General features: G+C 68.2%; 54 protein-coding genes and 1 tRNA gene (1 of these 55 only partly in view). 43 read left to right on the plus strand and 12 right to left on the minus strand.

Features of this window, described 5'->3' with window-relative positions:
• The first annotated feature begins 201 nt into the window (after positions 1-201).
• The 10 genes from AAHM41_RS04290 (at position 202) to AAHM41_RS04335 (ending at position 11,685) form a co-directional block, all read left to right on the plus strand.
• Positions 202-1,887 (plus strand): glycerol-3-phosphate dehydrogenase/oxidase, encoded by a 1,686-nt coding sequence (locus AAHM41_RS04290; RefSeq protein WP_342235276.1) that lies wholly within the window; start codon positions 202-204, stop codon positions 1,885-1,887.
• 17 nt (positions 1,888-1,904) lie between these two features.
• Positions 1,905-2,747 carry a class I fructose-bisphosphate aldolase gene (locus AAHM41_RS04295; protein ID WP_342235277.1) on the plus strand — a complete coding sequence of 281 codons (843 nt, stop codon included), beginning with the start codon at positions 1,905-1,907 and terminating at the stop codon, positions 2,745-2,747.
• Complete coding sequence (locus AAHM41_RS04300; protein ID WP_342235278.1) at positions 2,744-4,249, plus strand: FGGY-family carbohydrate kinase; 1,506 nt, start codon at positions 2,744-2,746, stop codon at positions 4,247-4,249. Before AAHM41_RS04295 ends, AAHM41_RS04300 begins: the two co-directional genes overlap by 4 nt.
• On the plus strand, positions 4,246-4,581 hold the full coding sequence (locus tag AAHM41_RS04305) for a helix-turn-helix domain-containing protein (RefSeq protein ID WP_342235279.1): 336 nt from the start codon (positions 4,246-4,248) through the stop codon (positions 4,579-4,581). The genes AAHM41_RS04300 and AAHM41_RS04305 overlap by 4 nt, the downstream gene beginning before the upstream one ends.
• A 337-nt stretch (positions 4,582-4,918) precedes the next feature.
• A complete protein-coding gene (locus AAHM41_RS04310) occupies positions 4,919-5,680 on the plus strand; it encodes an IclR family transcriptional regulator (protein ID WP_342235280.1) in 762 nt (253 codons plus the stop codon).
• The gene (locus AAHM41_RS04315) at positions 5,677-6,780 is read left to right on the plus strand and encodes an ABC transporter substrate-binding protein (RefSeq protein WP_342235281.1); all 1,104 of its coding nucleotides are present in this window, start codon (positions 5,677-5,679) and stop codon (positions 6,778-6,780) included. The genes AAHM41_RS04310 and AAHM41_RS04315 overlap by 4 nt, the downstream gene beginning before the upstream one ends.
• A 49-nt stretch (positions 6,781-6,829) precedes the next feature.
• Positions 6,830-8,548 (plus strand): ABC transporter permease, encoded by a 1,719-nt coding sequence (locus AAHM41_RS04320; RefSeq protein WP_342235282.1) that lies wholly within the window; start codon positions 6,830-6,832, stop codon positions 8,546-8,548.
• Complete coding sequence (locus AAHM41_RS04325) at positions 8,541-9,617, plus strand: ABC transporter ATP-binding protein (RefSeq protein WP_342235283.1); 1,077 nt, start codon at positions 8,541-8,543, stop codon at positions 9,615-9,617. The genes AAHM41_RS04320 and AAHM41_RS04325 overlap by 8 nt, the downstream gene beginning before the upstream one ends.
• 11 nt (positions 9,618-9,628) lie before the next feature.
• Positions 9,629-10,837: a CaiB/BaiF CoA transferase family protein gene (locus tag AAHM41_RS04330; RefSeq protein ID WP_342235284.1), complete on the plus strand. Its 1,209-nt coding sequence runs from the start codon at positions 9,629-9,631 to the stop codon at positions 10,835-10,837.
• Positions 10,834-11,685 (plus strand): HpcH/HpaI aldolase/citrate lyase family protein, encoded by an 852-nt coding sequence (locus AAHM41_RS04335; RefSeq protein ID WP_342235285.1) that lies wholly within the window; start codon positions 10,834-10,836, stop codon positions 11,683-11,685. The genes AAHM41_RS04330 and AAHM41_RS04335 overlap by 4 nt, the downstream gene beginning before the upstream one ends.
• Here the strand turns inward: AAHM41_RS04335 and AAHM41_RS04340 are convergent, their stop codons facing one another.
• The 3 genes from AAHM41_RS04340 to AAHM41_RS04350 all read right to left on the minus strand — a co-directional run bounded on the left by AAHM41_RS04340 (position 11,686) and on the right by AAHM41_RS04350 (position 14,140).
• Positions 11,686-12,165, minus strand: a complete 480-nt coding sequence (locus tag AAHM41_RS04340) for a hypothetical protein (protein WP_342235286.1) — start codon at positions 12,163-12,165, stop codon at positions 11,686-11,688.
• Between the two features lie 102 nt (positions 12,166-12,267).
• On the minus strand, positions 12,268-13,203 hold the full coding sequence (locus AAHM41_RS04345; protein WP_342235287.1) for an ABC transporter ATP-binding protein: 936 nt from the start codon (positions 13,201-13,203) through the stop codon (positions 12,268-12,270).
• Positions 13,204-13,432: 229 nt separating this feature from the next.
• Positions 13,433-14,140, minus strand: a complete 708-nt coding sequence (locus tag AAHM41_RS04350) for a GntR family transcriptional regulator (protein WP_342235288.1) — start codon at positions 14,138-14,140, stop codon at positions 13,433-13,435.
• Positions 14,141-14,236: 96 nt separating this feature from the next.
• Between AAHM41_RS04350 and AAHM41_RS04355 the strand changes: the two genes are divergently transcribed.
• The 5 genes from AAHM41_RS04355 (at position 14,237) to AAHM41_RS04375 (ending at position 19,625) form a co-directional block, all read left to right on the plus strand.
• A complete protein-coding gene (locus AAHM41_RS04355; RefSeq protein WP_342235289.1) occupies positions 14,237-15,376 on the plus strand; it encodes a mandelate racemase/muconate lactonizing enzyme family protein in 1,140 nt (379 codons plus the stop codon).
• Between the two features lie 36 nt (positions 15,377-15,412).
• On the plus strand, positions 15,413-16,657 hold the full coding sequence (locus AAHM41_RS04360) for an ABC transporter substrate-binding protein (RefSeq protein WP_342235290.1): 1,245 nt from the start codon (positions 15,413-15,415) through the stop codon (positions 16,655-16,657).
• A gap of 75 nt (positions 16,658-16,732) precedes the next feature.
• A complete protein-coding gene (locus AAHM41_RS04365; protein WP_342235291.1) occupies positions 16,733-17,839 on the plus strand; it encodes an enolase C-terminal domain-like protein in 1,107 nt (368 codons plus the stop codon).
• Positions 17,836-18,780, plus strand: a complete 945-nt coding sequence (locus AAHM41_RS04370; protein ID WP_342235292.1) for a carbohydrate ABC transporter permease — start codon at positions 17,836-17,838, stop codon at positions 18,778-18,780. Before AAHM41_RS04365 ends, AAHM41_RS04370 begins: the two co-directional genes overlap by 4 nt.
• Positions 18,780-19,625, plus strand: a complete 846-nt coding sequence (locus tag AAHM41_RS04375; RefSeq protein ID WP_342235293.1) for a carbohydrate ABC transporter permease — start codon at positions 18,780-18,782, stop codon at positions 19,623-19,625. Before AAHM41_RS04370 ends, AAHM41_RS04375 begins: the two co-directional genes overlap by 1 nt.
• Before the next feature lie 38 nt (positions 19,626-19,663).
• Here the strand turns inward: AAHM41_RS04375 and AAHM41_RS04380 are convergent, their stop codons facing one another.
• Positions 19,664-20,551 carry a GntR family transcriptional regulator gene (locus tag AAHM41_RS04380; RefSeq protein WP_342235294.1) on the minus strand — a complete coding sequence of 296 codons (888 nt, stop codon included), beginning with the start codon at positions 20,549-20,551 and terminating at the stop codon, positions 19,664-19,666.
• A gap of 155 nt (positions 20,552-20,706) precedes the next feature.
• Between AAHM41_RS04380 and AAHM41_RS04385 the strand changes: the two genes are divergently transcribed.
• Genes AAHM41_RS04385 through AAHM41_RS04400 form a run of 4 tightly spaced genes read left to right on the plus strand, consistent with a single transcriptional unit; the run spans position 20,707 to position 24,605 of the window.
• On the plus strand, positions 20,707-21,465 hold the full coding sequence (locus AAHM41_RS04385; protein ID WP_342235295.1) for an ATP-binding cassette domain-containing protein: 759 nt from the start codon (positions 20,707-20,709) through the stop codon (positions 21,463-21,465).
• A 25-nt stretch (positions 21,466-21,490) separates the two neighbouring features.
• A complete protein-coding gene (locus AAHM41_RS04390; RefSeq protein ID WP_342235296.1) occupies positions 21,491-22,474 on the plus strand; it encodes a substrate-binding domain-containing protein in 984 nt (327 codons plus the stop codon).
• A gap of 60 nt (positions 22,475-22,534) precedes the next feature.
• Entirely contained in the window at positions 22,535-23,548 is a 1,014-nt protein-coding gene (locus AAHM41_RS04395) for an ABC transporter permease (protein WP_342235297.1), read from the plus strand.
• A gap of 43 nt (positions 23,549-23,591) precedes the next feature.
• On the plus strand, positions 23,592-24,605 hold the full coding sequence (locus AAHM41_RS04400) for a zinc-binding alcohol dehydrogenase family protein (RefSeq protein ID WP_342235298.1): 1,014 nt from the start codon (positions 23,592-23,594) through the stop codon (positions 24,603-24,605).
• A gap of 19 nt (positions 24,606-24,624) precedes the next feature.
• Here AAHM41_RS04400 and AAHM41_RS04405 read toward each other — a convergent pair whose 3' ends face one another.
• The 5 genes from AAHM41_RS04405 to AAHM41_RS04425 all read right to left on the minus strand — a co-directional run bounded on the left by AAHM41_RS04405 (position 24,625) and on the right by AAHM41_RS04425 (position 30,960).
• Complete coding sequence (locus AAHM41_RS04405) at positions 24,625-25,827, minus strand: Gfo/Idh/MocA family protein (protein ID WP_342235299.1); 1,203 nt, start codon at positions 25,825-25,827, stop codon at positions 24,625-24,627.
• A gap of 17 nt (positions 25,828-25,844) precedes the next feature.
• Positions 25,845-26,891: a sugar phosphate isomerase/epimerase family protein gene (locus tag AAHM41_RS04410; RefSeq protein WP_342235300.1), complete on the minus strand. Its 1,047-nt coding sequence runs from the start codon at positions 26,889-26,891 to the stop codon at positions 25,845-25,847.
• A gap of 341 nt (positions 26,892-27,232) precedes the next feature.
• Positions 27,233-28,072 (minus strand): SDR family NAD(P)-dependent oxidoreductase, encoded by an 840-nt coding sequence (locus AAHM41_RS04415; protein WP_342235301.1) that lies wholly within the window; start codon positions 28,070-28,072, stop codon positions 27,233-27,235.
• Between the two features lie 140 nt (positions 28,073-28,212).
• Complete coding sequence (locus AAHM41_RS04420) at positions 28,213-29,706, minus strand: NAD-dependent succinate-semialdehyde dehydrogenase (RefSeq protein ID WP_342235302.1); 1,494 nt, start codon at positions 29,704-29,706, stop codon at positions 28,213-28,215.
• Between the two features lie 12 nt (positions 29,707-29,718).
• Positions 29,719-30,960, minus strand: a complete 1,242-nt coding sequence (locus AAHM41_RS04425; protein WP_342235303.1) for an iron-containing alcohol dehydrogenase — start codon at positions 30,958-30,960, stop codon at positions 29,719-29,721.
• Between the two features lie 128 nt (positions 30,961-31,088).
• Here AAHM41_RS04425 and AAHM41_RS04430 point away from each other — a divergent pair, with 128 nt between their 5' ends.
• From AAHM41_RS04430 to AAHM41_RS04470, 9 genes are all read left to right on the plus strand, one after another.
• The gene (locus AAHM41_RS04430; RefSeq protein WP_342235304.1) at positions 31,089-31,790 is read left to right on the plus strand and encodes a GntR family transcriptional regulator; all 702 of its coding nucleotides are present in this window, start codon (positions 31,089-31,091) and stop codon (positions 31,788-31,790) included.
• Between the two features lie 8 nt (positions 31,791-31,798).
• Positions 31,799-33,028 carry an ABC transporter ATP-binding protein gene (locus AAHM41_RS04435; protein ID WP_342235305.1) on the plus strand — a complete coding sequence of 410 codons (1,230 nt, stop codon included), beginning with the start codon at positions 31,799-31,801 and terminating at the stop codon, positions 33,026-33,028.
• A 57-nt stretch (positions 33,029-33,085) separates the two neighbouring features.
• Positions 33,086-34,519, plus strand: a complete 1,434-nt coding sequence (locus AAHM41_RS04440) for an extracellular solute-binding protein (protein WP_342235306.1) — start codon at positions 33,086-33,088, stop codon at positions 34,517-34,519.
• Positions 34,520-34,673: 154 nt separating this feature from the next.
• Entirely contained in the window at positions 34,674-35,732 is a 1,059-nt protein-coding gene (locus tag AAHM41_RS04445) for a carbohydrate ABC transporter permease (protein ID WP_342235307.1), read from the plus strand.
• 2 nt (positions 35,733-35,734) lie between these two features.
• Complete coding sequence (locus tag AAHM41_RS04450) at positions 35,735-36,679, plus strand: carbohydrate ABC transporter permease (protein ID WP_342235308.1); 945 nt, start codon at positions 35,735-35,737, stop codon at positions 36,677-36,679.
• A gap of 2 nt (positions 36,680-36,681) precedes the next feature.
• A complete protein-coding gene (locus tag AAHM41_RS04455; RefSeq protein WP_342235309.1) occupies positions 36,682-37,770 on the plus strand; it encodes an ABC transporter ATP-binding protein in 1,089 nt (362 codons plus the stop codon).
• Entirely contained in the window at positions 37,767-38,267 is a 501-nt protein-coding gene (locus AAHM41_RS04460) for a hypothetical protein (RefSeq protein ID WP_342235310.1), read from the plus strand. Before AAHM41_RS04455 ends, AAHM41_RS04460 begins: the two co-directional genes overlap by 4 nt.
• Before the next feature lie 3 nt (positions 38,268-38,270).
• A complete protein-coding gene (locus AAHM41_RS04465; protein WP_342235311.1) occupies positions 38,271-39,035 on the plus strand; it encodes a type 1 glutamine amidotransferase domain-containing protein in 765 nt (254 codons plus the stop codon).
• Between the two features lie 62 nt (positions 39,036-39,097).
• Positions 39,098-39,964 (plus strand): sugar phosphate isomerase/epimerase family protein, encoded by an 867-nt coding sequence (locus tag AAHM41_RS04470; RefSeq protein ID WP_342235312.1) that lies wholly within the window; start codon positions 39,098-39,100, stop codon positions 39,962-39,964.
• A gap of 3 nt (positions 39,965-39,967) precedes the next feature.
• On the opposite strand, the gene AAHM41_RS04475 is transcribed toward AAHM41_RS04470, so the two are convergent.
• Positions 39,968-41,065: an ArsR/SmtB family transcription factor gene (locus AAHM41_RS04475; protein WP_342235313.1), complete on the minus strand. Its 1,098-nt coding sequence runs from the start codon at positions 41,063-41,065 to the stop codon at positions 39,968-39,970.
• Between AAHM41_RS04475 and AAHM41_RS04480 the strand changes: the two genes are divergently transcribed.
• The 6 genes from AAHM41_RS04480 to arfA all read left to right on the plus strand — a co-directional run bounded on the left by AAHM41_RS04480 (position 41,055) and on the right by arfA (position 48,317).
• Positions 41,055-42,950: an ABC transporter substrate-binding protein gene (locus AAHM41_RS04480; protein WP_342235314.1), complete on the plus strand. Its 1,896-nt coding sequence runs from the start codon at positions 41,055-41,057 to the stop codon at positions 42,948-42,950. The genes AAHM41_RS04475 and AAHM41_RS04480 overlap by 11 nt on opposite strands.
• Before the next feature lie 64 nt (positions 42,951-43,014).
• Positions 43,015-44,019: an ABC transporter permease gene (locus tag AAHM41_RS04485; RefSeq protein WP_342235315.1), complete on the plus strand. Its 1,005-nt coding sequence runs from the start codon at positions 43,015-43,017 to the stop codon at positions 44,017-44,019.
• Complete coding sequence (locus AAHM41_RS04490; RefSeq protein ID WP_342235316.1) at positions 44,019-44,888, plus strand: ABC transporter permease; 870 nt, start codon at positions 44,019-44,021, stop codon at positions 44,886-44,888. The genes AAHM41_RS04485 and AAHM41_RS04490 overlap by 1 nt, the downstream gene beginning before the upstream one ends.
• Complete coding sequence (locus tag AAHM41_RS04495; RefSeq protein ID WP_342235317.1) at positions 44,885-45,895, plus strand: ABC transporter ATP-binding protein; 1,011 nt, start codon at positions 44,885-44,887, stop codon at positions 45,893-45,895. The genes AAHM41_RS04490 and AAHM41_RS04495 overlap by 4 nt, the downstream gene beginning before the upstream one ends.
• Positions 45,892-46,737, plus strand: a complete 846-nt coding sequence (locus tag AAHM41_RS04500) for an ABC transporter ATP-binding protein (RefSeq protein WP_342235318.1) — start codon at positions 45,892-45,894, stop codon at positions 46,735-46,737. Before AAHM41_RS04495 ends, AAHM41_RS04500 begins: the two co-directional genes overlap by 4 nt.
• 29 nt (positions 46,738-46,766) lie before the next feature.
• Positions 46,767-48,317, plus strand: a complete 1,551-nt coding sequence (gene arfA / locus AAHM41_RS04505; protein WP_342235319.1) for an arabinosylfuranosidase ArfA — start codon at positions 46,767-46,769, stop codon at positions 48,315-48,317.
• 178 nt (positions 48,318-48,495) lie between these two features.
• Here arfA and AAHM41_RS04510 read toward each other — a convergent pair.
• A tRNA-Ala gene (locus tag AAHM41_RS04510) sits at positions 48,496-48,571 on the minus strand.
• A 119-nt stretch (positions 48,572-48,690) separates the two neighbouring features.
• Positions 48,691-49,161, minus strand: a complete 471-nt coding sequence (locus AAHM41_RS04515; RefSeq protein ID WP_342235320.1) for a TIGR02300 family protein — start codon at positions 49,159-49,161, stop codon at positions 48,691-48,693.
• Between the two features lie 237 nt (positions 49,162-49,398).
• Between AAHM41_RS04515 and AAHM41_RS04520 the strand changes: the two genes are divergently transcribed.
• The 9 genes from AAHM41_RS04520 to AAHM41_RS04560 form a co-directional block, all read left to right on the plus strand.
• Positions 49,399-50,040, plus strand: coding sequence for a (d)CMP kinase (locus tag AAHM41_RS04520; protein ID WP_342235321.1), 642 nt, complete (start codon positions 49,399-49,401; stop codon positions 50,038-50,040).
• A gap of 123 nt (positions 50,041-50,163) precedes the next feature.
• On the plus strand, positions 50,164-51,891 hold the full coding sequence (gene rpsA / locus AAHM41_RS04525; RefSeq protein WP_342235322.1) for a 30S ribosomal protein S1: 1,728 nt from the start codon (positions 50,164-50,166) through the stop codon (positions 51,889-51,891).
• Between the two features lie 405 nt (positions 51,892-52,296).
• Entirely contained in the window at positions 52,297-53,595 is a 1,299-nt protein-coding gene (tcuC, locus tag AAHM41_RS04530; protein WP_342235323.1) for an MFS transporter, read from the plus strand.
• 151 nt (positions 53,596-53,746) lie between these two features.
• Positions 53,747-54,031: an integration host factor subunit beta gene (locus tag AAHM41_RS04535; protein ID WP_342235324.1), complete on the plus strand. Its 285-nt coding sequence runs from the start codon at positions 53,747-53,749 to the stop codon at positions 54,029-54,031.
• A 43-nt stretch (positions 54,032-54,074) separates the two neighbouring features.
• Positions 54,075-54,431 carry a LapA family protein gene (locus AAHM41_RS04540; protein ID WP_342235325.1) on the plus strand — a complete coding sequence of 119 codons (357 nt, stop codon included), beginning with the start codon at positions 54,075-54,077 and terminating at the stop codon, positions 54,429-54,431.
• A 7-nt stretch (positions 54,432-54,438) separates the two neighbouring features.
• Positions 54,439-55,386 (plus strand): ornithine cyclodeaminase family protein, encoded by a 948-nt coding sequence (locus AAHM41_RS04545; protein WP_342235326.1) that lies wholly within the window; start codon positions 54,439-54,441, stop codon positions 55,384-55,386.
• A 57-nt stretch (positions 55,387-55,443) separates the two neighbouring features.
• Positions 55,444-55,869: a putative toxin-antitoxin system toxin component, PIN family gene (locus tag AAHM41_RS04550; protein ID WP_342235327.1), complete on the plus strand. Its 426-nt coding sequence runs from the start codon at positions 55,444-55,446 to the stop codon at positions 55,867-55,869.
• Entirely contained in the window at positions 55,866-56,114 is a 249-nt protein-coding gene (locus AAHM41_RS04555; protein ID WP_342235328.1) for a toxin-antitoxin system HicB family antitoxin, read from the plus strand. The genes AAHM41_RS04550 and AAHM41_RS04555 overlap by 4 nt, the downstream gene beginning before the upstream one ends.
• Before the next feature lie 13 nt (positions 56,115-56,127).
• Positions 56,128-56,148 carry the 5' end (the start) of an NAD(P)/FAD-dependent oxidoreductase gene (locus AAHM41_RS04560; RefSeq protein ID WP_342235329.1) on the plus strand. The gene runs 1,101 nt beyond the window's last position, so only the first 21 of its 1,122 coding nucleotides appear in the window; the start codon lies at positions 56,128-56,130; the stop codon falls past the right edge of the window.

Raw genomic sequence — 56,148 nt, forward strand, 5'->3', positions numbered from 1 at the left:
GGGGGGGGGGGGCAGGGGGAGGGGTCTGCGCGCGTCCGCGCGCGAATGGACAGGACACCCAATTCGCTGTCCGCGCCGATTTGCGACAGTCCGGGCCGGCTCGAGCCGAGAGAACCCCCTCCCCCTACCCCCCTCCCGCGAGGGGAGGGGGGACTCAATCTTCCGGCCGATGTCGTGGCGCGCCTCGCAGGACACGACACGATGACCGGCAATGGCTCGTCCATCCCCGAGCGGGCCGAGGTCCTGGTGATCGGCGGCGGCATCAACGGCATCAGCACCTTCCGCGAGCTGGCGCTGCAGGGCATCGACGTGGTGCTGGTCGAGCGCGACGATTTCTGCTCCGGCGCCAGCGCCGCCCTGTCCCGCATGGTGCATGGCGGCCTGCGCTACCTGGAGAACGGCGAGTTCCGGCTGGTCCGCCAGTCGCTGCAGGAGCGCGACCGTCTGCTGCGCAACGCGCCGCACTACGTCTCGCCCCTGCCGACGCTGGTGCCGGTGACCGCCCGGCTGCGCGGCACGCTGGCGACGATCGGCGCCTTCCTCGGCGTCGCCGAGCGGCCGAAGGCGCGGCCCGGGCTGATGATCCGCACCGGCCTCGCGCTCTACGACCTCCTGTCCTGGCGCAGCCGGACCATGCCGCGGCACCGCGGCATCGGCCGGGCCAGGCTGCAGCGTCTGGCCAAGGGCATCACCCGGCGGGCGGTGGCGGGGGTGCTGTATTACGACGCCCGCGTCACCCAGCCGGAGCGGCTGGGCATCGAGCTCTTGCTCGACACCGAGGCCGAGACCAGCGCCCGCGCCTTCTCCTATACCGAGATCACCGGCCGCGACGGCGACGGGCTGGCCTGGCGCGACCGGCTGACCGGCGCCAGCGGGCGGATCGCGCCGCGCGTCGTGGTCAACGCCACCGGCGCCTGGGTCGACCTCGTCGGCGGCGCCATCGGCCCGGCCACCAACCGGCGCCGCGTCCAGGGCACCAAGGGCTCGCATCTGATGATCCGCAACCCGCGGCTGCAGGAGGCGCTGGGCGACCGGATGATCTATTTCGAGAATGCCGACGGCCGCATCTGCATCGCCTTCAACCATGCGAACGCCGCCATGGTCGGGTCGACCGACATCCGGATCGACGACCCGGACGACGCGGTCTGCCTGGACGACGAGAAGCGCTACATGCTCGAGGCGCTGGCCGGCATCTTCCCGGAGCTGGAGGTGCGCGAGGACGAGATCGTCCACGTCTTCACCGGCGTCCGGCCGCTGCCGGTCAGCGAGGACGAGGCGACCGGGCGGATCAGCCGCGACCATGCCGTCGAGGTCGACCCGGCGGGCGCGCTGCCCTTCGCCGTGCTGACCCTGATCGGCGGCAAATGGACCACCTTCCGCGCCTTCGGCGAGGAGGTCGCCGACCTGGCCCTGGCCCAGCTCGGCCGGCCGCGCCGGGTCGACACCCACGACCTGGCGATCGGCGGCGGCCGCGGCTTTCCGCGTGACGCCGAGGCCCGGTCGCGCTGGCAGCGGGACCAGGCCGCCGCCGCGGGCCTGCCGCTGGCCCGCTTCCAGGCGCTGAGCGAGCGCTACGGCAGCCGCGCCGTCGCCGTCGCCCGCTTCCTCGGCGAGGGGCCGGACGCGCCGGTCGCCGCCGCCCCCGACTATTCGCGGCGCGAGCTGCGATACCTGATTGAGACTGAACGGGTGCGCGACATCGGCGACCTGCTGCTGCGCCGCACCCTGCTGGGGATGGAAGGGCGCGTCACCGCCGCCCTGGTGGCGGAAGCCGGGGCGCTGGTCGCGTCCGCCCTGGGCTGGACCGAGGCCGAGACCGCCGCCGCCGCCGCCCGCTTCGACGACATCATGGCCCGCCGCCACCGCGTGCAGGCTGCGCAACATTGATGGGGACTCCAATGTATGTGACCAAGAAGGTCCGCCTGAACCGGCTGATGCGAGGCGGCCGCTGCCTGGATGTCGCGATCGACCACGGCGTCTGCAACGAGCCGTCCTTCATGGCCGGGCTGGAGGACATGGAAGGCGTGGTCCGCATGCTGGCCGCGGCCGGGCCGGATGCGATCCAGATGAATTACGGCCAGGCCGACCTGCTGCAGTCGATGCCGGGGCAGGGACGGCCGGCGCTGGTGATGCGGGTCGACATGGGCAACCCCTACAACCGCCAGCGCCATCGCGAGATGTGGGCGCTGCTGCAGAATGAGGCCGACCCGATCCTGCCGGCGCTGCGGCTTGACGCGGCCTGCGTGGTCGTGAACCTGTTCATGCTGCCGGACGAGCCGGGCCTGTTCCGGCAATGCGTGCAGAACATCAGCCGGCTCGGCAATGACTGCGAGAAATACGGCATGCCGCTGATGATCGAGCCGCTGGTGATGCAGCCGAACGAGCGCGGCGGCTACCTGGTCGACGGCGACACCGAGAAGATCGTCACCCTGGTCCGCCTGGCGCGCGAGCTCGGCGCCGACATCGTCAAGGCCGATCCGACCGACGATCCGGCCGATTTCCGCCATGTGGTCCAGGCGGCGCGCTGCCCGGTGCTGGTGCGCGGCGGCGGCAAGGCCGACCTGCGGCGGGTGTTCGACACCTCTGCCGCGCTGATGGCCCAGGGCGCGCATGGCATGGTCTACGGCCGCAACATCTACCAGCACGACAATCCTGGTGCCGTGGTGGCGGCGCTGATGGCGATGATCCATGACGGCGCCGACGCCGACGCCGCCTGGGCGATCTACCGCAACGGTGGCGGCCGATGAGCGCCTGGCTCGGCATCGACGCCGGCAACACCGGGGTCAAGGCGCTGCTGTTCGACGATGCGGGGCGCGAGCTGGCCTGCGCCCATCGCGACACCGGCGGCCACAGCCCGGAGCCCGGCATGGTCGAGCGCGACATCGGCCGCCTGCGCGCCGACCTCGCCGACCTCGTCCGCGAGCTCTTGGACAAGAGCGGCCTGCAGGGCCGCGACATCGCCGGCATCGGCACCTCCGGCCACGGCAACGGCCTCTATTTGCTCGACGCCGAAGGCGGGCCGCTGGCGGCGATCCAGTCGCTCGACTCCCGCACCGCCGGGCTGGTCGGGGAGTGGGCGGCCGCCGGGGTGGGGGAGGCGGCGGCCGCGATCTGCCTGCAGCGGCCCTGGCCGTCGCAGACCCCGGCGCTGCTGGCCTGGATGGCGCGTCATCGGCCGCAGGTCCTGGCGCGCGCCGCCCATGTGCTGATGTGCAAGGACCTGGTGGTCCACGCTTTGACCGGCCAGGTGGCGACCGATGTCACCGACATGGGCGGGGCCGGGCTGCTGCGCCTGCCCGAGAACCGCTACGATGACGGGCTGCTGGAGATCTACGGCCTCGGCGGCGTGGCGGCCAAGCTGCCGCCGCTGCATTGGCCGACCGACCGGGTCGGCACGGTGTCTGCGGAAGCCGCCTCCCGCACCGGCCTGGCCGAGGGCACGCCGGTGGTTGCCGGCTTCTTCGACGTGATGGCCAGCGCCGTCGGCGCCGGCGTCACCCGCCCGGGCCAGGCCTCGATCATCCTCGGCACCTGGAGCATCAACCAGGTGGTGGTCGACGCGCCGCTGGACGGGGTGTTCATGTCGACCGGCATGGCGCCCGGCCGCTTCCTGTCGATGGAGAACTCGGCCACCTCGGCGACCAATCTCGAATGGCTCGCGCATCACCTGCTGGCGCGGGATTCCCGGCGTGCGGGCGGCAGCGCCTTCGCCCTGGCCGACGCCCTGGCCGCCGCGGCGCCGCCCAAGGCCGACGGGCCGATGTACCACCCCTATCTCTACGGCGCGGCGGGCGATCCGGCGGCGCGGGCCGGCTTCTTCGGCTTGGCCGGCTGGCACGACGGCGGCGATATGGTGCGGGCGGTGTTCGAAGGCGTGGCCTTCGCCCATCTCGCCCATGTCGAAAAGCTGCTCGCGGCCGGGGCCCGGCTGCGCGGCATCACCATCTCCGGCGGCGGCGCCCGCAGCCCGGTCTGGCCGCAGATGATCGCCGACGTGCTGCGGCTGCCGGTCAAGGTCGCGGCGCAGGCGGAGACCGGGGCGCTCGGCGCCGCCATGGCCGCGGCGGTCGGCAGCGGCCGCTTCGCCAGCCTGGACGAGGCCGCGGCCGCGATGGTCGCGCCATCGCGCGAAGTGGTGCCCGACCCCTGCCTGGCCGGCTTCTACCAGTGCCGCTTCGCCCTGTGGCAGGCGGTCGGCAAAAGCCTGGCGCCGCATTGGGCGGCCCTGCGCGACCTCGGCCAGGCATGATCGCGCCGCAGGAGATCCGCACCGCGCGGCGGATGCTGAACTGGACCCAGGCCGAGCTGGCGCGACGGGCCCGGCTCTCGGTCACCGGCCTGCACAACATCGAGGCCGGGGTCGCCAATCCGCGGGCGTCGACCCTGGCCCGGATCAGCAGCGCACTGGAGAACGGCCGGGCGCCGGACGCCGGTCGGGACGGAGAGTCCGGCGACGACGCCGAGATGCTGCTGCGCTCCCTGCGCGCGGACGTCGCCCTGCTCTACACGGTGCTCAACGCCCGCCTCGACCAGATCGAGCGGCGTCTCCGCGGCGCCCGGCCGGGCTTCCACGGCGCCTAGCCGGTAAGGCTTATCGATGCCCTCTCACAGGATGAAGTCGCCGGCGACCAGGCCGATGGCGCCGGTGAGCTTGATGTGGAAGTCCGAGACCTTGTCGGCGTAGCCGGGGCTCGGACATCAGGGCCCGGCCGATCGCCCACAGGCTCTGCGGCAGGAGGGCGCGCGCTGCCGACCGCGATTGATTGACCGAACGATTGGTCAATCATTTGGTCGCGACGCCGCCGCCGGCCGTTCGGGCGCCCGATTTCGCGGATTGACAGTCGTATCCGCCGCCACTTAACCTTCAATATACAGAACGCGTTCAAAATAATGAACGATGATCGGGAGGACGGCAGGCTTGAGCGGCAGGGGCGCGGAACGCATCCTCGATCTGTTGGAATGGCTCGCCGCGCGGGCCGAGCCCGCGGCGCTGGCCGATGTCGCGCATACCCTCGAACTGCCGAAGAGCAGCACCCTGCTGCTCCTCCGGGTCCTGGTGGAGCGCCGCTACGCCGAGCGCCTGGCCGACGGCCGCTATCGCGTCATCCGACTGCCGGGCGAGCGGTCCGAGGGCCGGGAGGCCTGGAATGTCCTGCTGCGCCTCGCCGCCCCGCATCTGAACCGCGCGGTCGAGGAGTCGGGCGAGAGCGTCTTCCTGGCCGTCATGGACGGCGACGAGATCCGCTACCTCAACAAGCTGCTGCCGGCGCGGGAGATCCAGTACGACCGCAACATCGGGCCCACCCGCATCCCGCACCAGGTGTCGAGCGGCGTGGCGCTGCTGTCTACCCTGCCGGCCGGGGAGCTCGAGGCCTATTGCGGCCGCCTGGGCCTGGATCCGGAGCAGCGGCAGGAAGTCCAGGCCCGCATCGACACCGCCGCGCGCGAGGGCTTCTGCTTCAACGCCAAAGGGGTGATGGAGGGGGCGTCCGGCGTCGCCGCGCCGATCCTCGACGGCACCGGCCGGGCGGTGGCCGCCCTCAACATCTCCGGCCCGCACCCCCGGGTCGTCGCCAACCTGCCGAAGATCACCCGGGCCGTCCTTGCCGGCGCGCAGGCGATCTCGGCCGAGCTCGCCAAACGAAGCAGCAACCGCTCTGGGAGGAGCACCCGCACATGAAGCATCCCATCGCCGCCGGCATCCTCGTCTTCGGCCTGGCCATCGCGACGACCGGCTTCGCCCAGGACACGACAGTGCCCGCCGGATATCCGGCCGACTACGCCTCGGTGATCGACGGCTCGCGCTCGGAGGGTGGCTTGGTCATCTATTCGAACATGGCCGACAACAACTGGCAGCCGCTGCTGCAAGGCTTCCGGGAAGCCTATCCCTGGATCAAGGTCGAGACGCTCGACCTCGGCTCCGGCACCGTGCATTCGCGCTGGGAGGCGGAGGCCGGGTCGGGCTCCCGCACCGCCGACATCCTGATCTCCGGCGCCAACGACCGCTGGGCGGCCTATGCCGGCGACGGCAAGATGATGGACTACCAGAGCCCCGAGCTGGCCGCTTTGCCCGGCTTCGCCCACCCCGCGCCCGGCATCTACACGCTCTCCGCCGACCCGCTGGTCATCACCTACAACGCCGCCCTGCTGCCGGACGACCAGCGGCCGACCGGCTTCGCCTCGCTGGTGGCGAAGGCGGCGGCGGACCACGACACCTTCGGCGGCAAGATCACCACCTATGACGCGGCCCGCAACTCCTTCGGCTTGGCCGCCTGGTGGAGCTTCCTCAACGCCAAGGGCGGGGATGGCTGGGCCGAGCTGGCGAAGATCGGGCCGATGATCCGCGGCGAGGTGTCCGGCGGCGCGATGAACGAGAAGATCGCCACCGGCGAATACGTCGTCGGCGTCGCCGTGTCCGGCATCACCATCTTCCCGCGCCTCGACCAGCCGGGCGGCGAGATCCTTGGCTTCGCCTTCCCCGACGACGGCACCATCATGATGCTGCGCGGCATGGGCATCCCGAAGGGCACCGCCAACCCGAACTCGGCCAAGCTGCTCGTCGACTACGCCCTCAGCCATGCCGGCCAGACCCTGATCGGCAAGGGCGGCCTGACCCCGCTGCGCGACGACGTCGACGAGACGGAGGTCCGCTACACCTACCAGGGCATCGAGAAGACCGTCGGCAAGGACAAGATGATCATCGCTGGCTTCGATCAGGGGCTGATCGCGGAGGCTGCGCCCTTCGTCGAGAAGTGGAAGGCGGCGATGGCGGGCCAGTGACCGCGCTTCCCGTTCTACCCGCCCGGCTGCCCATCGATCGGACAGGCCCATGACCGACCTCACCCTCCATCGAGCCGCGGGGCCCGGCTGGGACCGCTCGCGCCTGATCTTCTGGGGCGTCTCGATCCTCTCCGCCCTCCTGGTGATCGGGCCGCTGGCGCCGATCCTGGCACAGGCCTTCCTCGACCGCCCGCTCTATGCCGAAGGTGCCGCCGCGACCCTCGGCAACTTCCAGCGCCTGTTCGGCGATCCGACCATCCCCGGCATCTTCGGCAACACCCTGGTCTTCGCCATCCTGACCATGGTGGTGGCGCAGATCTTCGGGTCGGTCATGGCGGTGGTGGTCGGACGCACCAACCTGCCGGGGCGGAGCTGGATCGGCGAGATCCTGATCTGGCCGCTGTTCGTGTCGAACTTGGTGATCGCCTTCGGCTGGCTGACCATGTACGGCCCGTCCGGCTACATCTCGCTTGCGATGAAGAGCTGGTTCGGGGTCGTGCCCTGGAACCTGTACTCGATCGCCGGCATGGGCATCGTGGCCGGCCTCAGCCAGGCGCCGCTGTCCTACCTGATGTGCCTCGGCGCCGTGACCAAGGCCGACCCGCAGCTGGAGGACGCAGCCCGCTCCGCCGGCGCCGGCCCGTTCCGGGCGCTGTTCTCGGTCACCGTGCCGATGATGCGGCCGGCGATGATCTATTCCAGCGTGCTCAACTTCGTGATCGGCATCGAGATGCTGGCGATCCCGCTGCTGTTCGGCGCGCCCGGCGGCCTGAACACGGTCACGACCTTCCTCTACAACAACGGCATCAACGCCGCGGTGCGGCCGGACTATGGCATCGTCGGCGCGGCCGCCGTGATCCTGCTGCTGGTCGTCATCGGCCTGGTCTGGCTGCAGGGCGCGCTGATGAAGGGCAGCGGGCGCTTCGTCACCGTGCGCGGCAAGGCCAGCCGCCCGTCGACGCTCGACCTCGGGCCGTGGCGCTGGATCGCCTTCGCCGCCGTCCTGGCCTATGTGCTGCTGACCATCGTCGCGGTCTTCGCCGGCATCGTGATGCGGTCGGGCGTCAGCTTCCTGACGCCGCTGATCCCGTTCTGGAAGCTGGTGACCACGGCGAATTTCGCCACGGTCTTCGCCTCCGACGCCTATGTCCGGTCGATCGTCAACTCGGTCGTCATCGCGCTCGTCGGCGGCCTGATCGGCACCTTCTTCATCGCCGTGATTGCCCTGGTCGCACGCCGGTCGGAGTTCCGCTACGCAAGGGCGTTGGAATACATCGCCCTGTTCCCGCGGGCGCTGCCGGGCATCATCGCCGGTCTCGGCTTCTTCTACGCCGTGGTCTGGGTTCCCGGCCTCGACATGATCCGGGGCACCATCGGCATCCTGATGGTCGCCTTCATCCTGCGCTACATCCCGGTCGGCTTCGGCGCCATCGCGCCCGCTTTGGCCCAGATCGGCGAGGAGCTGGACCGCGGCGCCCGCGTCTCCGGCGCCGACTGGTGGACCACGGTGACGCGGATCGTACTGCCGATCCTGAGGCCGGCGCTGTTCTCCTGCTTCGCGCTGCTGTTCATCCACTTCTTCAAGGAATACGTCACCGCCGTGTTCCTGTTCCAGCCGGGGTCGGAGATCATCGGCACCACGATGCTGCAGCTCGCGGCCCAGGGCGACAACGGCCCGGTGGCGGCGTTGGCGACGATCCAGATCGTGATCACCGCCGCCTTCGTCCTGCTCGCCCGCCCGGTTTTCGGAGCAAAGATCTATGGCTGACCTGGTCCTGGACCGCCTGACCATCCGCTATGGCGACGTCACCGCGGTCGACGACATCTCGATCCATGTCGCGGCGGGGGAGTTCCTGACCTTCCTCGGCCCGTCCGGCTGCGGCAAGTCGACGACGCTGTTCTCGGTCGCCGGGCTGAACCATGCGACCTCCGGCACCATCCGGATCGGCGACGCCGTGCTGTTCGACGGCGCCCGGGGCCTGTTCGTGCCGCCCGAGCGCCGCGACATCGGCCTGGTGTTCCAGAGCTACGCCCTGTGGCCGCACAAGAGCGTGGCGGAGAACCTGGCCTTTCCGCTGAAGCTGCGGAAGATCGGCCGGGCCGAGCGCGACGAGCGGATCCGCGCGGTACTGGCGCTGGTCGAGATGACGCCCTATGCCGAGCGCTACCCGTTCGAGCTGTCGGGCGGCCAGCAGCAGCGCGTGGCGCTGGCCCGGGCGCTGGTCTACCGGCCCCGCCTGCTGCTGCTGGACGAGCCGCTGTCGAACCTCGACGCCAAGCTGCGCGAACGGGCGCGAATCTGGCTGCGCGAGCTGCAGGAGCGGCTGCATGTCACCACCATCTATGTCACGCACGACCAGTCGGAGGCTCTCGCCGTGTCCGACCGCATCGCGGTGATGAGCATGGGGCATCTGCGCCAGCTCGGCACGCCGAAGGAGATCTACGAGCGCCCGGCCGACGCCTTCGTCGCCGACTTCATCGGCTCCTCTAACTTCCTGTCCGGCCGGATGGTGGCGGAGGCGAACGGGCGCGCCACGGTGGAGCTGCACGACGGCACCCGCCTCAGCGTGCCGGCGGGCAGCCCGGCCGGGGATGGCAGTCTGGTCGTCGCCGTCCGTCCCGAGCGCATCGAGCTGGTCGACGGGCCGGGCGAGAACGCGATCGCGGTCGAGGTCGCCCACGGCACCTATCTCGGCCAAGTCTACCAGTATGAGGTGGCGGGCGGCGGCTCGACCTTCCGGATCCAGACCAGCCGTGCCGTCGAGGCGCGATCGGCCTTCGTCCGCATTCCGCCCGAGGCCGCGGCGATCTTCCCCGCCGGCCCCGAAGCCCCATGAGCGAGGCGCCGATGACCGAACAGTTGATCCGCTTCGACCCGACGCTCGGGGGCCCGCTGTCCGGCGTGCGCGTGCTCGACCTGTCCCGCCTGGTCGCCGGCAACATGCTGTCGCTGCAGCTCGCCGATTTCGGCGCCGACGTGGTCAAGATCGAGCCGCCCCAGGGCGACCCGCTGCGCGACTGGACCGATGACGGCCAGTCGCTGCACTGGAAGGTCTATGGCCGCAACAAGCGCTCGATGGTGCTGAACCTGCGCGAGGCGGCCGACATGGCGGACCTGCTCGCGCTGGTGGAGACGGCCGACGTCTTCATCGAGAACTTCCGCCCGGGGACGCTCGAGGCCATGGGCATCGCGCCGGAGCGGCTGCTCGGGATCAACCCCGACCTGATCGTGGTGCGGATCTCCGGCTTCGGCCAGACCGGCCCCTATGCCGCCTATCCGGGCTTCGGCACGCTGGTCGAGGCGATGAGCGGCTTCGCCGCCCGCACCGGCTTCCCCGACCGCGAGCCGGTGCTGCCGCCCCTCGCCCTGGCCGACATGATCGCCGGCATGACCGGGGCGCAGGCCGTCACCATGGCGCTGCTGGCCCGCGAGAAGGGCCTGGCGAGGGGCCAGGTGATCGACCTGTCGCTGCTGGAGCCGATGGTCGCCGTGCTCGGCCCCGAGGCGGCCATCCACCGCGTCACCGGCAAGGTCAAGCAGCGCACCGGCAGCGCCTCCAACACCTCATCGCCGCGCAACGTCTATCGCTGCGGCGACGGCAGCTATGTCGCGCTGTCCGGCTCGATGCAGGTGATCGCGATGCGCATCTTCGACATCATCGGCCGGCCGGACATGAAGACCGACCCGCGCTTCTCCAGCAACGCGGCGCGGGTCAGGCACCGCGACCTGGTCGACCAGGCCGTCGGCGCCTGGTTCGCCGAGCGCGACCGCGACACGGCGCTGCGGGTGATGCGCGAGGCCGGCGCCACGGTCGGCCCGGTCTATGACAGCGCCGACCTCGCCGCCGACCCGCATGTCCGCGAGCGCGGCGTGATCGTCGAGGTCGAGGATGCCGACAACGGCTCGCTGCCCATGCATGCCGTGCTGCCGCGCCTGTCCGGCACGCCCGGCGGGCTGCGACGGCCGGCGCCCGGGATCGGCGAGCACACCGATGAGCTGAAGGCCGAGATTGCGCGGACCCGCAAGGCCGCGCAGATGACGGGAGAGACCTCATGATCCGCTCGCTGCTCTACGTCCCTGCCTCCGAGCCGCGCTTCATCGAGAAGGCCCACACCCGCGGCGCCGACGCCGTGATCCTCGATCTCGAAGACGCCGTCGCTCCGTCCCGCAAGACGGCGGCGCGGGAGGCGCTGGCGGACAGCGTCGCCCAGGCCGGGCAATCCGGCGCCGTGATCTATGTGCGGATCAACGCCGAGCCGGAGCTGCGCTTCCTCGACGCCGAGGCCGCCTGCCGCGCCGGCGCGGCGGGGCTGCTGGTGGCGAAGACCGGCTCGGCGGCGGAGCTGGCGGAGCTGGCCGGTCGGCTCGATCCGGTCGAACGGGGCCTCGGCCGGCCGGCCATGGAGTTCGTCGCCCTGATCGAGGATCCGGCGGCGCTGCTGGACGCCCGCGCCATCGCCGCGGCTCCGCGCGTCGTCGCGCTGGCGCTCGGCTCGGAGGATTTTGCCACCGCCACCGGCGCCGTGCCGACGCCGGAGACGCTGCGGCTGCCGAAGCTGCTGCTGCACTACGCCGCCAAGGCGGCGGGGCTGCGCTCCTACGGCCTGCTGCGTTCGGTCGCCGACTACCGCGACGTCGAGGCGATGACGGCGTCGGCGCGCGAGGCGCGGGCCTTCGGCTTCGACGGGGCGAGCTGCATCCACCCCGCCGTCGTGCCGATCCTCAACCAGGCCTTCGCCCCGTCGGAAGAGGATCTGGCCTGGGCCCGCAAGGTGGTCGAGGCCGATGCGGCGGCGCAGCGCGACGGCAAGGGCGCCTATCTGGTCGACGGGCGCTTCGTCGATGCGCCGGTCGTGGAGCGCGCCCGGCGCATGTTGGAGGCGCCGGGCGGGTCGTCCCGGTGATCAGGCCCGGACGGCGGTGACCCGGATGTCGTTGCTGGACAGCGCGCCCTCATGCACCAGCAGGCCGATGCCGCCGTCGCGGAACTCCGCCGCCGACCCGTCCCGGGCCGTCAGGGTCGCATCGCCGATCCGGCAGGTGATCCGGTCACCCTCCGCCGCGACCTCGACGTCGTAGCTCCGCTCCAGCGACCAGGCGAAGGCGGTTTCCGCCAGCACGATCCGCTCCTCGTCGCGCTGGCGGACGAGGCGCAGCATGCCGTCGCGCGACAGCAGCGCCGCATAGTAGCGGCGCAGCCCCTGCACCCGGACGGCGACGCCGGCCTCGCGGCCGAGATGTATCATCACATCGGCGGCGGCGATGACGAAGCCGGCCTCGGCGATCGGCTGGCCCTCCATATCGGGCAGCACCCAGGACAGCGCGGCGTCAATCGTCGATCGATGCCCGCCTCGACATGCCAACGCCGAGGTCTTCGCCGTCACCGGCTGGAGCGCCCCCGGAGGCGCCGGCTAGCGGCGGAACGCGAACAGCGCCTCGTCCGGATCCGGCTGGCCGGAGCGGAGATCGAGATGGCGGGGCATCGGCTATGCCGTGGCGTCGACCGCGCGATCGCCGAGGGCAGCGGCGATCAGGCGATACTTGACCCGGGCATTGGTCATGTCGCGGAAGTAGTTGACCAGGTCGCCCCATGGGTCGTTGATCCGGTTCAACCCTGAAATGAAGGCGACGACCGTCCCGACCTCGGTCTGGCCGCGAACGACGAACCATCCCCCGACGAACAGGATGCCGACGACCCCAAGCTGATGCAGCAGGTTCATCAGGAAATTCATGCCGAACTTCCGCCGGTAGATCTGCATGTTGAGGCGATAGATGTCGCCGACCTGCCGCCAATAGCGGCCGGTCTCCCGGGGGCCTCGCCGCTCGGCGGCCTCGTCGACGATCTCGATGCTGAGGCCCCGCAGGACCTGGATCCGCTGCTCGGCGCGCTGGTTGATCGCCCGTTGCAGGAACGGGATGAACAGGAACTGCGGCAGGAACAGCACGGCGGCGACGGCGGCCATCCAGGGCTGCAGCACCACCATGTAGCCGAACACGGCGATCAGCAGCCCGCCGTTCAGCACCGCCTCCGACACGCTGGCGCCGATGAAGCCGCCGACGGCTTCGACCTCCGACACGATGATCGAGATGTCGATCCCCTCCTTGCGGGCATCCGGTTCGCCGTCCCGGCCGGACGGGCTCAGCTGCAGCCGCAGCCGCCGGTTGGCGGCCTCGGTCACCGAACCCCGGTAGACATTCAGGAAGAGCTTGAGCCCGCCTTGCGCCAGCACGACGCCGACATACAGCAAGGACAGCTGGATCAGCTGTTCGAGGGCGTGCTTCTGCAGCGCGCCATTGACGATCCGCCGCTGCAGCTCCAGCGGGGCGAGGTCGAGCAGGAAGACCATGACGGCGAGCAGCGACAGCAGGATCTGATCCCGCGCACTGACCCGCCAGATGTACCGGAAGAGGCCCTGAGGCATGATCGTCCGCCCTCGGTCACCGCCCGCAAGGGCTGGAACGATGTCGGGTCCGGGGACCGCCCCGGCCGGAGCCGAGGCAGAATTTGCTGTATCTGCGAATGGAGACGGGGCCGCTTCCGTTCCGCTCGGCCGCAAAATCTCCCGGCGATGGCATGGCTCAGGCCGCCGAGTGACATCGAGGCCCGCCCTGTTGGCGGCAAGCCGACCGAGATTTCCTCGCCAGGCAGACCTACAGCCCCATCGCCCGCTGGATCGATTGCGTCAGGTGGGCCTTGAGCGCCGCCTCGGCGGCGTCCGGATCCCTGGCCAGGCAGGCCTCCAACATCTGCAGATGCTCCGCCATCGTCCGCCGCACCTTCGCCGCCGAGTAGGCGTAGTGGTGATCGAGGCGGATCAGGCGGATGTAGTCCTGCGTCTGCAGGAACGCCTTGCGGAGGAGGGGATTGTCGAGCGCGTCGATCGCGCCGAGATGCAGGCTGAGATCGACGTCCTCGATCCGGCGCGCCAGGCCGCGGTCGACATCGGCTCCATCGACCCAGCCGATGACCTCGCGATGCTGCGCGATCATCGCTTCGATCCGGCCGCGCGGCGCCGTCTCGGCGAAGTGCCGGATGGCGGGCGTCTCGAGGAAGAGGCGCAGCTGATAGGAGTTGCGGACCAGCGCCAGGTCCGGCTTGGCGATCTCGATGCCCGCGCGGGCCCGGATCGTCACCAGCCCCTCCGCCTGCAGCACCTGCAACGCCTCGCGCAGCGGCCCCAGCGGCGAGCCGACGATCTCGACCAGCTCCGCCTGCGACATGAAGGCGCCGGGCTGCAGCCGTCGTTCGAACAGGGCCTCCTTGAACCGTTCATAGGCGATGCGGCTGAGATTCGGCGCGGCTTCGGCGCGCAGCGTCGACGGGTGTTCGTCGGATGACCGTCTCTGGATGCTGCTCATTTGCCTGATGATTCAATTGCCGCGTACAGAAATATCTGTTACTTGAGTTGATATATCAATAGCCGTCACGCAAGGCGGCGCATGGAGGAGCCTGGGATGCGGCTGACCGATTTCACCCTGACCCGTTTCCAGTTCGCCCGCGACCGGGTGATCGGGGACAGCCAGGTCCGCATCGCCCAGGCGCATATCGGCGTGGTCGAGCTGCATACCGATGACGGGCGCACCGGCACGGGCTTCTTCCACAGCCTCTTCCATCCGCTGCCGGCGCTGGCCGAGATCGAGCGGATCTTCGCCGAGGAGGCGTGGCCCGGCCTGGCGGGACAGGCGCCGGCAGGGCTGATCCACCGCGTCAGCCGGCCCCGCGGCGGCAACAGCCGCCGAACGTCGCTCGGCTTCGAGGAGGCGGTGGCCCAGGCGCTGTGGGATTTGGCGGCCCGGGAGGCCGGCCTGCCGCTCTACCGATACCTCGGCGGCAGCGATCCCAAGGTGCGGGTCTATGCCAGCGGCCTCGACTTCCACCTGACCGACGACCAGTACGCATCCCTGTTCCGGCAGGCGCGGGACCAGGGCTACCGCGGCTTCAAGATCAAGGTCGGCCATCCCGACATCGAGTGGGATCTGCGGCGCCTGGCGCTGGTGGCCGAGATCGCCAAGGGCCACGGGCCGATCATGATCGACGCCAACGAGGCCTGGTCGCCGAAGGAGGCGATCCGCCGGCTCGACCAGTTCCGGCGGGCGGGCTTCGACATCCTCTGGGTCGAGGATCCCTGCCTGCGCGACGACGTCGACGGCCTGCGGGAGATCCGCCTGGCCGCGCCGCATGTGCTGGTCAATTCCGGCGAGTATCTCGACCTGCGCGGCAAGCGCCGGCTGCTGGAGGGCCGCGGCGCCGACCTTCTCAACGTCCACGGCCATATCGGCGACGTGATGAAGGCGGGCTGGCTGGCGGCGGAGCACGGCGTCCCGGTGACGCTCGGCAACACCTCGCTGGAGATCGGGGTCCATCTGGCCGCCGCGCTGCCCGAGGCCGACTGGCTGGAATACTCGTTCCAGAACACCAACCACCTGGTCGAGGAGCCGATCGTCCTGCGCGACGGCTATGCCTTCGCGCCGGACCGGCCGGGCCATGGCCTGGTGCTGTCCGCCGAGGCCCGGGCCGGCGCGGCGCCGAAGGTGCTGCGGCCGGAGGAACTGCCGCCGGCCCCGGCGTCAACGCCGATCCGGCTCTCGTCCTGACCAGATCCAAGAACGCAAAGCAGGGGAGGACATGTCATGCTCGTCGATCGGCGCACATTGCTGCGGACGGCCGCGGCCGTCCCGGTCCTGGCGCTCGCGCCGCGCCTCGCCCGGGCGGCAGCGGAAGGCCGCATCAACTACTGGCATCACCTGACCAGCGAGAGCGAGTTCAAGGGGCTGGAGGCGGTGATGGCGCTGTTCCAGCAGCGCTATCCCGGCATCGCGCTGACCCAGGAGAACATCCCGAACCCCGAATACATGTCGAAGATCACCGCGGCTGTGGTCTCCGGATCGAAGCCCGACACGGCGATGGTGACCGCCGAGCGGGTCAACGACATGGTCGGGATGGGTGGGCTGGTCGACCTCACCGACCGGATCAAGGGCTGGGACAAAGCGGCGGCGTTTCCCGAGGACCGGTGGACCGGGGCGAGCGTCGGCGGCAAGATCTACGGCATCCCGGCCTTCACCTTCGTCGACTGGATGTACTATCGGAAGGACTGGTTCGACGAGGCCGGCATCAGCGGGCCGCCGAAGACGCTGGCCGAGTTCCAGGACGCCGCGATCAAGCTGACCGATCCGGCGAAGGGGCGCTACGGCTTCGGCCTGCGCGGCGGGGCCGGCGGCTACCAGTACGTGGTCGACATGATCGAGAGCTTCGGCTCGCCGATCGTCGCCGACGGCAAGCCGGCGATGGACAAGCCCAAGGCCGTCGAGGCGATCACCTTCCTGTCGGAGCTGTTCACGCGGCACAAGGCCTGCCCGCCCAGCGCGCCCAATGACAGCTACCGGCAGATCATGGAGGCGTTCAAGACAGGGCAGACCGCCATGGTCTGGCACCACACCGGATCACTGGCGGAGATTTCCGGCGCGATGAAGCCGGGCCAGTTCATGACGGCGGTGCGACCGGCCGGCCCGGCCGCCCACATCGCGCGGCTGACCTATCAGTTCAACGGCCTGATGTCAGACGCCAATGCCGATGCCGCCTGGGCCTGGCTCACCTTCTGGGCGGAGCCCGACGCGGCGATCGCGTTCCTGGAGCAGACGGGGTACTTCCCGGCCTCGCCGGAGACGGCGTCGGACCGCCGCATCACCGGCAACCCGCTTTACGGCGCCGCGGTCGAAACCACCAAGTTCGGCCGCCTGCCGCCCAGGTTCATCGGCTCTGCAGGGTGGAACGACAATGTCGTGCTGCCCGAATTCCAGAAGGTGCTGGTTGGCCAAAGCACGCCGGAAGCCTGTGTCGACGCCCTGATGGCCGGGCTCGAGGCGGCCCTGCAATAGCGGCCGGGGCAGGGGGCGGCGACCGTCCCGCGGCACCGCCGCACGGCAAGACCAACGCTCGAGGGGAGGCACGGCATGCGCATCGAGGATATCCGCTGCTGGGTGGTCGAGACCGAGCACCCGGTCCATCCCTATCGCTGGCGCAAGGGGCTGGCCGGATCCGGCGACGGCACCCCGGCGGACCGGAAGCCGCTGAAGGCCGTGATCCGGATGGACACCGATGCCGGCGTCACCGGTGCGATCGAGGTGGCGAACGCCTGGGGCGCGATGAGCCTCGTCGACCGGCGGCTGAAGCGCCTCGTCGGCGAGAACCCGCTCCTGACCGAACGGCTGTGGACGCTGATCTGGGAGATCGACCGGATCGAGGAGATCGCGATGCCGCATCTCGGCATCGTCGATCTGCTCGCCTGGGACATCAAGGCCAAGGCCGCCGGAATGCCGCTGCACCAGCTGCTCGGCGGCCATGACCGCCGGGTGCCGGCCTATGCGTCGACGGTCACCTGGGACTCGATGGGCGAATACGAGCGGCACATCAAGGAGTGCATCGATGCCGGCTTCACCGCCTTCAAGCTGCACGCCTGGGGCGATGCGAAGGAGGATGCGGCACTGTCCCGCAACCTCCGGCGCTGGGCCGGGCCCGACGCGGATCTGATGTTCGACGGTTCGGCCGGCTGGGACTACGTCACCGCCCTGCGGTTCGGCCGGGTGCTCGAGGCGGAAGGCTTCCTCTGGTACGAGGAGCCGATGCGGGAATTCGAGCTGGGCTCGTACCGCAAGCTCTGCGACGCGCTCGACATCCCGGTCCTGGCGGCGGAGACCTCGGATGGCTGCCATTGGAACATGGCCAGCTGGATCCAGGCCGGCGCGCTCGACATGGCGCGGACCAGCAGCTTCTACAAAGGCGGCCTGACCGGGGCGATCAAGATCGCGCATCTGGCGGAAGCCCACGGCATGCGGGCCCAGGTGCACGGGATGGGCCTCGCCAACGCCCAGCTCTGCGCCGCCATCCGCAACAACGACTATTACGAGCAGCTGGTGATCTCGAGCGAGCAGATCGCTGGCCTGGGCGGCCTCGGGGCCCTGTCGATCGAGGGCGGCGTGCTCACCGTCTCGGATCGACCGGGCATCGGCTTCGACTTCGACTGGGAGCGGATCGAGGCCACGGCCGTGGCGCGGGCATGACGGCGCTGGGCCTGCCCTCGGCGCGAGTCCCCGCGCCGGCCCGCCGGCTCGGCCCCCTCGGCCGCCTGTCGGAAAGCCGGCGCTGGGCCTACTACCTACTGCTTCCGAGCCTGGTGCTGATCCTGGCGGTCGTGCTGTACCCGACGCTGTGGGGCATGGTGCTCAGCGTCCGCGAGATGAGGCTCAACCGGGTCGACCTCGGAACCGGCTTCGTCGGCCTCAAGCACTATCTCGCGCTGGCCAATGACCCGGTCTTCTGGCTGTCGCTGAAGAACACCGTCGTCTGGGTCGCGGGGGCGGCGGCCGGCGAGCTTCTGCTCGGGCTTCTCACGGCGCTCGTGCTCAACACCAGCCTGCCGGGCTTCCGCATGCTCGGGATCCTGGTGCTGCTGCCATGGTTCCTCCCGAACGTCGTCGCCGGCCATATGTGGGCGCTGATGCTGGATCCGCGCCTCGGCGTGCTCAACGACATCCTGGTGCGCGTCAGTGTCCTCGACAGCTACAAGGCCTGGTTCGCGGATCCGGACACGGCGATGTTCGCCGCCATGGTGGTCGAGGTCTGGCACGGCTTCCCCTTCTTCGCGCTGCTGCTGCTGGCGGCCCTGAAGGGGATCCCCGGCGACCTCTACGAGGCGGCGGCGACCGACGGTGCCGGGCTGTGGCGGCAGTTCCTCCATGTCACCCTGCCGCAGCTCCGGGTCGTGATCGTGGCGACCGTCGTGCTGCGCGTCATCAGCCTGGTGAACTCGCCCGACATCCTGCTGATCCTGACCGGCGGCGGGCCGGGCCGCTCGACCCAGGTGCTGTCGCTCTATGCCTTCCTGAAGGCGAACAAGGAATTCAACTTCGGCTATGCCAGCGCGCTGTCCGTGGTCATGTTCCTGCTGCTGATGGTGTTCAGCTACGCCTATGTGAAGCTCTCCAACGCGATGAGGGATTGATGCTTCGCAGCCGTTCCGCCCGGCGCCGGCTCCACGTCACGCTCTGCTATGCCGCCGCCCTGTCGATCGTGGCCTTCGCGATGTTCCCGGTGCTCTGGGCGCTCTTGACCTCCCTCAAGCCGGAGGCGGACATCGTCACCGCGACGATCCGGTACATCCCGGACAGGGTGACGTTCGAGAACTATGTCGCGATCTGGACCCGGTCCAATTTCCCGACCCTGATCGTCAACAGCGCCGTGGTGACGCTGACGACCGTGGTGATCTGCGTCGTGATCGGGACGCTCGCCTCCTATGCCGTTGCGCGCTATCGCTTCCGCGGCCGGCGCGAGCTGATGTTGTTCTACCTGGTGGTGCGGATGTTTCCGGCGGTCATGATCATCGTCCCGCTGTTCATCCTGATGCGGAGCGTCGGCCTGCTCGACAGCCGCCTCGGCCTGGCTTTGGCCTACACCACCTTCCTGCTGCCGGTCTTCATCTGGATGATGAAGGGATTCTTCGATGCGGTGCCGTCGGAGCTGGAGGACGCCGCCCGGATCGACGGCGCCTCACGCATCGGCGCGATGCTGCGGATCGTCCTGCCGCTGGTGGTGGGCGGCCTCGTCGCCACCGCGGTCTTCGTGGCGATCGGGGCCTGGAACGAGTTCCTGTTCGCGCTGATGCTGACCACCAGCACCGGTTCGCGAACCTGGCCGGTCGGGCTGCAGCTCATGGTCGGGGAATTCCAGCTGCCCTGGGGCGCGCTCTCGGCCGGGGGCATCATCAGCATCGTGCCGGTCGTGGTGCTGTTCGCGATCGTCCAGCGGGCGATGGTTCGGGGCCTGACCGCCGGGGCGGTGAAGGGCTGACATTCCGCCGCGAGGCTCCGGCCGGACGGGGCCGGACATCATCCCGACGTCGAGCGGATCAAGGTTTCCTTCGCCGAAGCCAGATGGACGCGGCAGGCGACCTCGACCCTGGAAGTGTCGCGGCTGAACAGAGCCTCAATATAGGCGAGATGCTCGCGGATCGCGACCTCGTTGCGTTGCCGCTCGTCATGCTTTCGCCACTGATAGTGGTAGTGGAAGATCAAAGTGATGACGTCATAGAAGCCGTCGATGAAGCGATTGGGGCCGGCCGCGTTGATCAGCCGATGAAACCGGCTGTCGAGGTCGGAGAAGTCGTGATAGCGGAGCTCGATCTCGCGAAGGAGTGCGACATGCTCCTCACGCAGGGCATCGATCCTTCGCCAGAGCGGTGAGCTTGCCGGCAATGCCGCGAATGTCATCGCCGACCGCAGCTCGAACATTTCGCGGATCTCGAACAGGTCGAGCGCGAAGCTCGGTGTGAAGCCCTGGAACACCCAGCCGGCATTCGGCCGCTTCTCGATCAGGCCGAAGCGCTGGAAGCGGTTGAGGAACTCGCGGATCCCTGTGGTGGCGACGCCGAATTGGCGGGCCAGGTCGAGCTCGTTGATCGCCGTCCCCGCGCGGGCGTCGCCCCGCAGCATCCATTCCATGAAGCGCTTCTCGATCTGCTCGGCCATTGGGACGGTTTCCGCCGCCGGAAACCGCTGCATCGCTCCACCACCCGAGCGGACGGTCCGCTGACGCCCCGTTCCGGCCACGGTCCCTTGCTCGGCCAGCGTCGAGAGGACCTTGCGCACCGTCGTGCGGCTGACCCCGAGCTGTGCACTGAGCACGGTTTCCGAGGGAAGCGAGTCCCCGTCTTCGAGCGCCGCGAGCAGGTCCAGGGCATCGTTGAAGGCGCGCTTGAATACCGTGTCCGTCTTCATGCGGATGTTTCCCTTTCGCCGACGATTCGTCTTTTAATCCATAAAAAACAGATTGACCATCGATGCTATTGGTTTTTCTGTATAAGGAACAAATAAGCGCTCACAGGGGAGGACGACATGGTCGGCGTGAGATTTCGGCTGGTGCCGGTGAGCGCGTGAGCCCGATCCTCGAAGTCGCCGGGCTGCGCAAGAGCTTTGGGCCTGTCGAGGCACTGCGCGGCGTCGACCTGCACCTCGACGCCGGTGAAGTCCTGGCCGTGGTGGGCGACAACGGCGCCGGCAAGTCGACCCTGATCAAGCACATCTCCGGGGTCTATCGGCCCGATGCCGGCCGGATCCTGCTGGCCGGCGCGCCGCTCGACCTGTCCTCGCCGCGCGAGGCGCGGGAACGGGGCATCGAGACCGTCTATCAGGATCTGGCGCTCGCCGACGACCTCTCGATCGGCGCCAACATCTTTCTCGGCCGGGAGCCCGTCCGGCGCCTGTTCGGGTTTCTGCCCTTCGTGGACGAGCGGACGATCCGACGCGAGACCGCGGGTCTGCTGCAGCGCATCCGCAGCGAGATTCCGGCCGAGGCCCGCACCGTGGCGCGGCTTTCAGGCGGGCAGCGGCAGGCCGTCGCGATCGCGCGGGCGATCTACTGGAAGGCCAAGGTGGTGCTGCTCGACGAACCCACCGCGGCGCTCGCCGTCATGGAGCGCGAGCGCGTGATCCATCATACCCGCGACCTCGCCGCCCATGGCGTCGGCGTCATCTATATCGGCCACAACCTGGTCGAAATCCTGAAGGTCGCGGACCGCATCGCCGTGATGTTCCGCGGCCGGGTGGTCCACGTCACGCCGGCGGCGGAGACGGATCAGGAGACCCTGATCAAATACATGACCGGCTACAGCGAATCGAAGAAGGCAGCCTGAGCGCTGCACGACACGGGGAGGAACCATGATGCGCAAGACATTGCTGGCTGCTTCGGCGGCGATCTTTGCCCTCGCGGGCGTGGCGCCGGCGAGTGCCGAGGACACGGTCGCGGTGATCGTGAAGGCGACCACCTCGGAATACTGGCAGTGGGTGTTCAAGGGAGCCGAGGAAGCCGGCCGGCAGCTCGGCGTCAAGGTCGACAAGCTGGGCACGCCGAAGGACGACGCCGCGGGCCAGATCGCGGTGCTCGAGAACGCAGCGGGATCGAAGCCCGCCGCCATCGTGATCTCGCCGACCATCTTCGAGGCCCTGGGGGATCCGATCGCCGCGGTGACCGACGCCGGAATTCCCGTCATCGTGATCGACTCCGGGGCGAAGACGGACAAATACGCCTCCTTCCTCACCACCAACAACGAGGCTGGCGGCAAGGCCGCGGCCGAGGCCGTGGCGGCGTGCATCAAGGAGCGGACCGGGAAGGCGGCGGGGAAGGTCGGCTATCTGACCGCCATGGCCGGCCATGAGTCACTGGATTCACGGGACCGGGGCTTCGTCGAGGGCCTGAAGGCCTATCCCGACATCAAGCTGGTCGGCAACCGGGTCGGCAACAACGAGGAAGCGGAAGGCATGACCCTGACCGCCGACATGCTGACGAAGGATCCGGATCTCGTCGGCCTCTTCGCGGACAACGCGCAGATGGGCACTGGCGCCGGCTCTGCGGTCGCCGAGCAGAAGCTCGGATCGAAGCTCTGCCTGGTCGCCTTCGACTCCGACGCCGGAGAGCTGGAGCATCTGAAGGACGGCTCGATCTACGCCCTGATCGTCCAGGATCCGTACATGATGGGCTTCGCCGGGGTCTGGTACGGCTACGCCGCCGCGCATGGCGTGCGCCTGCCGAAGGACGTCGATACCGGCGTCGGCACGGTGACGAAGGCGACCATGGACGACCCGAAGCTGGCCGGCCTGCTCGACGTTTCGAAGCGAAAGCTCGGCTTGTTCCTGGGCAACTGATCTGCCGCGGGCGGCTGGATTGCCGCAGCAGTCCCCGCCCGCCTTCATCACGGAGGTCCGATGACGGATCAGCCCCTCCCGCAAATCCGCCCTGGATCGCGCCTTCGAAGCGGCAGTTCGGGCAGATCCTTTCAGGCGCTGCTGCGGCGCCTGCCGATCGAGACCTATGTCATCGCCTTCACGGTCGCGCTGTGGGTCGTGCTGTCGCTCACGACCCCCAATTTCCTGACCGAAGGCAATATCAGCAACCTGATGCGGCAGACGCCGATCGTCGCGATCGTCGCGATCGGCGTCATGTGCACGATCGTTCTCGCCGGCATCGACCTGTCGGTGGGATCGGTGGTGGCGTTCTGCGGCGTGGCCTTCGCCCAGATGTGCGGACACGGCCTCGGCCTCGTGCCCGCCGCCGTGCTGACCCTCGCGGCGGGCGCGGGGGTCGGGATGGTCAACGCCGCCGCGATCGGCCGCCTTGGCATCCCTCCCTTCATCGTGACGCTGGCCGGCTTGCAGGTCTATCGCGGCCTGGCGCTGCTGCTGGCCGGCGGCGTCACCATCGGCGGCCTGCCGTCCGAGGTGAAGGAGTTCGCCCGCGGCACCACCGGTCTTCCCAACCTGTTCTGGGCGATGGTGGCGGTCGGGATCGCGGTCCACTACCTGCTCCGCTTCACCCGGACCGGGCGGTACATGTACGCGATGGGCTCGAATGCCGAGGCAGCGCGCCGGCAGGGCATCAACGTCTTCCGCATCACGGTGACCGCCTATGTGCTGAGCTCGGGCCTCGCGGCCCTGGCCGGCATCCTCCTGGTCTCGCGCCTCAGCATCGCGTCGCCGTCCATGGCCAATGCCTACGAGCTGCAGGCGATCGCCGCGGCGGTGGTCGGCGGCGCCAGCCTGTTCGGCGGCCGGGGCACCGTGCTCGGGACGGTGGTCGGCGCCGTCCTCTTCACCACGATGAGCAACGCGGCCGTCCTGCTCGGCGTCGACCCGTTCTGGGAGATGGTGCTGGAAGGCCTTCTGATCGCGCTCGTGGTCTATCTCGACAACCTGCAGAAGCGGCGGCAGGCCGGAGCCTGAGCCCAAATCCGCCGATGCACCCTATCGAAGAACGGACTAAGCCATGCGGGCAGTGGTATGCCGCGCGCCCGGTGAGTTGGCGCTCGAAGACCGGCCTGAACCCGAGCGGGGCGAAGGCGAGGTGCTGGTCCGGGTCCGGCGCATGGGGATCTGCGGCACGGATTTCCATATCTACGAAGGTTCCCATCCGTACCTCCAATACCCCCGGATCATGGGACACGAGCTGTCCGGCGAGGTGCTGGAAGCCCCGGGGGGCAGCGCCTTGAAGCCGGGCGACACGGTCATCGTCAACCCGTACGTCTCCTGCGGCGCCTGCATCGCCTGCCGTGCCGGCAAGCCCAATTGCTGCGTACGGATCGCCGTGCTGGGCGTGCATCGCGACGGCGGCATGTGCGAGAAGATCTCCGTGCCCGAGCGCAATCTGTACCCGGCGGGCAGCCTGACGCTCGATCAGGCGGCGAGCATAGAGTTCCTGGCGATCGGTGCGCACGCGGTTGCCCGTTCCGGCCTTGGGCCCGGCGCCCGCACTCTGGTGATCGGCGCGGGGCCGATCGGGCTCGGCACGGCGCTTTTCGCCGATCTGTCGGGGGGTGATGTCACGATCATGGACCGCGAGGCCGACCGTCTCGCCTTCGCGCTGGAGAGCCGCGTCGCGAGACACAGCATCAGGGCCGGCAGCCGCTCGGCGGAACTGGTTCGCGACGCGACCGCCGGAGATGGCTTCGACGTCGTGTTCGACGCGACGGGCAGCCTTGCTTCGATGGAGAGCGCCTTCGGCCATGTCGCCCATGGCGGCACGCTCGTGCTCGTCAGCGTGGTGACCGGGACCATTGCCTTCTCGGATCCCGAATTCCACAAGCGGGAGATGACCGTTCTCGGCAGCCGCAATGCCCTGCGGACGGATTTCGAGCGGGTTGTCGCCGCAATCGAGGATGGCCGCGTCCCGCTGCGGCATCTCCTCACACACCGCACCAGCCTCGCCGGCGCGCTCGCCGACCTCCCGCACTGGGCGACCCAGAAGAGCGGGCTCGTCAAGGCCCTGGTCGAGATCGGCTGACGCGGCAGCCTCCGCTTGCTCAAAGCCTCGTGGAGGCGGCGGCGGGCTTTGTCAGCTTGGCCTTCCGCGCCTTGGCTGGTCTGGGCGTCTCGACATCGACCCATTTGCCGGTCCTGCCCGAAGCAATGATCGCGTCGCAGACGACCGTCGTCTCCAGCGCGTCGCGGAAGGTCGGCGCGGCCGGCCTGCCATCGGCAAGGCCCTGCAGGAAATCGGCGACCTGGTGCACGAAGGAATGCTCATAGCCGATGGTGAGCCCCGGCACCCACCATTTGCCGAGATAGGGGTGTTCGCCGTCCGTGACCAGGATGGAGGTCCAGCCGCGGAGCGTGCCGGGTGTGCGATGATCGAACCAGGCGAGACGGTTGAGGTCGTGCAGGTCCCAGGCGAAGGAGCCCTTCTCGCCGTTGATTTCGAGCGTATAGGCCGCCTTGTGGCCGCGCGCATAGCGGGTGGATTCGAAGGTGCCGAGCGAGCCGTTCGAGAAATGGGCGAGCACCGCCGCGGCATCGTCGATGCCGACCTTCTGCACCTTGCCGGTCAGCGCATGCTTGCGCTGCTTGACGAAGGTCTCGGTCATGGCGGTCAGGCTCTTGATCGAGCCGTTGATCCAGAGTGCCGTGTCGATGCAGTGCGCGAGCAGGTCGCCGGTCACGCCGGAGCCGGCCGCGTCGACATCGAGCCGCCATGTCCCGGCGCCGCCTTGCGGCACGTCGGGTGAGATCGTCCAGTCCTGCAGGAATTTCGCGCGGTAGTGATAGATCTTGCCGAGAGTGCCCTGGTCGACGATCTGCTTGATCAGGCTCACCGCCGGCACGCGGCGATAATTGTACCAGACCATGTTCAGCACGCCGGCCTTCTCGACCGCCTGCACCATCGGCAGGCCTTCGGCGGCGCTGCGGGCGAGCGGCTTCTCGCAGGTGACCATCTTGCCGGCCTTGGCCGCCGCGATCGCGATCTCGGCGTGGCTGTCGTTGGGCGTGCAGATATCGATCACATCGATATCCTTACGCTCGATCAGCTTGCGCCAGTCGCTCTCGACGCCCTCATAGCCCCACATCTGCGCGAAGGTCTTGGCCTTCTCGCCATTGCGGGCCGCGACGGCCTTCAGGACCGGCCGATAGCCGGTGTCGAAGAACTGCGAGACCTTGCCCCAGGCATTGGAATGGGCCCGTGCCATGAAGCCATAGCCGACCATGCCGACATTGAGTGTCCTGGCCATCGTTGTTTCCCCCCGCTTCAGTCTTCGCGCCAGCCATGAGCGTCGCGCACCTTGATCATGGCGCCGAGCACGGCGTTCCAGGTCTTCTGGTCCTCCATCACCGAATTCGGGAACATGCAGCCGTCCCAGCAGATATGGCGCATCCGCCTGGTCAGATGTCCGTCGCGGTCGCGCAGCCAGTACCCGGCATGCTTGGGGATATCGAGCCTCCCGTTCGGGTCCGTGACCTGGCAGTGGCGGCCGGTCTTCTCATGGTCGCCCGAGCCGAAGACGGTGCCGTCATTCTGCGCGACGTGGAAATCCATCGTCCAGGGCCGGAGCGCATCGGCGACCTTCCGGTAGGCGGCGTCGAGCGTCGCCTGATCGGACCAGTCGAATTTCCCGGGCAGGATGCGGTCCTGCTCGGCGTTATAGCCGAGCGTGTAGAGCATCGAATGCGCCATGTCGGCCTGATAGCCGACCACGCCCGGGCGATCGACAAGCTCGAGCAGCTTCACCATTTCGCGCCAGGAATGCATGCCGCCCCAGCAGATCTCGCCCTCGGCGACGAGGAATTCGCCATGATCTTCGGCAATGTCGGCCGCTTCCGAGAAGGTCCGGGCGATCAACCGGGTATTGCCCTCCGGATCCTGGCGCCAGGCCTCGACGCCGGCGGAGGAGTCGATCCGGATTCCGCCGGTGGGGCGGATGCCGAGCTCGCGCATCTGCTGGCCGATGACGCAGGCCTTCCTGACCTGTTCGACGAAGCGCTTGCGGTCGTCGGCCGAGCCCATGGCCGATCCGCCACCGGCACCACCCCAGATCGGCGCAACGAAGGAGCCCACCTTCAGCCCATAGCCGGCGATATGGTCGGCCATCCGCTTGACCGCATCCGCGTCGCTGTCGATCGAGACATGCGGATCGGTGATGAAGAGGTCGATGCCGTCGAACTTGACGCCGTCGACCTCGGCGTCGGCGGTCAGGCGCAGAAGCGTGTCGAGCGGAATGATCGGCTCGGAATCGCCGCCCTTGCCGACGATGCCCGGCCAGGCGGCGTTGTGCAGCTTGGGAAAATTGTTGGTCATCGGATCCTCCCAGATCTGAAGTCGTGCAGGCTTCTTTTCGACTGCCGGTTTGCCCGGTCATCGTCTCGATCCTTCAGGGCGCCTCGGCCGCGACATCGACGCGCTCATTGCCAATGGGGCCGACGCAGGGACCAAGGATGGCAAAGATCCGCGTGCCCGTATCCCCCCACATTAAGCGACGCATGCACCATGTCGGCCAGAATGAAGGCGGAATCGCCGGAGCCCGGGATCTGGCTGCTCCGGTCGACCCGTTGCCCGACCTTGCCGGCTACCACATTGATGACCCTTTCCCGGTCGGGATCCTGCGGAAGTCATGCCCCTTGCCGCGGACTGCCGCTCGCTCACAGACTCGTGTGGTCGAGCCCGGTCAAGCGCAGGGCACGGCCGTCCTTCGCTGCGATGGCTCGCATCTCGCGCTCGAGTGCGTCGCGGTCGTCAGCGCCGCGCAGCATGCGTCCGGCGAGCGGGTCGAACCGGCCCCCGGCGATATCGGCGATCAGCAAGGCTGCCCGTGTCGGTGGGATGTCCACCCCGTCGTCAAACAGCTGCTTGATGCCGGGCAGGTGGGTCTTGCCGGCTTCGGAGGTGAGCTGCAATTCGGTCATCGCCGTCCGGACGAGGCCGGGATCGACGGCGAAGGCCAGGACGCCGCCGGCCTTCGTCGTGTCGTTGAGGCATTCGGTGAGGCGCATGACCGCGGCTTTGCTGGCGGCATAGCCGGAGCCGTGCGGAAAGCTCGTCCCGGTCCCGCCGCCCACCAGGTTGACGATCCGTCCCCGTCCGCGCGCCAGCATCCGCGGCGCCGCGACCCGGCTGGTGTGGAAGGTGCCGCGCAGGTTGATCTCGACGTCGCTCCACCAGGCCTCGGGATCGCACTCCCAGATCGGGCCGAAGGCCCGGAACGAGCCGTGGTTGTTGACGAGTGTGTCGACCGGCCCGAACTCCCCGGCGATCCGGTCGAAGGCGCGCTCGACCGCCAGGCGGTCGACGAGGTCGAGCGGCAGCGCGATCGCCGTCCCGCCCTCGCCGGCGATCATCGCTCGTGTCTCCTCGATTTCGCGTGCCGTGCGCGCCAGGACCGCGACCCGGGCGCCGGCCCGTGCCTGGTGCAACGCGATCTCGCGTCCGATCCCGCGGCCTGCCCCGGTCACGACCGAAACCGTGCCGTTCAAACTCGTCATGACCTGCTCCTCCAGCGTCCGGCTTTCGAAGGGTGTTGCGGCGGCGGGAACAAGATTTGGAGTCCGCTCAGCACATTGGCAGACCATCGGCCGATATCGAACGGATCACTCGACCTCACTATACCCGTGAGACGACGCGATCAAAGCCGTGTCGCGATGTACTTGGCCTCGAGGAACTCCAGTACGCCTTGGGCGCCGCCCTCCCGTCCGAGCCCGCTCTGCTTGGTGCCGCCGAACGGCGCCGCCGGATCGGAGACCAGTCCGCGGTTGAGCCCGACCATGCCGGTCTCGATGCGCCGGCAGACCCTCAGCCCGCGCGCCAGATCGCGGGTGAACACATAGGCGGCCAGGCCGTATTCGGTCGCATTGGCGAGGGCGACGGCCTCGTCCTCCGTCTCGAAGCGGCTGAGCGCGGCGACCGGCCCGAAGATCTCCTCCCCCGCCATGGCGGCATCGGCGGGGACCCCCTCCAGCACGGTCGGCGGATAGAAGTAGCCAGGCCCGTTCGGCCGCCGGCCGCCGCAGAGCAGCCGGGCGCCGCGCGACAGGGCGTCCTCCATCAGCCGCTCGATCTTGCCTACGGCGGCCGGGTTGATCATCGGGCCGCATTCGGTGGCCGGGTCGATGCCGGGGCCGACCTTCAGCGCCGCCATGCGCGCCGCGAGCTCCGCCGCGAACCGATCATAGAGGCCGGCCTGCACATAGAGCCGGTTGGCGGCGGTGCAGGCCTCGCCGCCATTGCGCATCTTGGCCAGCATCGCCCCTTCGATCGCCAGGTCCAGATCGGCGTCGTCGAAGACGATGAGGGGCGCGTTGCCGCCGAGCTCCATCGAGCAGCTCACCACATGCTTCGCTGCCTCGGCGAGCAGAACCCGGCCGATCTGGGTCGAGCCGGTGAACGACAGCTTCCGCACCCGGGGATCCGCCAGCATCGCCGCCGTCACCGGACCGGGCGCGGAGGTGGTCAGCACATTGACGACGCCCGGCGGGACGCCGGCCTCCGTGCACAGAGCGGCGAGTGCATAGGCGGTCAGCGGCGTCTCGCTCGCCGGCTTCAGCACCACGGTACAGCCGGCGGCCAGCGCCGGCGCGATCTTGCGGGTGGCCATCGCCGCCGGGAAGTTCCAGGGCGTGACCAGCACGCAGATGCCGATCGGCTCGTAATCGACGACGATGTGGTTCGCCCCGGTGGGAGAAAGCATGAAGTCGCCGCCGATGCGCACGGCCTCTTCCGCGTTCCAGCGGAAGAAGTCGGCGGCATAGGCGACCTCGCCCCGCGCATCGCGCAGGGCCTTGCCGTTCTCCAGCGCGATCAGCCGCGCGAGATCCTCGGCGCGCTCCGTCATCAGCTCGAAGCAGCGGCGCAGGATCTCCGACCGCCGGCGCGGTGGTGTCGAGCGCCAGGCCCCGGCCGCCCGCGCGGCTGCCTCGACCGCCGCCGCCGCATCCTCGACCGAGGCGTCCGGCACTTCGGCCAGGAGCTGTTCGGTCGACGGATCGATGACGGGAATCGGCTTGCGCCCCGCCGGCCACAGCCATTCTCCGCCGATGTAGAGGCCGCGGGCGCAGCCCGCCGGATCGAGGCCCGATGCGGAGGAGGGGGGCGCGGCCGAGAGCGGCGTCGCAACGGTCATGGGCGGAATCCCTTATTCGAGGACAGGGGCGGATGCCGCCGCGTCCAGATCGCCGCGATAGGCGGCGTCGACCAGGCGGCGCATTTCGGCGAGCCCGATCGGGCGCGGATTGTTCTTGATCAGGCGCTCGATGCCGACCGCCTGCTCGGCGGTCCAGTCCAGCTTGTCGGCAGGCAGGCCGAGGCCGGCGAGCGTCGGTGTGATGCCGATGGCGCTCAGCAGCCGCGTCACCTCGTCGATGGCGGCGTCGGCCAGCGCCGCGCGCGTGGTGTGCCCGCCATCGACCCCGAGCGCGACGGCGATCTCCGCCATCTCGTCCAGCGCCGCGGCGCGGTTGAAGCGCATGACATAGGGCAGGGCGGTCGCGACGCCGAGGCCGTGGGGCGTGTGGGTCAGGGCGCCGACGGGATACTGGATGGCGTGCGCCGCCGCCGTGCCCGCCGTGCCGAAGGCGCAGCCCGCGGCCAGCGCCGCCATCATCACCTCCGCCCTCGCATCCTGGTCCGCCCCGTCGCGCCAGGCGCGTTCGAGACTGCGCCCCAGCAACCGGATGGCGAGGAGCGCGAAATGGTCGGTCAGCGCGCTCTTGCCGATGAAGACGTGCTTCTGTGCGAGCTCCGCCGAAGGCGGACGCCGGGCCGCGGTGAACGCCTCGATGGCGTGGGTGAGCGCATCGGCACCGGCGACCGCGGTCAGGGCCGGCGGGCATGAGAGGGTGAGGTCGGGGTCGCAGATGGCCGCGGCGGGGATGAGATACGGGCTCGAGATGCCGACCTTCAGCATGCGGTCCGGATCGGAGATCACGGCGACGGGCGTCGCTTCCGAGCCGGTTCCCGCGGTGGTCGGAACGGCGATGACCGGCAGCACCGGTCCCCGCACCTTGAACTCGCCGTAATAATCCGGCAGCCGGCCGCCATGGGTGAGCAGCAGCGCGGCGCATTTCGCCATGTCGAGGCAGCTGCCGCCGCCGATGCCGATGACGAGGTCGGGCGCGAAGCCGCGCGCCTCCTCGGCGCAGTCGGCGGCGCTGTCGCGCGGCACGTCCGGCAGCACACGGCCATGGACGTAGACGGCAAGGCCGGCCGTGCGCAGGCCGTCCAGCATCCGCTCGAAATCGGATGATGTGGCGAGGCGCTCGTCGGTGCACACCAGCGCGCGCCGCCCGAGGCGGCCGGCGACCGCGGGCAGAGCTTCGCGCTGGCCTTTGCCGAACAGGATCTCTCTGGGCAGCCGGATCGCCGAGAAGGATGTCACGATCGACTCCATCGGTTGATGAAGCAGGAAGATCGGCTCACGATATCCCATATCGAATCGTATAGGATATCGTATTGAATGCAGCGGAGGATCGTGCTAGCTCTCCTGTATTGTCAAGGGACAAAGCAGTGCGCAGCCAGAAACCACTCATCACCTCCGAATCGGGCGAAGGCGCAACGGTGATTCACCGGGGCGCCAGTCTCGCGGAGGAGGTCTACGACGCGATCTTTGCCCAGCTGATGGCGCTGAAGATCCCTCCCGGCGCCCGCATCACGGTCGACGGCCTGGTGCGCGAATTGAACGTGTCGCAGACGCCGATCCGCGAGGCGCTCGGCCGCCTGGAGGGCGAGGGCCTGGTGGCCAAGACGCACCTCGTCGGCTACAGCGCCGCGCCCCAGATCTCGCGCCGGCGCTTCTCAGAGCTGTACCAGCTCCGCCTGCTGCTCGAGCCCGACGCCGCGCGTAAGGCCGCGGCGGCGATGACGGATGAGGATCTGCAGGCGCTGATGGCGGCGGCGGGGGTGATGTCGCGCCCGGACGGTCCGGACGCACGGGCCCGTTACTCCCAGTTCGCGCGCGAGGACGCGGTGTTCCACGACAAGATCCTCGCCGTCGCCGGCAACGAGCTCATTCGCGAGACGCTGGCGCACCAGCACACGCACTTTCACATCTTCCGCCTGATGTTCCATTCGCGGGTGACCGAGGAGGCGCTCGACGAGCACGCGGCGATCCTGGCCGCCTTCTCCCGGCAGGACCCGGACGAGGCCGAGCGGGCGATGCGCACGCATATCGAGCGGTCGCGCGACCGCCTGCTGCCCGCGTTCGACTGATGCCGGCCGTGTTCGAGCTCGCCGAAGGGAGAGAGGCATCGGGCCGCCCGGAAGGCGCACGGCTCGACGCGGATCCCTGCAGCCGGATGGGGGCCATCGGCGGCGAACCAATCCGTGATACGCTGGCGGCAAAAGGGGGGATAGGGATGGGACAGGTCGACGCCTGTGCGCTGAGCCTGACGAATGTCAGCAAGTCCTATGGCCGCGTCAGAGCCCTGCACAACCTGTCGTTCAGCGTCGCGGAAGGCCGCTTCTTCGTGCTGTTCGGGCCCAGCTCGGTCGGCAAGACGACGACGCTGCGCATGATCGCCGGCCTCGTCGCGCCGGACCGGGGCCGCGTCGAGATCTTCGGCCGGGATTGGACGCACGAGCCGATCGCGGGGCGCGGCGTGTCGATGGTGTTCCAGTCCTTCGCGCTCTACCCACATCTCACCGTCCATGGGAATCTGGCCTATCCGCTGGTCGAAGCCGGGGTGGGACGCGAGGAGATCGGCCGCCGCGTCCGGGAGACGGCGGCGATGCTTCGGCTCGACGCGAAGCTCGACCGCAAGCCCGGCACGCTCTCGGGCGGCGAGCAGCAGCGGGTCGCGCTCGGCCGGTCCCTGATCCGGCGCCCCCGGATCCTGCTGCTGGACGAACCCTTGACCAACCTGGACGCCAAGCTCCGGCACGAGATGCGCGCCGAGCTCAAGCGGCTGCACCGCCAGTTCGGCCTCACGATCGTCTATGCGACGCCCGACGAGCTCGAGGCGCTGTCGATGGGCGAGGAGATCGCCGTGCTGCGGGACGGCGGCGTGGTGCAGACCGGGACGCCGGACGAGCTCTATGAAGCGCCGCGCGACCTGTATGTGGCCGGCAAGATCGGCTCACCCGCCATGAATCTGATCAAGGGCACGCTGGCCCGCGACGGCACCGCCATCGAGTCCGCGATCGGCCCTCTGCCATTCACGCGCAAGCTGAGCACCGCCGAGGCGGGGGAAGCGGCCGTGGTGGGTATCCGGCCGAACGACATCCGCCTCGCGACGGGTGGCGAAGGCGGCGTGGCGGCGAGCATCGCCATGCTGGAGCCGTTGGGCGACGTCACCGTGATCTCGATGCAGACCCGCGGTGAGACGCTTCGGCTGGTGCTGCCGGAAGCGGCGGCTGCGGGCCTGCGGCCCGGTCAGCAGGCCTCGATCGTTCTCGATCCAAGAAAACTCCACGTCTTCCGGGCCTCGAACGGACAGGCAATGACCTGACGCCGGGGCCCGGACAAAAACAAGAATGCCGATAACACATGGGGAGGAGACCTGACGATGATGGCGACGACGAAGATCAAGGGTGTAATGGCGGCGGCGGGACTGGCCGCTTTGCTCATGACGGGTGGGGCCAGGTTGTCCCTGGCCGAAGAGGTCACGCTGTCGATGGCGGTGCCCGACTGGCCGCCGACACGCATCATGAAGAAATTCTTCGACGAGCAGTACAAGCCGAAGTCCGGCAACACCGTGAAGCTCGACGTCGACTTCATTCCCTGGCCCGATTTCTACACGCGTGTGAACGCCTCGCTTACATCCGGCGAGCAGAAATACAACTTCATCGTGTCGGATTCGCAGTGGCTGGGCGCCTTCGTCGAGGGCGGCTATTTCCGGAAGATCAACGATCTCCTGGATGCCGATCCCGATTTCAAGAAGGCGTTGATGGAGATCCATCCCAATCCGCTGAATGCCTACTCGACCTATCCCTACAAATCCGACAATTATTACGGCTTCCCGCAGTTCCCCGACGTGCTGGTCACCTTCGCGCGCAAGGACGTCATCTGCGACGAGACCGAGCAGAAGAACTTCATGGCGAAGTACCAGAAGAAGCTGCCCTGCACTGGTGAGGAACTCGACGCCATGACCTGGGACGATTTCAGGAACGTCGGCGAGTTCTTTCGGCGCAAGAAGGGCGAGATGCTGGCGGGCAAGCCCGCCGACGACGATTTCTACGGCATCGCCTTCCAGGCCGGGAAGACCTACGACTTCTCGTCCATGCAGATCAACGGGTTCATCTGGCAGATGGGCGGCGACATCTGGGACGAAACCCAGGTGCCCAAAGGCCAGGCGGAGGGCGTGGTGAATTCGCCGGCCGCGGTGAAGGCGCTCGAGACGTATCTGGGCCTGATCGAGTACATGCCGCCCGTGGCCAAGACCGGCACCATGGACATCTTCAAATCGAACGAGCTGTTCCGCGAAGGCAAGGTGGCCATGAACGTCAACTGGATCGGCCTGGGCGAAGCCGTGCTCGACCCGAAGACCTCGAAGGTCTCGGACAAGCTGGTGTTCGGCCTGATGCCGGGAACCATCGGTGCCGACGGCAAGATGGTCCGCTGGTCCAATATCGGGGGACAGCCCTTCGTGCTGACCACCTGGACGACCGACGCCCAGATCAAGGAGGCCGTGGAGTTCGTGAAGTGGTGGCTGTCGTCCGACATCCAGAACCAGTTCGCGGCAGCCGGCGGCCAGTCCGCGATCAAGTCCGTGTACATGGATCCCAAATATGTGGGCTACCGGCCATGGAACAGGGCCTGGGCTGCTTCGCTGGATTGGCAGAAGGACGTCTGGCACGTGCCGCAGTTCTACGAGCTGCTGACCCAGCAGCAGGATCAGTTCGATCTCGCGATCACCGGCAAGCAGGACGCCAAGACGACCTTGGACAACATCGCCAAGTTCCAGCAGAACCTGCTGACCGAAGCGGGCCTGATACAATGATCTGACGAAAGCTGCTGCCGCCGGTCTCCCGGGGCTGGCGGCAGCGGTCCCGAGCCGCGGCCGGGTGGCCGATCGGACGGCTCGACCGGACGCCGCGAGACGGGCCGGATTCGCCGAGACTGCGATCGAGAGCGCCATGTCAGTGACACCAACCATGTCGGCCCCCAGGGTCCGGACGTCGCCGGCATTTCTGGAGATCTCCGCCGACAACTGGCGGCTGGCGATAGCCGTAGGCATCGTCGTCACCGCGGCCGCCGTGGCGGCGCTGCCCCCGACCATCGCCTTCTGGATCGTCGGCGCCGCGGCGGCGCTGGTCGCCGCGGCGTTCGCGGTCAACGCCTATCGCCGCCGCTACTATGGGGGACTGCTGGTGGCGCCGGCCATCGCCGTGCTGTTCACGATGAACATCTTTCCGCTGCTGTGGTCGCTGGGGCTTTCGTTCTTCGCCTATCAGTCGAACCAGCAGTCGATCCGGTTCGTCGGGCTCGGCAATTACGTCAAGGTGCTCACCAACGACATCGCCGCGGCCGACAACTGGCATGCCCTGGTCAACACGGCGATGTTCGTCGTGCTCACGGTGGCGGCCCAGATGATCGTCGGCTTCCTGCTGGCCATGCTCTTCGCCAAGCAGTTCCCGCTGCGCAAGTATCTCCTGATCCTCGTATTGGCGCCGATGATGCTGTCGGTCGTCGCTTCGGGCGTGTTCTTCACCTATTACTACGACCCGACCTTCGGGATCCTCAGCTATGTGATGAACGGCATCGCCGACGGCCAGTTCATCCTGATGGACAGCAAGGCGGGCGCGGTCGGGGGGATCGTCTTCGCCGACGCCTGGATGTGGTCCCCCTTCGTGATGCTGCTGGTGCTGGCCGGGCTGGTGTCCGTGCCGAAGTATCTCTACGAGGCGGCCGCCATCGACCGCGTCTCCGCCTGGCGGCGCTTCTGGACCATCACCTTTCCCTATATCCGCGGGCTGCTGATGCTGGCGCTGCTGTTCCGCACCATCGAGGCGTTCAAGCTGGCCGACCTCGTCATCCTCCTGACCAAGGGCGGCAACGACACGATGACGATCTCGTACCACCTGATCCGCATCGCCAACGAGCAGAACAAGACCAGCGAGGGGGCGGCAATCTCCTACGTCATGCTGTTCATGGTGATCGTGCTCACCAACCTCTATCTCTATCTCGCCAATCGCAGGAACGGGGAGAGCTGACCATGGCCTCCGGACCGTCGATCTGGGAACGCATCGGTTTTCGCCGGAGCCACGGCGTCGCGGAGGCCGGCTGGGGGCGCACCCTGGTCGTGGCGGGCGTCAGCCTGGTCTACTTCCTGCCGGTGCTGTTCATCATCTTCACCGCGATCAAGCCGCAGGAGCTGGCGCTGTCGGTGCCGCCGACGCTGTCGCCGACCTCGCTGTTCGGCCTCATCCCCGACCGCTTCGTCTTCACCCCCACCCTGGAGAATTTCGGCTCGGTGTTCTCGCGCGTGATGACGGCCGGCGGGCAGCCGGAGGCGACCGGCTTCGACCGCTTCTTCTTCAACTCGATCGTGATCGCGTCGATCTCGGTCCTGCTCGCCCTCATCCTCGGCACGCTGGCGGCCTACGGCTTCTCGCGCTATCCGCTCAAGGGCAACGACACCTATCTCTTCATCATCCTGACCACGCGGATGCTGCCGGCCATCGTCGTCATCATTCCGGTGATCCTGATGCTCCGCGCCGTCGGCCTGTCCGGGTCCTATCCCGGCATCATCCTGCTCTACACCGCCTTCAACCTGGCTTTCACCATCTGGATGATGAAGAGCTTCTTCGACGAGCTCTCGACCGATGTCGAGGACGCCGCCCGCATCGACGGCTCGTCCGAGGTCAAGGTGTTCTGGAAGATCTGCCTGCCGCAGGTCGTCGCCGGCCTGGCCGCAACCTTCGTGTTCGGCCTGATCCTGACCTGGAACGAGTTCCTGTTCGCGCTGCTCCTGACCGGCCCCGACACGCGCACCGTGCCCGTGGCGATGAACCAGGCCGTCTCCTCCGGCGGCCGCGGCACCGACTGGACGCTGCTGGCCGCAATCGAGACGCTGTTCCTGATCCCGGTCTTCCTCGTCACCTTCTTCCTGCAGAACCACCTGCTGCGCGGCGTCACCTTCGGCACGGTCAGGAAATAGCGATGTCGACCATCGAGATCCGCGGGATCACCAAGGCATTCGGCTCGTTCGTCGCGGTCAGGGATGCCGACCTGTCGGTGGCGGCGGGCGAGGTCGTCTGCCTGCTCGGCCCGTCGGGCTGCGGCAAGACAACGACCCTGCGCATGATCGCGGGGCTGGAGCGGGCGACCGCAGGCGACATCGTGATCGCGGGGCAGCGCATGAACGAGTTGTCGCCGCAGAGGCGCAACATCGCCATGGTCTTCCAGTTCTATGCGCTGTATCCGGCGTTGACGGTCGGCGAGAACATCGCGATGCCGCTGCACCGCGAAGGCATCGGCAAGGCGGAGATCGCCGCCCGCGTCGGCAAGGTGGCCGACATCCTGCATCTGCGCGATGTCCTGGACCGGATGCCGGGACAGGTCTCCGAAGGGGAGAAGCAGCGCGTCGCCGTCGCGCGTGCCATCGTGCGCGATCCCAACTGCTTCCTGTTCGACGAGCCGCTGTCGCGGCTGGACGTGGAGCTGCGCCATGCCATGCGCGGGCAGATCAAGGCGGTGCTGTCGAACCTGTCCAAGGCCACGGTCATCGTCACCCACGACCAGCTCGAAGCCCTGACCATGGCGGATCGGATCGCGATCATGCGCGACGGGATGATCGAGCAGGTGGGCAGCCCGCACGAGGTCTTCGCCAAGCCCGCCAACGTCTTCGTCGCCAGCTTCATCGGCACGCCGCAGATGAATCTGATCGAGGCGGAGCTGAAGGGCTATGGCGGCGGCAAGGCGACGGTCACCTTCGACCAGCAGGACGTCGATCTCCCCGCGAACCCTGCCGTCGCGGCCCTGGGGCCGGGACGGGTCACGGTCGGCGTGCGCCCGCGCGCCTTCACCGTCGTGCCCCAGGACACCGCCGGCACGATCGATGCGGTGACCGAGCTGATCGAGCCGATGGGCGCCGAGACGCTCATCCATGCGCGGACCAAGGCCGGCGGCGACATCCGGGTGGTCGTTCCGCGCGACAGGAAGGTCAAGGTCGGCGAGCCGCTCCACCTGATTCCGGATCCCATGCAGACCCACATCTTCGCCGCGGACGGCAAGGCGGTCCGGGCATGAGCCGGCATGATCGAGGCAATGGCGGGCTGTCGTCCGCAGGCGCGCGCAGGCTGGAATATGTGATCATCGGGCTCGGCGTCGTGGCGCTGCTGCTGATCTTCCAGCCCTTCAATATCGCGCTGTTCACGGCCGGGGGCGTCATCGTCGTCGTGGCGGCGCTGGCGAACAACCTGCTGCCGCTGGCGCAGCCCGGCGTCCCGAAACGGTCCGTGGTGAAGGCGGCGATGATCGTCGCCATGATCTTCTGTCTCGTCCTGCTGGTCGCGATCGCCGCCGCGCATCTCTACGGCCAGTTCTTCCTGAAGCCGCCGGATCCCAGCACCGTCAGCGGCAAGGCCCAGCTGAGCGCCAAGCCCTGGTACATGCACGGCTTCACCTGGACGGTCGCGGCCATCGCCTGCGTCCTGGCCTTCGCGCTGGTGCTGCAGGGCCGCTGGCGGGCCGGACGCGAAGCAGGATCCGGCGAGCACAATCCTTCGACATCTCCAGGGGAGTGAAAAATGAGCCATCGCGATCACGCCGCCGCCGTCCACCGGATGCAGCAGCTGATGTCCACATCTCCGGTTCCGTCCATCTCCACCGAGCTGCTGGCGACGGCAGACGGCGAGCTGAACCGGGAGCTCAACAGCTTCCTGTTCGACCCGCCCTCCGATCCGAACCTGCTCAAGGGCAAGCGGATCGCCATCTGCTGCACCAACGGCGTGGAGGAGGTGGAGATCCTGGGCGCCCATCGCTGGCTGACGGAGCATGGGGCCACGGTCCACATCGTCTCGCCGCGCCTCGGCGAATTCGATCCGACGCTGGGCTTGCGCTTCCCGCCGCAATGCGCCACCCACGTCCTCGCCATCCGCCTGATGGAGAACGCGGGCTGGCTGAAGATCGACCGCTACACCGACGAGGCGAAGGCCGCGGATTACGATGCCGTCCTGCTGCCCGGCGGCTGCTGGAACCCCGATGCGCTGCGCATGGACAAGCACGCCTTGGCCTTCGTGCGCGGCATGTATGAGTCCGGCAAGCCGACGACCGCGATCTGCCATGGTCAATGGGTGATGGTCAGCGCCAAACTCCTCAAGGGCAAGCGCGCCACCGCCGTGTGGAACATCCAGATCGACCTCGAGAATGCCGGCGCCGTGGTTCTCGACGAACCCTGCGTGGTCGACGGCAACCTGATCACCGCGCGCTTCCCCTACGACCTGCCGCGGCTGGTCCAGGCCATGGTGCAGCAGCTGCTGGCCGCGACGGGCCAGGCATCGGCGGCGCAGTGAGCGTCTGATCTCGCCTGAGATGTCCGGGCTGGCGCAGGCCGCCGGCGGAGGGAGGAGGGGGCATGAAGTACGGCTTCAACCTGCTGCTCTGGACGGGACACGTCACCGACGAGCATGCGCCCCTGCTGAAGGCGCTCCGGGAGACGGGGTATGACAGCATCGAGGTCCCGGTCTTCGAGGGCACGCCCGACGACTATGCCAGGCTCGGGGAGCGGCTTGCGGCGCTGGGCTTCGACGTCACGGCCGTGAGCGTGCTGGGGCCAGGGCACAACTGCCTTTCGAACGATGCGGCGGAGCGGGAGGCCGCGCTGGACCGGGCGAGATGGGTCGTCGACTGCACCAGGGCGCTCGGGGGGGCGATCGTCGCCGGCCCGATGCACTCCCAGCTCGGGCATTTCACAGGCCATGGCCCCTCGGCCGAGGAGCGCCGGCGCGGCATCGAATTCAGCCGTCGCGCCGGCGACCATGCCCAGCGGCACGGCATTCGCTTCGCCCTCGAGGCGCTGAACCGCTTCGAATGCTACTTCCTCAACACGATGGAGCAGCTGGCCGACTATCTGGACGAGGTCGACCATCCTGCCGTGAAGGGGATGTACGACACCTTCCACGCCAATATCGAGGAGAAGGACCCGGTCGCCGCCATCGGCACGATCAGCCGCCACATGATCCATGTCCATGTCTCGGAGAACGACCGCGGCACGCCGGGCAGGGGTCATGTGCCATGGGGCCTTACCTATCAGGCGCTGCGGGCCGCGGGATATGACGGCAGGCTGACGATCGAGGCCTTCGGCCGCGGCGTCCCGGCGCTCGCCGCCGCCACCCGCGTGTGGCGCGACTTCTTCCCCAATGAGGAAGACGTCTACCGGTACGGCTTCACGCATATGACGCGAGGCTGGGCCGATGTGGGTGCCGATCGATCGGATCGATAGGCCTCATCCCCGCAGGCGCAGGCGCATGACGATGTCCTGATCATGGTTGCCGAAGCCGCGGCCGAAGATGTTGAGGCCACCCGGGTGCTCGGCCTTCTCATCGATGCCGATCCGGAGGCGGATCGCGTGATGGTCGTTCAGGCGAAGCTGGTCCAGCGTCACGTCGGAGGCAAGGCTGCCGTCGACGAAGGCCCCTTCGTCGGTGACGCGCCAGGTGACGAGCTTGCCGTATTGCGAGCCGGCGAGCTTCCACCACCGCGGCGTATAGCGGCCGCGGATGTCGCCGTAGTCGCCCGGCGACGTCCAGGTCGCGACGGCGACATGGTTGATCCACAGCGTGATGTCGGACGGCCAGTCGCTGTTGGTGCCGGGCACTTCCGACGACAGCTCCATGGTGATTTCGAGCTGTTCGATCGCCTTTCCGACCACCTTGGCGTTGTTGGGAAACTTGTATTCGACGAAGCCCCGGCCGAACCAGATCAGGGATGCCTTCATCCGGTTCGGATCGAGGAAATGGTCGGGGACGTCGAGAAGGCCCAGCACGCCGTCCGTCGAGCACAGCCCGCAGGGCGCGCTGACCTCGCAGGTCGTGTAGAGGCCGATCGGCATCGCGACCTCGATGACCCGGTCGTCCTGCAGCGCATCCGGATCGTCGAGCCGCACCGTGATCTCGTCATAGAGGGCGGAGCAGACCTTCTGCTGTCCCTTGCTCGCCTTCACGGCCTCGGTGCGGATCAGCTCGGCCCGCTCCAGCTTCTGCACGTTGATCGCCACCGTGGACTGCGGCAGCTCCAGCTCGCTGCTGATCTGGTTGACGTTCAACGGCCCGCGCTGCCGGAGAAGCCTGAGCATGGTCAGCCTGACGGGGGAGGCCAGCGCTTCCAGCGCCTCGCTGCCGTCACCGGCCATCAATGTCAGCAAGCGGCGCTGCGGGACATCCATCGCACGATCATCCTTCGGGAGAGCTGGACACCGTAACTCAAAGTTAATATCAGTGATAATGATATATATCAAAATGATTGACGCATAGATTGAATGGCGCTTCACTCCTGGCGAGCCGGCCGCAGAACCGGTCAGAAAGGGAGAGCCCATGAGCGCCATCAAGTTGCTCGTGCTCGCCTTGGCGAGCCTCATCGCAAGCACTGTCGCGGCATTTGCCCAAGCCACGATCTCGGAGCTGCCGCGCCGGGAGATGCTGATCCTCGAAACCCCCGAAGGGACGATCAAGAATCCCGGCTGGTTCAACATCTGGGCCATCAACGCCGGTGGACAGTCCACCGGCCTGCATCAGCTCGCCCTCGACACGCTCTGGTACATCGATCCGGAGCGCGGCCTCGACGGGTCCTGGGAAAACTCCCTGGCGGCCGAGAAGCCGATCTACAATGCCGACTTCACTGAGATGACCGTGAAGCTGCGGCCCGGGATCTACTGGAGCGACGGCGTCGAGTTCACCGCCGACGATCTCGTCTACACCGTCGAGACGCAGATCAAGACCCCGGGGATGCGCTGGAGCGCCCTGCTGTCGCTCAATGTCGACAGCGTGCAGAAGGTCGATGCCCAGACGGTGGTCTTCAAGCTGAAGAAGCCGAATTCGCGCTTCCATGCGCTGTTCACGGTGCGCTTCAACGCCATCTGGATGATGCCGAAGCATGTCTTCGAGAAGGCGCCCGATCCGCTGCGGTTTGACTTCAACAAGCCGGTTTCTCTCGGGGCCTATACGCTCAACAGCTATGATCCGAACGGCAAGTGGTTCGTCTGGCAACGACGTGACGATTGGCAGCGCACCACGCTCGGCCGCCACGGCCAGCCTGGTCCGAAATACATCGCCTATGTCGACCCCGGCCCGCCGGACAAGCGCGTGATCGCGCAGCTCAATCACGACCTCGACGTCATTCATGACGTCGCGCCGGAGGGGATGTTCACCCTGGCCAAGCAGTCGAAGTCGCTGAAGACCTGGTTCAAGGGCTTCCCCTTCGGCCACCCGGACCCGACCCTGCCGGCCGTGATCTTCAACCTGCAGAATCCGACCTTCCAGAACCGCGACCTGCGCTGGGCGCTGGCCCTGCTGATCGACATCCGGGCCGTCGCGATGGCGTCGTACCGCGGCGCGGCAACGATCTCGGCCATCGCCGTCCCGCCGACCGGCACGCATCCGGATGACTATCACAAGCCGCTGCAGGACTGGCTGGCCGGCTTCGAGCTCGATACGGGCAAGGAGAAGATCAAGCCCTATGATCCGACCGTGGGGCAGCAGATCGCGACGATGCTGCGCCCGTCGATGGGGGATCAGATTCCGACCGACCCGGCCGAGATCGCGCGCTCCTTCGGCTATGGCTGGTGGAAGCCGAATCCCGTGGCAGCCGCCGAGTTGCTCGAACGTGCGGGCTTTTCCAAGCGCGGCAACGCCTGGCACACGCCGGATGGCAAACCCTTCGCGGTCAGGATCATGGTCGAGGGCGAGACTCGGCCGGTGATGACGCGGGCCGGAACCATGATCGCCCAGCAATGGCGGCAGTTCGGCATCGACGCCAAGATCGACGTCGCGCAGGGCACGAACATGCTGGACCGGCGCGGCGCCGGCGATTTCGACACCTTCATCGGCTGGAGTGTCGAGACCTATGGCGGCCACCCCGATCTCGCCTTCTTCCTCGACAGCTGGCATTCCCAGTTCGTGGCGCCCGCGGGCAAGACCCAGTCGCCGCGCAACTGGCAGCGCCTGGCCAGCCCGGAGCTCGACAAGCTGATCGAGCAGATCCGCACCGTGTCCTTCGAGGATCCGAAGACGGTCGAACTCGGGCGCGACTACGCCAAGTTCATGGTCCGCGAGATGCCGATCATCCCGCTGATGGCCTACAACGTCTTCACGGCCATGGACGAGACTTACTGGACCGGCTTTCCGACGGCCGAGGATCCCTACACCAATCCGGTGCCGAACTGGGGCAATTCGCGCCTGATGATGGTGCGGCTGAAGCCGACCCAGCCCTGATCCCTGCGAAAGCCGCGCGGCGTCCGGACGGCCGGGCGCCGCGGGCAACCCGAGGGCCGGAGACATGAAGCCCTTTCTTGCCTATCTCGCCAAGCGGCTGCTGCAGTTCGCGCTTGTCGTCTTCATCGGCGTGAACATCACCTATGTCATCACGCATGCGACGCCGATCGACCCGGTCGAGCAGAGCGTGTCCGCGGCGACCTCCTTCGGCGTCACCAGCCCCGAGGCGATCGAGATGATGCGGGCCTCGCTGCGCGAGCTCTATGGCCTCGAGGGATCGCCGGTCGAGCAGTACCTGTCGTTCTGGCGGCGGGTCGTCGTCGGCGATTTCGGCCCGTCCCTGTCCGCCTTCCCGACCCCGGTCTCCACCCTGATCTGGCGGGCCATGCCCTGGACGGTCGGGCTGCTTCTCGTCTCCACCCTCATGACCTGGATCATCGGCAACCTGATCGGCGGGCTCGCCGGCTACTACCGGCGGAATCGCCTGCTCAAGCTGGCCGGGATCGTGTCGATGGGGGTCCATCCGATTCCGTACTACATCGTCGCCTTCGTCCTCCTGATCGTGTTCGGCTTCGTCTGGCCGGTGCTGCCGATCACCGGCGGCGCCAGCATGAACGTCAATCGCGAGGACGGCTTCGGCTTCGCCCTGGACGTGCTGGTGCATTCCATTCTGCCCAGCCTGTCGCTGATGGCGGTCGGCATCGGCGGATGGTTCATGGGCATGCGGGCGCTGGTGTCCAACATCGTGACCGAGGACTACGTCACCTATGCCGAGCTGGCCGGCGTCGGCCGCCGCCGGATCCTCGGCTCCTATGTCATGCGCAACGCGCTGGGGCCGCAGGTCACCGGCCTCGCGCTCCAGCTCGGCGCGATCTTCAACGGCGCCATCATCACCGAGCAGGTGTTCGGCTACCCTGGCCTCGGCTCGCTGCTGATCAGCGGGGTGCATGCCGGTGACTACAGCCTGGTGCTCGGCATCACCTCGGTGTCGATCATCGCGGTCTCGGCCGCGGTGCTGGTGATCGACCTCCTGTTTCCGCTGATCGATCCCCGCGTGGAGGTCCGCTGATGCAGTTCCTCGCCATCCTCCGGGACCTCGTCCGCTACAATTTCGAATTCGCCGCGGGCCTGGTCCTGGTGGGGCTGGTGGGGGTGATGGCGCTGCTGTCCTTCGTGTCGCCATACCCGCCGCTCGACGTCTATGTGGTCGCGCCGGACGTCCCCCCGTCATGGGATTACTTCTTCGGCACGACCTCGCGGGGGCAGGACGTGTTCTGGCAGCTCACCCTCGCGATCCGCAACACGCTCACCTTCGGCATCGTGGTCGCGGTGCTCAGCCGGATCATCGCGCTCGTTGTCGGGCTCGTCGCCGGCTACAAGGGCGGATGGGTCGACCGGGTGCTGATGTCGATCAACGACACCTTCGTCGTCATCCCGCTGTTCCCGATCCTCGTGCTGTTCTATTTCATCATGCGCGACGCGATGAGCTGGGCCATGCTCGCGCTGATCACCGCAGCACTCGGCTGGGCCTATGACGCGCGGCTGATCCGCGCCATGGCGATGAGCCTGCGGACCCGCGAATTCACCCACCAGGCATACTTCTCGGGCGCGAGCACCGGCCGGATCCTGGTGCAGGAGCACCTGCCCTTCGTCCTGCCGATCGTGTTCTCGACGACGATGAACAACATCAACTGGTCGATCGGCATCGAGGTGACGCTGTCGGTGCTCGGCTTCACCGACATCAACACGCCGACCGTGGGCGGCATGATCTACTGGGCCAACCAGCACACGGCGCTCGTCGCCGGCGTGTGGTGGTGGATCGCCTTTCCGGTGGCCCTGGTGGTCATGCTCTTCGTCGGGCTGTTCCTGCTCGCGATCTCCATGAACGAATACATCGATCCGCGCAGCCGGCTCGCGCGCATGGGGGGCGGCGCATGAGCCTGGCACCGCTGCTCCAGGTCTCTGGCCTCAAGGCCTATTACCAGATGCGGTTCTTCGGCGTGACCCGAGAGGTGCGCGCCGTCGACGATGTCACCTTCGCCATCCGCCGCAACGAGATCTATGGGCTGGCCGGGGAATCCAGCTCCGGCAAGACCACGCTGATCAAGACGATCGCGCGCGCGATCCGCCCGCCGCTGAACGTCGTCGGCGGCTCCGTCACCTTCGATTTCAAGGACGGCCGCCGGGACGTCTACGCGATGTCCCCGGACCAGCTCGACGCGATCCGATGGAGCCGGCTGTCCTATGTCAGCCAGGGCTCGATGAATGTGCTCAACCCGGTGCGACGGATCCGGCACAGCTTCGTCGACTTCGCCGCGCGGCACCTCGGCGGCACCCGGCAGGCCTTCTTCGACGCGGTCTCGGCCCATCTGCGGCGGCTGTCCCTCGACCCGAAGGTGCTCGACGCGTATCCGCACGAGATGTCGGGCGGCATGCGCCAGCGCCTGACCATCGCGCTCGCCACCATCTGCCGGCCCGAATTCATCATCGCCGACGAACCGACCACAGCGCTGGACGTCATCGTGCAGAAGGGCGTGCTGGCCATGCTGCGCGAGGTCCAGCAGGAGATGGGCTCGTCCATCCTGTTCGTCACCCACGACATGGCGGTGCATGCCAATCTCGCGGACCGGCTCGGCATCATGTATGCCGGCCGCCTGGTGGAGGAGGGGCCGACCGCCCAGGTCTTCCAGCGCCCGCTCCACCCCTATACGGCGCATCTCATCTCCAGCCTGCCCCGGCTCGGGGACGATGTCAGGAAGACCGGCCTGCCGGGGGCGCCGCCGAACCTTGCCGACCCGCCGGCGGGCTGCCGCTTCCATCCCCGCTGTCCGCTGGCGGTGGCGCGTTGCCGCGAGGTGGCGCCGGCGCTGGAGGAGCTCGAGCCGGGGCATCGCGTCGCCTGCCACGTCGCCAAGGCCAGGGCCAGCGGAGCGGTCCTGTCATGACGACCCTTCTCGAGATCCGGCAGGTCAGCAAGACCTTCAGGTCCGGAGGGCTGTTCGGGCGCCATGTCGTGCAGGCCGTCGACAGTGTCGATTTCGCCCTGGCCAGCGAGCGGCCGGAGATCTTCACCATCATCGGCGAGTCCGGCTCGGGCAAGTCGACGCTGGCGCGGATGATCCTGAACAGCGTGTCGCCGAGCGGGGGATCGATCCTGTTTCGCGGCCGCGATCTCGCGGCCATCCGCACACGCCGCGACCGGCTGGCCTTCATGGCCGAGGTCCAGCCGGTGTTCCAGAACCCCTTCGAGGCATTCAACCCGCTGAAGCGGCTCGATCGCTACCTGTTCATGGCGGCGCGCCGCTTCTGCGGCGCCAGGACGCGCGATGAGGTCGAGGCCCGGGCGGACGCGGCCCTGCGCAAGGTCGGGCTCTCGCTCGCCGAGGTCCGCGGCCGGTTCCCGCACGAGATGTCGGGCGGGCAGCTGCAGCGCGTCGCGATCGCCCGCGCGCTGGTGCCCGAGCCGGCGCTGGTGGTGGCGGACGAGCCGGTCTCGATGATCGACGCCTCGCTGCGCATGACCATCGTCAACATGTTCCGGACGCTGCGCGACGAGTTCGGCGTCTCGATCATCTACATCACCCACGACCTCGCCACCGCCTACACCATCAGCGACCGGCTGATCATCATGGAGAAGGGCAGGGTGGTGGAGGGCGGGCCGGCCCGCGCCGTGCTCGATGCTCCGAGCCATCCCTATTCCATCCGATTGCTGCAGGCGGTGCTGCCCATCGGCAACGCCTGGCGCGACGAGCGCCCCGCCGAACCCAGGCCCCAGCCGGCGGCCTGACCGTCTCCCCGTCTCTCCCGGAGTTTCCCATGCAGACCGTCAAGGTTTCCATCGACCGCAGCTTTGCCATCGGCGAGACCGACGCTCGTCTGTTCGGCGCCTTCGTCGAGCATCTCGGACGCTGCGTGTATGGCGGTCTCTACGAGCCGGGGCATCCGAGCGCCGATGCCAAGGGATTCCGCGGCGACGTGCTCGGGCTGGTGCGCGAGTTGGCGCCGACCATCATGCGGTATCCGGGCGGCAACTTCGTCTCCGGCTACAATTGGGAGGACGGCGTCGGGCCGGCGGACAAACGTCCACGCCGGCTCGACCTCGCCTGGATGTCGAAGGAAACCAACGCCTTCGGCACCAATGAGTTCATCGACTGGTGCCGGGCGGCCGGCATCGAGCCGATGCTCGCGGTCAATCTCGGCACGCGCGACGGCGATGCCGCGCGGCGGCTCGTCGAATACTGCAACTTCCCCGGCGGGACCGAGCTGTCCGATCTGCGGCGCGCCCATGGGTGGCCGGAGCCGCACGGCATCAAGTTCTGGTGCCTCGGCAACGAGATGGACGGCCCGTGGCAGATGGAGACCAAGACCGCCGAGGAATACGGCCGCAAGGCCACCGAGGCCGCCAAGATGATGAAATGGGTCGATCCCTCGATCGAGCTTGCCGCCTGCGGCTCGTCCGGCCGCACCATGCCGACCTTCGGCACCTGGGAAGACACGGTGCTCGAGCACACCTTCGACCATGTCGAGTACATCTCGCTGCACACCTATCTCAACGACTATGCCGGGGACACGGAGGCCTTCCTCGCCAGCCCCGACCTGATGGACTCCTTCATCGACGAGGTCGTGGCCATCGTCGATGCGGTCGCCGCGCGGCGGCGGTCGTCCAAGCGCATCATGCTCAGCTTCGACGAATGGAATGTCTGGTACCGCACGCGCCGCCGCAGCGAAGGCCGGACCAAGCTCGGCTGGCCGGTGGCGCCGGAGATCCTCGAGGAAATCTATAACATGAAGGACGCGCTGGCCTTCGGCGGGGCCTGTATCTCGCTGCTCAATCACGCCGACCGGGTGCGCAGTGCCTGCCTCGCGCAGCTGGTGAACGCCATCGCGCCGATCATGACCGAAACCGGCGGGCCGGCATGGCGGCAGACGATCTTTCATCCCTTCGCGCATTTCAGCAATTTCGGCCGCGGCCGGGTCCTGCGCGCGGAGGTGGCCTCGCCGACCTACTCCGCCACTTACCACGATCCGCGCGGCACCGCCGATCTGGCCTTTCCATTGCCGGCCGTGCCCTATGTCAAGCTCGCCGCCGTCCATGACGAAGCGGGGCGGACCGTGACCCTCTTCGTGCTCAACCGCCATCTCGACCAATCGGCCCCGGTCGAAATCGACACGCGCGGTTTCGGCGCCCTCGAACTGAGCGAGGCGCTGGAGATGCGCGACGACGATCTCTCCGCCGCCAACACCAGAGAGTCGCCGGACCGCGTCAGGCCTCGCGCGCTGGACGGTGTGCGCGTCGAGGGCGGACGGCTGTCGGCGACGCTCGGGCCTGCGTCCTGGAACGTGATCAGGCTGGCGGCCGCGGCGTGACCATGGGGGGTAGCGGCAATTACCCCGATGTCGAGCGGATCAGGGTCGTTCTTGCCGAGGCCAGATGGGCTCTGCAGGCGACCTCTCGACGCAGCGAAGCGGCCGAAGCCGTCCCGCCTGCTCAGTGCTTGCACGGAAAGAAAAAGGGCCTAGCCGTTGCCGGCTAGGCCCTCTCATTTGGTGGAGCCAAGGAGGATCGAACTCCTGACCTCTACAATGCCATTGTAGCGCTCTCCCAGCTGAGCTATGGCCCCGAAACTCTGGGCGACGCACCGTCCGGGTGTTTTCCGGGGGGCGTCGGCGGGGGCGGATCTTATTCATCCGCCCCGCCTATGCAAGAGGTTTTTTTACGGGATTCTTTCAGGCCCCGCGATCAGCGGTTCCGCTCCTCGCCATCGTCCTCGATTTCGACGTCGACATCCTCCTCGCCGAGGTCGTCGGCGTCCTCGATCAGGACGTCCTCATCCTCGACGAGTTCCTCCTCGGCGTCGAACTCGTCGGCCGGAGCCTTGTCCTTGACCGGGATGTCCTCTTCCTCCTCGACCAAGGTCTCGTCGAGGTCGCCCTCGTCGATCACCTCGACCTCCTCGGCCGCCTCGTCGTCCTCGCCGCCCTCCTCGGTCTCGGTCTCGTCCAGCGCGTCGCTGTCCTCGTCCTTGACGGCGCGCACCTTCTCGACCGGCTCATCGACGATGATGGACCGCGACCGGCGCGACTTCAGGAAGGCTTCCGGGTCGTACTCGGTGCCGCATTTCGGGCAGATGATCGGGTCTCGCTGCAGATCGTAGTAGCGGGCCCCGCAATTGTGGCAGATGCGCTTGGCGCCCCATTCAGGCTTCGCCACGCCGGCCCTCCTCGGGTCATGTCGGGATAGAGGGCGCCATCTGCCACGCAGAATGCCGGCTGTCAAAAACAAAACGTCATCGATCCGGCCGGTCGCCGTTCCACCGCCGTCCCGGCCATGCTATCAGCCCGCGGGTTCGACAGTTCTCGCCCCGGGGTGCAACCCGGGGCCGGTGATGGGGATGGTCGCCTTGCATCTCGTGATTTCGCGCCCGTCCGGCGCCCCGGGCCCGGCGGCATGACCGTCATCGCCATCGACGGCACCGCCGCGTCGGGCAAGGGCACGCTGGCCCGCCGTCTGGCCGCGGCCTACGGCTTCGATCATCTCGACACCGGCCTGCTGTACCGCGCCGTCGCCGTCGCCGTGCTGCGCGCCGGCGGCGATCCGGACGACCCGGTCGCCGGCCTCGCCGCGGTGCTGGCGCTGGATCCCGCGGGGCTCGGCGACCCGGATCTGCGCGGCGACGCCGCGGCCCAGGCGGCCAGCCGGGTGTCCGCCATCCCCGGCGTGCGCACCGCGCTGCTCGACTTCCAGCGCCGCTTCGCCGCGCGCTCGCCGGGGGCCGTGCTCGACGGCCGCGACATCGGCACCGTGATCTGTCCGGACGCCCCGGCCAAGATCTTCGTCACCGCCACGCTGGAGACCCGCGCCGCGCGCCGGTGGAAGGAGTTGCGGGACCGCGGCCACCAGTCTATATACGACGAGGTCCTCGACGACCTGAGACAGAGAGACGAGCGCGATCGTCGCCGCGCCGTGGCCCCCTTGGTCCCGGCGAGCGACGCTTTTCTGTTGGATACTAGCCAGCTGACGGCGGACCAGGTGTTCGATCAGGCGCTGGCTTATGTGTCCCGGCGGATCGGCCCACCGCGCGCTGTCTGACCCTCGGGCCGTCGTCGATCGAATGCTGGAGATGCGGGCATCGGGCCCGGCCCGGCCATCGCGCTCTCCCAGGCGGGACGACCCGCCGGCGCGACGACCGGTTTGTCTCTAACGGGAGTTTTCATGGCTACTAGTTCCGCCGCCGTCAAATCGACCGAGAGGGAAAGCTTCGCTGCCCTTCTCGAGGAGTCGCTCGGCCAGTCCGAGAGCTTCGAGGGTACCGTCGTCAAGGGCCGGGTGATCTCGGTCGACAACGACATGGTGCTGATCGATGTGGGGCTGAAGTCCGAGGGGCGCGTGGCGCTCAAGGAATTCGCCGTTCCGGGCCAGCAGGTCGAGCTCGTCCCGGGGGACACCGTCGAGGTGTTCATCGAGCGCATGGAGGACAAGAACGGCGAAGCCGTCCTGTCCCGCGAGAAGGCCAAGCGTGAAGAGGCCTGGACCGCGCTCGAGAAGTCGTTCACCGATCAGCTGCGCGTCACCGGCGTGATCTTCGGCAAGGTCAAGGGCGGCTTCACCGTCGACCTGAACGGCGCCGTCGCCTTCCTGCCGGGCAGCCAGGTCGACATCCGGCCGGTGCGCGACATCAGCCCGCTGATGGGCACGCCGCAGCCGTTCCAGATCCTCAAGATGGACCGCTCGCGCGGCAACATCGTGGTGTCGCGTCGTGCCGTGCTCGAGGAGAGCCGCGCCGAGGCCCGCTCCGAGCTGGTCGCGAACCTCAAGGAGGGCCAGGTCCTCGAGGGCGTGGTCAAGAACATCACCGACTACGGCGCCTTCGTCGATCTCGGCGGCGTCGATGGCCTGCTGCACGTCACCGACATCGCGTGGCGCCGCATCAACCACCCGTCCGAGGCGCTGCAGATCGGCCAGGCCGTCAAGGTCCAGGTCGTGCGCTTCAACCCGGAGACCCAGCGCATCAGCCTCGGCATGAAGCAGCTCGAGGCCGATCCGTGGGAGGGCGTGGTCGCCAAGTACCCGGCGGGTGCCCGCTTCCGCGGCCGCGTGACCAACATCACCGACTACGGCGCCTTCGTCGAGCTGGAGCCGGGCATCGAAGGCCTGGTCCATGTCTCGGAGATGAGCTGGACCAAGAAGAACGTCCATCCGGGCAAGATCGTCTCCACCTCCCAGGAGGTCGAGGTGATGGTGCTCGACGTCGATCCGGTGAAGCGCCGCATCAGCCTCGGGCTGAAGCAGTGCCTGCCGAACCCGTGGGAGGTGTTCGCCGAGAAGTACCCGGCCGGCACCGAGCTCGAGGGCGAGGTCAAGAACATCACCGAATTCGGTCTGTTCGTCGGCCTGCCGGGCGAGATCGACGGCATGGTTCACCTCTCCGACATCGCCTGGGACCGTCCCGGCGAAGAGGCGATCCAGGAGTTCAAGAAGGGCGACCAGGTCAAGGTCAAGGTCCTCGACGTCGACGTCGAGAAGGAGCGCATCAGCCTCGGCATGAAGCAGCTCACCGAGGACACCTTCGAGAAGGCGGCCAGCACCGGCGGCCTGCGCAAGGGTGAGGTCGTCACCGGCACGGTCACGGAAGTGAACGACGGCGGTGTCGAGGTCTCGGTCGGCGACGGCCTGATCGGCTTCATCCGCAAGTCCGACCTGTCGCGCGACCGGTCGGAGCAGCGGCCGGACCGCTTCTCGGTCGGCGACAAGCTCGACGCCAAGGTGATGCAGGTCGACCGCGCCGCCCGCAAGGTCTCGCTCTCGATCAAGGCCAAGGAGGTCGAGGAAGAGAAGCAGGCGATGGCGGAGTACGGCTCGTCCGACTCGGGCGCCTCGCTCGGCGACATCCTCGGCGCCGCCCTGCGCCGGGCCCGCGAGAACACGACCGAAGAGAAGTAAGCTTAGGCTTCACGGCCTTTGCCGGGCCCGCCTCCGCAAGGAGGCGGGCCTTTCTTTTGGGGGTTCGCGCCTGGCCAGTCCACGCCTTTCATCCTCCCCCTCCCCTCGCGGGAGGGGGTTGGGGGAGGGGGTGTCGATCGAAGGGCGCCGGCATGGGATGTTCCGGGGTCGGCGCCAGTCTGTGGCGATCCTTCGACTTTCGCTTTGGCGGCGCCAAACCCCTCCCCCTGCCCCCTCCCGCAAGGGGAGGGGGAGAGTGAAAAGAGGGCAGCAGGCGCTCCGATCCGCGGGAGAGGCAAACCAAAAGGGCTTCGACCAATCCGGCCATTGACAACCGGCCTCCAGAAGCCGAGGGACGGGGCGGGGGGAGAGAAAGCGCCGGTTCCGATTCCGAAAGGCCCCCTCATGAGCGCAGCCGCGACCTCCCGATCGAAGGCGATGGCCGTCCTCCGCGTCTCCAGCGGCAACTTCCTGGAGATGTACGACTTCATGGTCTACGGCTATTACGCCGCCTACATCGCCAAGGTGTTCTTCCCGACCGACAGCGAGTTCGCCTCGCTGATGCTGTCGCTCGGCACCTTCGGGGCCGGGTTCCTGATGCGGCCGCTCGGCGCCCTGGTGCTCGGCGCCTATATCGACCGGCACGGACGACGCGCCGGCCTGCTGCTGACGCTCGGGCTAATGGCGGTCGGCACCCTGACCATCGGCCTGCTGCCGGGCTACGAGACCCTGGGCATCCTGGCGCCGATCCTGGTCCTGCTCGGCCGGCTGCTGCAGGGCTTCTCGGCGGGGGTCGAGCTCGGCGGCGTCTCGGTCTACCTGGCCGAGATCGCGACGCCGGGGAACAAGGGCTTCTATACCGCCTGGCAGTCGGGCAGCCAGCAGGTCGCGGTGATCGTCGCCGCCCTGCTCGGCGTGCTGCTCAGCACGCTGCTGCCGCCGGATCAGGTCGCCCTGTGGGGCTGGCGGGTGCCGCTCCTGGTCGGCTGCCTGATCGTGCCGCTGATCTTCCTGCTGCGCCGCTCGCTGCAGGAGACCGAGGCCTTCCAGGCCCGGGCGCACCGCCGTCCGACCGTGTCGCAGATCATGCGCTCGCTGGCCGACAACTGGGCCATCGTCCTGCTCGGCATGATGCTGGTGACGATGACCACGGTCAGCTTCTACCTGATCACCGCCTACACCCCGACCTTCGGCAACCAGGCGCTGCACCTGGCCAGCATCGACAGCCTGGTGGTGACGCTGTGCGTCGGCATCACCAACCTGATCTGGCTGCCGCTCTCGGGCGCCTTGTCCGACCGGATCGGCCGCACGCCGATCCTGGTCGCCTGCACCGTGCTGATGCTGGTCACCGCCTATCCGGCGATGCTGTGGCTGGTCGACGCCCCGTCCTTCGGCCGGCTGCTGGAGGTCGAGCTCTGGCTGTCCTTCCTCTATGGCAGCTACAACGGCGCCATGATCCCGTTCCTGACCGAGATCATGCCGGAGGATGTGCGCACCAGCGGCTTCTCGCTGGCCTACAGCCTGGCCACCGCGACCTTCGGCGGCTTCACCCCCGCGGTCTGCACCTGGCTGATCCACGCCACCGGCAATTCGGCCATGCCGGGGCTGTGGGTGTCCTTCGCCGCGCTGTGCGGCCTGGCCGCGACTCTGCTGGTGGCCCGCGGCCGCCGCGGCATGGCCCCGGAGATGCGACCGGCGGAGTGATCTCCCGGGCCGGAAATCCCTTTGTCCAGAAGCACTTGCCCTTGCTTTCGCGCGGCCGTGCTGGCACCATCCCGGCTGCCGTCAACTCAAGCGAGGCGACGCGGCTGTGACCCGTGTCGACAAAAAGGCGGCGGACAGGGATTCGGGAGACATGACGAAGTCCGAGCTGATCATGCGGCTTGCCGAGCGCAATCCGCACCTCTACCAACGCGACGTAGAGCGCATCGTCACCACCATCTTCGACCGGATCACGGCGGCCCTGGCGGAGGGCCAAAGGGTCGAGCTCCGCGGCTTCGGCGCCTTCTCGGTGAAGCGCCGCGACGCCCGCACCGGGCGCAACCCGCGCACCGGCGTGGCGGTCGACGTGTCGGAGAAGCTGGTGCCGTTCTTCAAGACCGGCAAGCAGCTGCGCGAGCGGCTGAACACCGATGACTGACGGGCCCGGAACGCCGGGTCCGGCCCACCACGAGGGATAGCCCGTGCGGTACATCGCCTGGATCGTCACCATCCCCTTCGCCCTGCTGCTGCTGTCCTTTGCGATCAGCAACCGGGAGGCGGTGACGCTCGGCCTCTGGCCGCTGCCGTTCCGGATCGACGCGCCGGTCTATCTGGTGGCGCTGCTGCCGCTGCTGTTCGGCGTCGTGATCGGCGGCCTCGTCCTCTGGTTCGGCCGCTTCGCCACCGGCCTGCGCATGCGCCGGCTGGAGACCCGGCTGGCCGCGACCCAGAAGGATCTGGAAGGGCTGAAGGCGCGGCAGCGCCCCGGCGTCCCGGCCACCGCCAACCGCAATGGCGAGCCGGCGCGACCGGCCCTGCCGGCCGCCGGCCAGCGCTGACACCATCATGCTCGCCATCGACGCCGCCGCCCTCGACCGGGCGATCGACACGCGCGCCCTGATCGAGGCGCTGCGCCTGGCCTTCCGCCGCGAGGTCGAGGCGCCGCTGCGCCACCACCACACCATGCCGACCGCGGCCGGCGACGCCACCCTGCTGATCATGCCGGCCTGGGAGCGGGATCAGGCGATCGGCATCAAGCTGGTGTCGCTGATGCCGGGCAACCCGGCCAGGGACCTGCCCTTCATCGTCGGCTCCTACCTGCTGCTCGACGGCGCCACCGGCGTGCCGCGGGCGATCATGGACGGGCCGACCCTGACCAACCGCCGAACCGCCGCGGCCTCCGCCCTGGCCGCCGACTATCTGGCCCGGCCGGATGCGTCGTGCATGGTGATGGTCGGCGCCGGCGCGCTGGCGCCGCATTTCATCCGCGCCCATGCCGCGGTGCGGCCGCTGACCGACATCGCGATCTGGTCCCGCCGGCCGGAGCAGGCGGCGGAGCTGGCCGACCGCCTTGTGGCGGAAGGCCTGCCGGTCCGTGCCGTCACCGATCTCGAGGCCGCGGTGCGCGAGGCCGATCTGGTCTCCTGCGCCACCCAGTCGCGCCAGCCGATCGTGCATGGCGCCTGGCTGAAGCCGGGCGCCCATCTCGACCTCGCCGGCGCCTATCTGCCGGCGATGCGCGAAAGCGACGACGAGGCGGTGCGCCGGGCGCGGATCTTCGTCGACACTCGCGCCGGCGCGCTGGCCGAGGCCGGCGACCTGCTGCAGCCGATCCAGGCCGGGGTGATCGGCGCGGACGCGATCCTGGCCGACCTGCACGACCTGACCCGAGGCACCGCGCCGGGCCGCGGCTCGGCGGACGAGATCACCCTGTTCAAATCGGTCGGCACCGCCCTCGAGGACCTCGCCGCCGCCCGACTGGCGGTCGAGACGCTGGAAGGGCAAGAGGATTGATGTTACGGGCGGCATCATGACCTTGTGTCGGTTCATGATGTTGCATATGATATCACCATGCTCCGACTGGTGATCGACACCGATGTCATGGTTTCGGCGTTCGAGAGCCCGTCGGGGGCATCTCGCCAGCTGATGCTCGATATCCTGGACAGCAAGGCGAGCCTGCTGCTCTCGGTCAGCCTCATGTTGGAATACGAGGCCGTGCTGACTCGGAGCGCGACGTTGGCCAGAAGCGGACTGTCCGTGGCCGAGGTGCTGGAAGCCTTGGACGATCTCAGCGGGCGGTGCGTTCCGGTCGCCTTCGACTATCGCTGGCGGCCCGCGGCCCGGGATGCGGATGACGACCTGGTGGTCGAGACCGCCATCAACGGTGGTGCCGATGTGATTGTGACGTTCAACGTCGGCGACATGTCGGACGGCGCGGGCCAGTTCGGCATCGCCGTCGAACGGCCCGGGACGGTTCTCAAGAGGATCAGGACATGAGCGTCTTTCCCTTGCGGTTGCCAGACGATCTGAAGGACAAGGCTGCGGCCCAGGCGGCCGAGGCCGGTGTCAGCCTGAACCAGTTCATCGCGGTGGCCGTCGCTTCCCGCGTCGGCGCCCAGGCCGAGGCGGAGCGCTACTTCGCAGCGCGCGCCGCCCGTGTCGTGCCCGGCCGGGCCAAGGCCATCCTGGAGAAGGCCGGCATCGGCAACCAGCCGCGGGCCGACGACCAGATCGAATCCTGATCGGGGTGGCAGCATGACCAGCATCGTCGTCGGC

Source organism: Inquilinus sp. OTU3971 (genome assembly GCF_038440215.1).

What these genes read in the sequence shown, in the direction of transcription:
- arfA (WP_342235319.1), top strand. Translation starts at nt 46,767, where the DNA reads ATGCAGACCGTCAAGGTTTCCATCGACCGCAGCTTTGCCATCGGCGAG.
- AAHM41_RS04410 (WP_342235300.1), bottom strand. Translation starts at nt 26,891, where the DNA reads ATGACCAACAATTTTCCCAAGCTGCACAACGCCGCCTGGCCGGGCATC.
- AAHM41_RS04315 (WP_342235281.1), top strand. Translation starts at nt 5,677, where the DNA reads ATGAAGCATCCCATCGCCGCCGGCATCCTCGTCTTCGGCCTGGCCATC.
- AAHM41_RS04355 (WP_342235289.1), top strand. Translation starts at nt 14,237, where the DNA reads ATGCGGCTGACCGATTTCACCCTGACCCGTTTCCAGTTCGCCCGCGAC.
- AAHM41_RS04380 (WP_342235294.1), bottom strand. Translation starts at nt 20,551, where the DNA reads ATGAAGACGGACACGGTATTCAAGCGCGCCTTCAACGATGCCCTGGAC.
- AAHM41_RS04420 (WP_342235302.1), bottom strand. Translation starts at nt 29,706, where the DNA reads ATGACCGTTGCGACGCCGCTCTCGGCCGCGCCCCCCTCCTCCGCATCG.
- AAHM41_RS04290 (WP_342235276.1), top strand. Translation starts at nt 202, where the DNA reads ATGACCGGCAATGGCTCGTCCATCCCCGAGCGGGCCGAGGTCCTGGTG.
- AAHM41_RS04300 (WP_342235278.1), top strand. Translation starts at nt 2,744, where the DNA reads ATGAGCGCCTGGCTCGGCATCGACGCCGGCAACACCGGGGTCAAGGCG.
- AAHM41_RS04475 (WP_342235313.1), bottom strand. Translation starts at nt 41,065, where the DNA reads ATGGCGCTCATGGGCTCTCCCTTTCTGACCGGTTCTGCGGCCGGCTCG.
- AAHM41_RS04490 (WP_342235316.1), top strand. Translation starts at nt 44,019, where the DNA reads ATGCAGTTCCTCGCCATCCTCCGGGACCTCGTCCGCTACAATTTCGAA.
- AAHM41_RS04465 (WP_342235311.1), top strand. Translation starts at nt 38,271, where the DNA reads ATGAGCCATCGCGATCACGCCGCCGCCGTCCACCGGATGCAGCAGCTG.
- AAHM41_RS04460 (WP_342235310.1), top strand. Translation starts at nt 37,767, where the DNA reads ATGAGCCGGCATGATCGAGGCAATGGCGGGCTGTCGTCCGCAGGCGCG.
- AAHM41_RS04395 (WP_342235297.1), top strand. Translation starts at nt 22,535, where the DNA reads ATGACGGATCAGCCCCTCCCGCAAATCCGCCCTGGATCGCGCCTTCGA.
- AAHM41_RS04400 (WP_342235298.1), top strand. Translation starts at nt 23,592, where the DNA reads ATGCGGGCAGTGGTATGCCGCGCGCCCGGTGAGTTGGCGCTCGAAGAC.
- AAHM41_RS04470 (WP_342235312.1), top strand. Translation starts at nt 39,098, where the DNA reads ATGAAGTACGGCTTCAACCTGCTGCTCTGGACGGGACACGTCACCGAC.
- AAHM41_RS04535 (WP_342235324.1), top strand. Translation starts at nt 53,747, where the DNA reads ATGACGAAGTCCGAGCTGATCATGCGGCTTGCCGAGCGCAATCCGCAC.
- AAHM41_RS04415 (WP_342235301.1), bottom strand. Translation starts at nt 28,072, where the DNA reads ATGACGAGTTTGAACGGCACGGTTTCGGTCGTGACCGGGGCAGGCCGC.
- AAHM41_RS04390 (WP_342235296.1), top strand. Translation starts at nt 21,491, where the DNA reads ATGATGCGCAAGACATTGCTGGCTGCTTCGGCGGCGATCTTTGCCCTC.
- AAHM41_RS04330 (WP_342235284.1), top strand. Translation starts at nt 9,629, where the DNA reads ATGACCGAACAGTTGATCCGCTTCGACCCGACGCTCGGGGGCCCGCTG.
- AAHM41_RS04365 (WP_342235291.1), top strand. Translation starts at nt 16,733, where the DNA reads ATGCGCATCGAGGATATCCGCTGCTGGGTGGTCGAGACCGAGCACCCG.
- AAHM41_RS04370 (WP_342235292.1), top strand. Translation starts at nt 17,836, where the DNA reads ATGACGGCGCTGGGCCTGCCCTCGGCGCGAGTCCCCGCGCCGGCCCGC.
- AAHM41_RS04455 (WP_342235309.1), top strand. Translation starts at nt 36,682, where the DNA reads ATGTCGACCATCGAGATCCGCGGGATCACCAAGGCATTCGGCTCGTTC.
- AAHM41_RS04555 (WP_342235328.1), top strand. Translation starts at nt 55,866, where the DNA reads ATGAGCGTCTTTCCCTTGCGGTTGCCAGACGATCTGAAGGACAAGGCT.
- AAHM41_RS04345 (WP_342235287.1), bottom strand. Translation starts at nt 13,203, where the DNA reads ATGCCTCAGGGCCTCTTCCGGTACATCTGGCGGGTCAGTGCGCGGGAT.
- AAHM41_RS04360 (WP_342235290.1), top strand. Translation starts at nt 15,413, where the DNA reads ATGCTCGTCGATCGGCGCACATTGCTGCGGACGGCCGCGGCCGTCCCG.
- AAHM41_RS04450 (WP_342235308.1), top strand. Translation starts at nt 35,735, where the DNA reads ATGGCCTCCGGACCGTCGATCTGGGAACGCATCGGTTTTCGCCGGAGC.
- AAHM41_RS04440 (WP_342235306.1), top strand. Translation starts at nt 33,086, where the DNA reads ATGATGGCGACGACGAAGATCAAGGGTGTAATGGCGGCGGCGGGACTG.
- AAHM41_RS04545 (WP_342235326.1), top strand. Translation starts at nt 54,439, where the DNA reads ATGCTCGCCATCGACGCCGCCGCCCTCGACCGGGCGATCGACACGCGC.
- AAHM41_RS04480 (WP_342235314.1), top strand. Translation starts at nt 41,055, where the DNA reads ATGAGCGCCATCAAGTTGCTCGTGCTCGCCTTGGCGAGCCTCATCGCA.
- AAHM41_RS04500 (WP_342235318.1), top strand. Translation starts at nt 45,892, where the DNA reads ATGACGACCCTTCTCGAGATCCGGCAGGTCAGCAAGACCTTCAGGTCC.
- AAHM41_RS04550 (WP_342235327.1), top strand. Translation starts at nt 55,444, where the DNA reads ATGCTCCGACTGGTGATCGACACCGATGTCATGGTTTCGGCGTTCGAG.
- AAHM41_RS04485 (WP_342235315.1), top strand. Translation starts at nt 43,015, where the DNA reads ATGAAGCCCTTTCTTGCCTATCTCGCCAAGCGGCTGCTGCAGTTCGCG.
- AAHM41_RS04520 (WP_342235321.1), top strand. Translation starts at nt 49,399, where the DNA reads ATGACCGTCATCGCCATCGACGGCACCGCCGCGTCGGGCAAGGGCACG.
- AAHM41_RS04350 (WP_342235288.1), bottom strand. Translation starts at nt 14,140, where the DNA reads ATGAGCAGCATCCAGAGACGGTCATCCGACGAACACCCGTCGACGCTG.
- AAHM41_RS04305 (WP_342235279.1), top strand. Translation starts at nt 4,246, where the DNA reads ATGATCGCGCCGCAGGAGATCCGCACCGCGCGGCGGATGCTGAACTGG.
- AAHM41_RS04375 (WP_342235293.1), top strand. Translation starts at nt 18,780, where the DNA reads ATGCTTCGCAGCCGTTCCGCCCGGCGCCGGCTCCACGTCACGCTCTGC.
- AAHM41_RS04320 (WP_342235282.1), top strand. Translation starts at nt 6,830, where the DNA reads ATGACCGACCTCACCCTCCATCGAGCCGCGGGGCCCGGCTGGGACCGC.
- tcuC (WP_342235323.1), top strand. Translation starts at nt 52,297, where the DNA reads ATGAGCGCAGCCGCGACCTCCCGATCGAAGGCGATGGCCGTCCTCCGC.
- AAHM41_RS04335 (WP_342235285.1), top strand. Translation starts at nt 10,834, where the DNA reads ATGATCCGCTCGCTGCTCTACGTCCCTGCCTCCGAGCCGCGCTTCATC.
- AAHM41_RS04445 (WP_342235307.1), top strand. Translation starts at nt 34,674, where the DNA reads ATGTCGGCCCCCAGGGTCCGGACGTCGCCGGCATTTCTGGAGATCTCC.
- AAHM41_RS04405 (WP_342235299.1), bottom strand. Translation starts at nt 25,827, where the DNA reads ATGGCCAGGACACTCAATGTCGGCATGGTCGGCTATGGCTTCATGGCA.
- AAHM41_RS04325 (WP_342235283.1), top strand. Translation starts at nt 8,541, where the DNA reads ATGGCTGACCTGGTCCTGGACCGCCTGACCATCCGCTATGGCGACGTC.
- AAHM41_RS04495 (WP_342235317.1), top strand. Translation starts at nt 44,885, where the DNA reads ATGAGCCTGGCACCGCTGCTCCAGGTCTCTGGCCTCAAGGCCTATTAC.
- rpsA (WP_342235322.1), top strand. Translation starts at nt 50,164, where the DNA reads ATGGCTACTAGTTCCGCCGCCGTCAAATCGACCGAGAGGGAAAGCTTC.